The organism is Pseudarthrobacter sp. LMD1-1-1.1, from assembly GCF_040676255.1.
Taxonomy (GTDB): Bacteria; Actinomycetota; Actinomycetes; order Actinomycetales; family Micrococcaceae; genus Arthrobacter.
Map to the genome: position 1 here is coordinate 1 of NZ_JBEGHP010000024.1, position 55,125 is coordinate 55,125.

Annotated in this window: 54 protein-coding genes; 25 read left to right on the plus strand and 29 right to left on the minus strand. The window is 66.8% G+C overall.

Features of this window, described 5'->3' with window-relative positions:
- Nucleotides 1-1,643, plus strand: a 1,643-nt coding sequence (locus MRBLMD1_RS16360) for a transketolase-like TK C-terminal-containing protein (protein ID WP_414703705.1), incomplete at its 5' end; no start/stop codon positions are given.
- Nucleotides 1,644-1,667: 24 nt separating this feature from the next.
- Nucleotides 1,668-2,309 carry a nicotine blue oxidoreductase gene (nboR, locus tag MRBLMD1_RS16365; RefSeq protein ID WP_364401501.1) on the plus strand — a complete coding sequence of 214 codons (642 nt, stop codon included), beginning with the start codon at nt 1,668-1,670 and terminating at the stop codon, nt 2,307-2,309.
- Between the two features lie 19 nt (nt 2,310-2,328).
- On the opposite strand, the gene MRBLMD1_RS16370 is transcribed toward nboR, so the two are convergent.
- From MRBLMD1_RS16370 to MRBLMD1_RS16405, 8 genes are all read right to left on the minus strand, one after another.
- Nucleotides 2,329-3,840 carry an HNH endonuclease signature motif containing protein gene (locus MRBLMD1_RS16370; RefSeq protein WP_364401504.1) on the minus strand — a complete coding sequence of 504 codons (1,512 nt, stop codon included), beginning with the start codon at nt 3,838-3,840 and terminating at the stop codon, nt 2,329-2,331.
- Nucleotides 3,841-3,894: 54 nt separating this feature from the next.
- On the minus strand, nt 3,895-4,548 hold the full coding sequence (locus MRBLMD1_RS16375; RefSeq protein WP_364401507.1) for a uracil-DNA glycosylase: 654 nt from the start codon (nt 4,546-4,548) through the stop codon (nt 3,895-3,897).
- A gap of 23 nt (nt 4,549-4,571) precedes the next feature.
- On the minus strand, nt 4,572-5,552 hold the full coding sequence (locus MRBLMD1_RS16380; RefSeq protein WP_364401510.1) for an aldo/keto reductase: 981 nt from the start codon (nt 5,550-5,552) through the stop codon (nt 4,572-4,574).
- Between the two features lie 90 nt (nt 5,553-5,642).
- Nucleotides 5,643-8,474 carry a molybdopterin-dependent oxidoreductase gene (locus MRBLMD1_RS16385; RefSeq protein WP_364401513.1) on the minus strand — a complete coding sequence of 944 codons (2,832 nt, stop codon included), beginning with the start codon at nt 8,472-8,474 and terminating at the stop codon, nt 5,643-5,645.
- Nucleotides 8,475-8,476: 2 nt separating this feature from the next.
- On the minus strand, nt 8,477-9,412 hold the full coding sequence (locus MRBLMD1_RS16390; protein ID WP_364401515.1) for an FAD binding domain-containing protein: 936 nt from the start codon (nt 9,410-9,412) through the stop codon (nt 8,477-8,479).
- On the minus strand, nt 9,403-10,626 hold the full coding sequence (locus MRBLMD1_RS16395; RefSeq protein WP_364401518.1) for an XdhC family protein: 1,224 nt from the start codon (nt 10,624-10,626) through the stop codon (nt 9,403-9,405). The genes MRBLMD1_RS16390 and MRBLMD1_RS16395 overlap by 10 nt, the downstream gene beginning before the upstream one ends.
- Nucleotides 10,627-10,723: 97 nt before the next feature.
- Nucleotides 10,724-12,298, minus strand: coding sequence for an NCS2 family permease (locus tag MRBLMD1_RS16400; RefSeq protein ID WP_414703706.1), 1,575 nt, complete (start codon nt 12,296-12,298; stop codon nt 10,724-10,726).
- A 6-nt stretch (nt 12,299-12,304) separates the two neighbouring features.
- Nucleotides 12,305-12,799: a nucleoside deaminase gene (locus MRBLMD1_RS16405; protein ID WP_159630648.1), complete on the minus strand. Its 495-nt coding sequence runs from the start codon at nt 12,797-12,799 to the stop codon at nt 12,305-12,307.
- 405 nt (nt 12,800-13,204) lie between these two features.
- Between MRBLMD1_RS16405 and MRBLMD1_RS16410 the strand changes: the two genes are divergently transcribed.
- Together MRBLMD1_RS16410 and ligD are read left to right on the plus strand one after the other, a co-directional pair.
- A complete protein-coding gene (locus tag MRBLMD1_RS16410; RefSeq protein ID WP_364401522.1) occupies nt 13,205-14,581 on the plus strand; it encodes an 8-oxoguanine deaminase in 1,377 nt (458 codons plus the stop codon).
- 39 nt (nt 14,582-14,620) lie between these two features.
- Complete coding sequence (gene ligD, locus MRBLMD1_RS16415; protein ID WP_364401525.1) at nt 14,621-15,865, plus strand: non-homologous end-joining DNA ligase; 1,245 nt, start codon at nt 14,621-14,623, stop codon at nt 15,863-15,865.
- A gap of 60 nt (nt 15,866-15,925) precedes the next feature.
- Here ligD and MRBLMD1_RS16420 read toward each other — a convergent pair whose 3' ends face one another.
- Nucleotides 15,926-16,933, minus strand: a complete 1,008-nt coding sequence (locus tag MRBLMD1_RS16420) for a glycoside hydrolase family 16 protein (RefSeq protein ID WP_364401528.1) — start codon at nt 16,931-16,933, stop codon at nt 15,926-15,928.
- 130 nt (nt 16,934-17,063) lie between these two features.
- On the minus strand, nt 17,064-17,264 hold the full coding sequence (locus tag MRBLMD1_RS16425; protein WP_159630642.1) for a hypothetical protein: 201 nt from the start codon (nt 17,262-17,264) through the stop codon (nt 17,064-17,066).
- Between the two features lie 347 nt (nt 17,265-17,611).
- Here MRBLMD1_RS16425 and pucL point away from each other — a divergent pair, with 347 nt between their 5' ends.
- Complete coding sequence (gene pucL / locus MRBLMD1_RS16430; RefSeq protein ID WP_364401531.1) at nt 17,612-18,520, plus strand: factor-independent urate hydroxylase; 909 nt, start codon at nt 17,612-17,614, stop codon at nt 18,518-18,520.
- Between the two features lie 148 nt (nt 18,521-18,668).
- On the plus strand, nt 18,669-20,174 hold the full coding sequence (locus tag MRBLMD1_RS16435; protein WP_364401533.1) for a nucleobase:cation symporter-2 family protein: 1,506 nt from the start codon (nt 18,669-18,671) through the stop codon (nt 20,172-20,174).
- 76 nt (nt 20,175-20,250) lie between these two features.
- Here the strand turns inward: MRBLMD1_RS16435 and MRBLMD1_RS16440 are convergent, their stop codons facing one another.
- Nucleotides 20,251-21,006, minus strand: coding sequence for an IclR family transcriptional regulator (locus MRBLMD1_RS16440; protein WP_159630636.1), 756 nt, complete (start codon nt 21,004-21,006; stop codon nt 20,251-20,253).
- A 221-nt stretch (nt 21,007-21,227) separates the two neighbouring features.
- On the opposite strand from MRBLMD1_RS16440, the gene MRBLMD1_RS16445 reads away from it, so the two are divergent.
- Genes MRBLMD1_RS16445 through MRBLMD1_RS16460 form a run of 4 tightly spaced genes read left to right on the plus strand, consistent with a single transcriptional unit; the run spans nt 21,228 to nt 26,411 of the window.
- Nucleotides 21,228-22,673 (plus strand): NAD-dependent malic enzyme, encoded by a 1,446-nt coding sequence (locus MRBLMD1_RS16445; protein WP_275182240.1) that lies wholly within the window; start codon nt 21,228-21,230, stop codon nt 22,671-22,673.
- A 34-nt stretch (nt 22,674-22,707) separates the two neighbouring features.
- Complete coding sequence (aceB, locus tag MRBLMD1_RS16450) at nt 22,708-24,306, plus strand: malate synthase A (protein ID WP_224027061.1); 1,599 nt, start codon at nt 22,708-22,710, stop codon at nt 24,304-24,306.
- A gap of 1 nt (nt 24,307) precedes the next feature.
- The gene (locus MRBLMD1_RS16455; protein WP_275182238.1) at nt 24,308-25,582 is read left to right on the plus strand and encodes a DUF6986 family protein; all 1,275 of its coding nucleotides are present in this window, start codon (nt 24,308-24,310) and stop codon (nt 25,580-25,582) included.
- A 16-nt stretch (nt 25,583-25,598) separates the two neighbouring features.
- Nucleotides 25,599-26,411, plus strand: coding sequence for a bifunctional allantoicase/(S)-ureidoglycine aminohydrolase (locus MRBLMD1_RS16460; RefSeq protein ID WP_159630628.1), 813 nt, complete (start codon nt 25,599-25,601; stop codon nt 26,409-26,411).
- 80 nt (nt 26,412-26,491) lie between these two features.
- On the opposite strand, the gene MRBLMD1_RS16465 is transcribed toward MRBLMD1_RS16460, so the two are convergent.
- Nucleotides 26,492-27,673 (minus strand): zinc-dependent alcohol dehydrogenase, encoded by a 1,182-nt coding sequence (locus MRBLMD1_RS16465; RefSeq protein WP_364401539.1) that lies wholly within the window; start codon nt 27,671-27,673, stop codon nt 26,492-26,494.
- 190 nt (nt 27,674-27,863) lie between these two features.
- Between MRBLMD1_RS16465 and MRBLMD1_RS16470 the strand changes: the two genes are divergently transcribed.
- Nucleotides 27,864-28,112: a hypothetical protein gene (locus tag MRBLMD1_RS16470; protein ID WP_224027065.1), complete on the plus strand. Its 249-nt coding sequence runs from the start codon at nt 27,864-27,866 to the stop codon at nt 28,110-28,112.
- 14 nt (nt 28,113-28,126) lie between these two features.
- Here the strand turns inward: MRBLMD1_RS16470 and MRBLMD1_RS16475 are convergent, their stop codons facing one another.
- The 3 genes from MRBLMD1_RS16475 to MRBLMD1_RS16485 all read right to left on the minus strand — a co-directional run bounded on the left by MRBLMD1_RS16475 (nt 28,127) and on the right by MRBLMD1_RS16485 (nt 31,052).
- Nucleotides 28,127-28,840, minus strand: coding sequence for an HAD family hydrolase (locus tag MRBLMD1_RS16475; RefSeq protein ID WP_364401542.1), 714 nt, complete (start codon nt 28,838-28,840; stop codon nt 28,127-28,129).
- Nucleotides 28,840-29,130 carry a hypothetical protein gene (locus MRBLMD1_RS16480; RefSeq protein ID WP_364401545.1) on the minus strand — a complete coding sequence of 97 codons (291 nt, stop codon included), beginning with the start codon at nt 29,128-29,130 and terminating at the stop codon, nt 28,840-28,842. Before MRBLMD1_RS16480 ends, MRBLMD1_RS16475 begins: the two co-directional genes overlap by 1 nt.
- A 113-nt stretch (nt 29,131-29,243) precedes the next feature.
- A complete protein-coding gene (locus MRBLMD1_RS16485) occupies nt 29,244-31,052 on the minus strand; it encodes a glycoside hydrolase family 15 protein (protein ID WP_159630621.1) in 1,809 nt (602 codons plus the stop codon).
- 63 nt (nt 31,053-31,115) lie between these two features.
- Here MRBLMD1_RS16485 and MRBLMD1_RS16490 point away from each other — a divergent pair, with 63 nt between their 5' ends.
- Together MRBLMD1_RS16490 and MRBLMD1_RS16495 are read left to right on the plus strand one after the other, a co-directional pair.
- Nucleotides 31,116-31,847: a DUF72 domain-containing protein gene (locus tag MRBLMD1_RS16490; protein ID WP_364401549.1), complete on the plus strand. Its 732-nt coding sequence runs from the start codon at nt 31,116-31,118 to the stop codon at nt 31,845-31,847.
- A gap of 32 nt (nt 31,848-31,879) precedes the next feature.
- Nucleotides 31,880-32,992: an App1 family protein gene (locus MRBLMD1_RS16495; RefSeq protein WP_224027069.1), complete on the plus strand. Its 1,113-nt coding sequence runs from the start codon at nt 31,880-31,882 to the stop codon at nt 32,990-32,992.
- 27 nt (nt 32,993-33,019) lie between these two features.
- Here MRBLMD1_RS16495 and MRBLMD1_RS16500 read toward each other — a convergent pair whose 3' ends face one another.
- The 4 genes from MRBLMD1_RS16500 to MRBLMD1_RS16515 form a co-directional block, all read right to left on the minus strand.
- Nucleotides 33,020-34,654 carry a glycoside hydrolase family 1 protein gene (locus tag MRBLMD1_RS16500; RefSeq protein ID WP_364401552.1) on the minus strand — a complete coding sequence of 545 codons (1,635 nt, stop codon included), beginning with the start codon at nt 34,652-34,654 and terminating at the stop codon, nt 33,020-33,022.
- Nucleotides 34,655-34,752: 98 nt separating this feature from the next.
- Complete coding sequence (locus MRBLMD1_RS16505) at nt 34,753-35,130, minus strand: hypothetical protein (protein ID WP_159630615.1); 378 nt, start codon at nt 35,128-35,130, stop codon at nt 34,753-34,755.
- Nucleotides 35,131-35,238: 108 nt separating this feature from the next.
- The gene (locus tag MRBLMD1_RS16510; RefSeq protein WP_159630613.1) at nt 35,239-35,616 is read right to left on the minus strand and encodes a J domain-containing protein; all 378 of its coding nucleotides are present in this window, start codon (nt 35,614-35,616) and stop codon (nt 35,239-35,241) included.
- Nucleotides 35,617-35,676: 60 nt separating this feature from the next.
- On the minus strand, nt 35,677-36,102 hold the full coding sequence (locus tag MRBLMD1_RS16515; protein WP_159635154.1) for an Hsp20/alpha crystallin family protein: 426 nt from the start codon (nt 36,100-36,102) through the stop codon (nt 35,677-35,679).
- Between the two features lie 142 nt (nt 36,103-36,244).
- Here MRBLMD1_RS16515 and MRBLMD1_RS16520 point away from each other — a divergent pair, with 142 nt between their 5' ends.
- On the plus strand, nt 36,245-36,562 hold the full coding sequence (locus MRBLMD1_RS16520; protein ID WP_159630611.1) for a MerR family transcriptional regulator: 318 nt from the start codon (nt 36,245-36,247) through the stop codon (nt 36,560-36,562).
- A 101-nt stretch (nt 36,563-36,663) separates the two neighbouring features.
- Here MRBLMD1_RS16520 and MRBLMD1_RS16525 read toward each other — a convergent pair whose 3' ends face one another.
- The 4 genes from MRBLMD1_RS16525 to MRBLMD1_RS16540 all read right to left on the minus strand — a co-directional run bounded on the left by MRBLMD1_RS16525 (nt 36,664) and on the right by MRBLMD1_RS16540 (nt 41,135).
- Nucleotides 36,664-37,461 (minus strand): phosphatase PAP2 family protein, encoded by a 798-nt coding sequence (locus MRBLMD1_RS16525; protein ID WP_159630609.1) that lies wholly within the window; start codon nt 37,459-37,461, stop codon nt 36,664-36,666.
- Between the two features lie 187 nt (nt 37,462-37,648).
- Nucleotides 37,649-39,487 (minus strand): S8 family serine peptidase, encoded by a 1,839-nt coding sequence (locus MRBLMD1_RS16530; RefSeq protein ID WP_364401557.1) that lies wholly within the window; start codon nt 39,485-39,487, stop codon nt 37,649-37,651.
- A gap of 130 nt (nt 39,488-39,617) precedes the next feature.
- Nucleotides 39,618-40,496, minus strand: a complete 879-nt coding sequence (locus MRBLMD1_RS16535; protein WP_224027075.1) for an NAD-dependent epimerase/dehydratase family protein — start codon at nt 40,494-40,496, stop codon at nt 39,618-39,620.
- Between the two features lie 45 nt (nt 40,497-40,541).
- Nucleotides 40,542-41,135 (minus strand): adenylate kinase, encoded by a 594-nt coding sequence (locus MRBLMD1_RS16540; protein WP_364401560.1) that lies wholly within the window; start codon nt 41,133-41,135, stop codon nt 40,542-40,544.
- A 288-nt stretch (nt 41,136-41,423) separates the two neighbouring features.
- Here MRBLMD1_RS16540 and MRBLMD1_RS16545 point away from each other — a divergent pair, with 288 nt between their 5' ends.
- Together MRBLMD1_RS16545 and MRBLMD1_RS16550 are read left to right on the plus strand one after the other, a co-directional pair.
- Nucleotides 41,424-42,167, plus strand: a complete 744-nt coding sequence (locus tag MRBLMD1_RS16545) for a GAF and ANTAR domain-containing protein (protein WP_364402331.1) — start codon at nt 41,424-41,426, stop codon at nt 42,165-42,167.
- Nucleotides 42,168-42,235: 68 nt separating this feature from the next.
- Nucleotides 42,236-42,646 (plus strand): response regulator transcription factor, encoded by a 411-nt coding sequence (locus MRBLMD1_RS16550; protein WP_159630601.1) that lies wholly within the window; start codon nt 42,236-42,238, stop codon nt 42,644-42,646.
- 96 nt (nt 42,647-42,742) lie between these two features.
- Here the strand turns inward: MRBLMD1_RS16550 and MRBLMD1_RS16555 are convergent, their stop codons facing one another.
- A complete protein-coding gene (locus MRBLMD1_RS16555) occupies nt 42,743-43,579 on the minus strand; it encodes an alpha/beta fold hydrolase (RefSeq protein ID WP_364401564.1) in 837 nt (278 codons plus the stop codon).
- 158 nt (nt 43,580-43,737) lie between these two features.
- On the opposite strand from MRBLMD1_RS16555, the gene MRBLMD1_RS16560 reads away from it, so the two are divergent.
- Both MRBLMD1_RS16560 and MRBLMD1_RS16565 read left to right on the plus strand, forming a co-directional pair.
- Nucleotides 43,738-44,115: an ArsR/SmtB family transcription factor gene (locus MRBLMD1_RS16560; protein WP_224027077.1), complete on the plus strand. Its 378-nt coding sequence runs from the start codon at nt 43,738-43,740 to the stop codon at nt 44,113-44,115.
- Nucleotides 44,116-44,363: 248 nt separating this feature from the next.
- Complete coding sequence (locus tag MRBLMD1_RS16565) at nt 44,364-45,221, plus strand: cation diffusion facilitator family transporter (protein ID WP_414703715.1); 858 nt, start codon at nt 44,364-44,366, stop codon at nt 45,219-45,221.
- A 65-nt stretch (nt 45,222-45,286) separates the two neighbouring features.
- Here MRBLMD1_RS16565 and MRBLMD1_RS16570 read toward each other — a convergent pair whose 3' ends face one another.
- From MRBLMD1_RS16570 to MRBLMD1_RS16580, 3 genes are all read right to left on the minus strand, one after another.
- Nucleotides 45,287-46,456, minus strand: coding sequence for a fatty acid desaturase family protein (locus MRBLMD1_RS16570; protein ID WP_224027079.1), 1,170 nt, complete (start codon nt 46,454-46,456; stop codon nt 45,287-45,289).
- Between the two features lie 13 nt (nt 46,457-46,469).
- A complete protein-coding gene (locus MRBLMD1_RS16575; RefSeq protein ID WP_224027080.1) occupies nt 46,470-47,564 on the minus strand; it encodes a ferredoxin reductase in 1,095 nt (364 codons plus the stop codon).
- Nucleotides 47,565-47,689: 125 nt separating this feature from the next.
- Nucleotides 47,690-48,736 carry an LLM class flavin-dependent oxidoreductase gene (locus MRBLMD1_RS16580; protein WP_364401573.1) on the minus strand — a complete coding sequence of 349 codons (1,047 nt, stop codon included), beginning with the start codon at nt 48,734-48,736 and terminating at the stop codon, nt 47,690-47,692.
- Nucleotides 48,737-48,790: 54 nt separating this feature from the next.
- Between MRBLMD1_RS16580 and MRBLMD1_RS16585 the strand changes: the two genes are divergently transcribed.
- From MRBLMD1_RS16585 to MRBLMD1_RS16600, 4 genes are all read left to right on the plus strand, one after another.
- Nucleotides 48,791-49,150: a YnfA family protein gene (locus tag MRBLMD1_RS16585; protein WP_224027082.1), complete on the plus strand. Its 360-nt coding sequence runs from the start codon at nt 48,791-48,793 to the stop codon at nt 49,148-49,150.
- Between the two features lie 48 nt (nt 49,151-49,198).
- The gene (lhgO, locus tag MRBLMD1_RS16590; RefSeq protein WP_364401576.1) at nt 49,199-50,401 is read left to right on the plus strand and encodes an L-2-hydroxyglutarate oxidase; all 1,203 of its coding nucleotides are present in this window, start codon (nt 49,199-49,201) and stop codon (nt 50,399-50,401) included.
- A gap of 91 nt (nt 50,402-50,492) precedes the next feature.
- Nucleotides 50,493-50,843 carry a YidH family protein gene (locus tag MRBLMD1_RS16595; RefSeq protein WP_159635145.1) on the plus strand — a complete coding sequence of 117 codons (351 nt, stop codon included), beginning with the start codon at nt 50,493-50,495 and terminating at the stop codon, nt 50,841-50,843.
- A gap of 4 nt (nt 50,844-50,847) precedes the next feature.
- On the plus strand, nt 50,848-51,180 hold the full coding sequence (locus MRBLMD1_RS16600) for a DUF202 domain-containing protein (protein ID WP_159630585.1): 333 nt from the start codon (nt 50,848-50,850) through the stop codon (nt 51,178-51,180).
- Nucleotides 51,181-51,214: 34 nt separating this feature from the next.
- Here MRBLMD1_RS16600 and MRBLMD1_RS16605 read toward each other — a convergent pair whose 3' ends face one another.
- Nucleotides 51,215-51,613, minus strand: a complete 399-nt coding sequence (locus MRBLMD1_RS16605) for a hypothetical protein (protein ID WP_364401580.1) — start codon at nt 51,611-51,613, stop codon at nt 51,215-51,217.
- A gap of 85 nt (nt 51,614-51,698) precedes the next feature.
- Here MRBLMD1_RS16605 and MRBLMD1_RS16610 point away from each other — a divergent pair, with 85 nt between their 5' ends.
- The 3 genes from MRBLMD1_RS16610 to MRBLMD1_RS16620 all read left to right on the plus strand — a co-directional run bounded on the left by MRBLMD1_RS16610 (nt 51,699) and on the right by MRBLMD1_RS16620 (nt 54,455).
- Entirely contained in the window at nt 51,699-51,935 is a 237-nt protein-coding gene (locus tag MRBLMD1_RS16610; protein ID WP_159630581.1) for a DUF2630 family protein, read from the plus strand.
- 80 nt (nt 51,936-52,015) lie between these two features.
- Entirely contained in the window at nt 52,016-52,810 is a 795-nt protein-coding gene (locus tag MRBLMD1_RS16615) for a carbon-nitrogen hydrolase family protein (RefSeq protein ID WP_364401583.1), read from the plus strand.
- A gap of 325 nt (nt 52,811-53,135) precedes the next feature.
- Nucleotides 53,136-54,455, plus strand: coding sequence for an ammonium transporter (locus MRBLMD1_RS16620; RefSeq protein WP_364401586.1), 1,320 nt, complete (start codon nt 53,136-53,138; stop codon nt 54,453-54,455).
- Nucleotides 54,456-54,464: 9 nt separating this feature from the next.
- Here the strand turns inward: MRBLMD1_RS16620 and MRBLMD1_RS16625 are convergent, their stop codons facing one another.
- Nucleotides 54,465-55,043, minus strand: a complete 579-nt coding sequence (locus MRBLMD1_RS16625) for a PadR family transcriptional regulator (RefSeq protein ID WP_364401589.1) — start codon at nt 55,041-55,043, stop codon at nt 54,465-54,467.
- Between the last annotated feature and the right edge of the window lie 82 nt (nt 55,044-55,125).

A 55,125-nucleotide genomic window follows, 5' to 3' on the forward strand; every position in this document is an offset into this window, starting at 1 on the left:
ATGACCAGATCTGGAACCTCAAACGCGGCGGCCACGACTACCGCAAGGTCTACGCCGCCTACAAGGCCGCCACCGAATTCAAGGGCAAACCCACCGTCATCCTCGCCCACACCGTCAAGGGCTACGGCCTGGGCCCGCGGTTTGAAGGCAGGAATGCCACACACCAAATGAAGAAACTGACGGTTGAGGATCTTAAGGACTTCAGGGATTACCTGCGCATTCCGATTTCGGATGAACAACTCGACGCCGACCCGTACCGGCCTCCCTACTACCACCCGGGATTCGATGCACCCGAGATTGCCTACCTCCTTGAACGGCGGAGCGCATTGGGCGGCCCGGTTCCCGAACGCCGCGGCGGACACCAGGCGGTTGATCTTCCGGACGCGAAGTCCTATGAGGTGGCAAAGCGCGGTTCAGGCAAGCAGATGGCCGCAACCACCATGTCGTTCGTGCGCCTGCTCAAGGATTTGCTCCGCGACAAGAAGTTCGGGAACCGGATTGTGCCCATCGTGCCGGACGAGTCCCGCACGTTTGGGATGGACGCGTTCTTCCCGACGGCGAAGATCTATAGCCCCGCCGGGCAGAACTACCTGTCGGTGGACCGGGACCTGGTCCTGGCCTACAAGGAATCCCCCGCCGGTCAGCTGATCCACCCCGGCATCAACGAAGCCGGCGCCGTGGCAGCCTTCACCGCCGCCGGAACCTCCTACGCCACCCACGGCGTACCCCTGGTCCCGGTCTACGTGTTCTACTCCATGTTCGGCTTCCAGCGCACCGGCGACGCCTTCTGGGCCGCCGGAGACCAGATGACCCGCGGCTTCATCATCGGCGCCACCGCAGGACGGACCACCCTCACCGGCGAAGGCCTCCAGCACGCCGACGGACACTCCCCCCTGCTGGCCTCCACCAACCCCGCCGTCCTCACCTACGACCCCGCCTACGGCTACGAAATCGGACACATCGTCCGCTCCGGCCTGGAACGGATGTACGGTGCGGATTCGACGGACAAGAACGTCATGTACTACCTCACGGTGTACAACGAACCGATCGTGCAGCCGGCCGAGCCTCAGGACCTCGATGTGCAGGGTGTGCTGGGCGGCATCTACCGGGTGTCGGCGTCGAGTAGTGAAGGACCGAAGGCACAGATCCTTGCCTCCGGCGTCTCCGTGCCCTGGGCCATCGAAGCCCAGCGCGTGCTGGCCGATGACTGGAACGTCTCCGCCGACGTCTGGTCCGTGACCTCCTGGAACGAACTGCGCCGCGACGGCCTCGCCGCCGAAGAGGAAGCCTTCCTCAACCCCGGCCAACCCGCCCGCGTCCCGTTCGTCACCCAGCAACTCGAAGGCGCCACCGGCCCCATCGTCGCCGTCTCCGACTACATGAAAGCCGTCCCGGACCAAATCCGGCAATTCGTCCCCAACGAATACGCCACCCTCGGCGCCGACGGCTTCGGCTTCTCCGACACCCGCGCAGCAGCCCGCCGCTTCTTTAAGAACGACACCCACTCCATCGTGGTGAAAGTCCTGCAGATGCTCGCGGCGAGGGGCGACGTGGAGGAGGGCGCGCCGTCCTACGCCATGGATCGCTACAAACTCCTGGACGTCAACGCCGGCACCACCGGTGGGGCGGGCGGCGACGCCTGAGCGTTGCTCCCGTAGGGTGCAGCTATGGATGACGGAAGCAGGACCGGTTCAGCGGGAATGAGGACCACCGGGGTGGTGCTCGCCGCAGGGGCGGGCACCCGCCTGGGACTGGGCCCGAAGGCCCTGCTTCCGTACCGGGGACGCCCGTTGGTGGAGGCCATCGCCGGAACACTGCTCGACGGTGGCTGCCGGGAGGTGGTGGTGGTCCTCGGTGCAGGTGCGGCCCAGGTTGAGGCTGCCGCCAGGCTGGACGGCTGCCGCGTGCTGACCAACCCGGAATGGGAATCAGGAATGGGCAGTTCCTTCCTACTCGGCAACCAGGCCTCGGACCCGGCAGACCATCTCTTGGTCGCGCTGGTGGACCAGCCGGGCCTGACACTGGAAACGGTGCACCGCCTGTTGTCCTGCCACCGCACTGGGCGGATCACCGCGGCCGCGTACGGCCGTCGTGATTCCAACGACGGCGGTGCGGCGGGGCTCCGCCGCGGGCATCCCCTGGTCATCGACGCCTCCCTGCGCGACGCCGTGTGTGCAACGGTGACGGGTGACGCCGGGGCCCGCGGGTTCCTGCGGAGCCATCCGCATCTTGTGGATGAGGTTGACTGCAGCGATCAGTCCACGGGCGAGGACGTGGATACACCGAACCAACTTGGCCTTCTCCAGTAGCACCAGCACCCGGAGACCGTCAGGCGTGAGCCCGCAGGAACCGCTCAAGGGCATCCTCCCAGGGGGACGCGCCATGGCGAACGAGGTCGGTGCTGCCCGGCCACTTTCGGTCGGGCCACGTTCCGTCCAGCCACTTCCGATCCGGCCAGCGTGGTGGTTCCCAGTCCTGGTGTTCGCTTTGGTAGTGGCGGCCGGTGGGTGAGGTCCAGCCGGGTGGTTCGTTCTTGGTGGCGGGGGTGGGGTTCCAGGCGGTGGTGTGGCGGAGTTTGTGGTGTTTCGGGCAGGGCTGTCCCAGGTTGCTGATTCCGGTGGGGCCGCCGTTGGCCCAGGCGAGGATGTGGTCGGCGTCGTTGTCCAGGGAGTTGTTGCTGCAGCCCGGGAACGGGCACTTGCCGTCCCGCATCCGCAGCCACGCCCGCATCCCGCCGGTGACCCGGTAGCTTGTCCGGCCGATCTCCAACGGAGCCCCGTCCCGAGGATCCACCAACACCCGGTAGAACGACCCCGCCCCGCCAGCGACGAGTGCCCTGGCCATTGACGGCGGGATGGGACCGTACCCGTCCAGCACCGCCGGTTCATCGGTCAGGCCCAGCAGGGAGAACACCGGGACCGTGACCAGCACCTGCGCCCGGATCGGAGATTGCCCACGGTCCCGGACGGCACCCGCGCCCTCGGTGACGCTACTGCTGGAACTGCCGCTGGTGTCGCCGTCGTCCGTGGTGCCGCTGGTGAGGATCGCGTCGGCGAAGGTGTCGGCCCGGAGTTGGGGCATGCTGCGGGGCTCGTCCGGTCCCTGGATGCCCCGGGCGGCGGCGGTGTGCCGGTTCCACCCGGCCAGGGCCTGGTCCGCGGGAAGGTACGCGGAGAGCCAGGCCATCCCGTCCTGGTCCGGGCGGAACTCCACCCGCCGGTCCGCGACCCCTTTGGCGTGGCGTTTTTCGATGGACTCCGCGTGGTGGCGTTCCCGCCAGGTACGGGCCTTGGCCTTGAACCGGTGCGCCGGCAACTGCCCCACCGGGCACCCCCGCGCCGGGTCCGGGGGGTCCGGGTCCAGGAAATGCGCTTCCAACGCCGCAGCCCCGGCAGGATCAAGGCACGCTGTCTCGTCCGCCATCACCACCGCGTGGCTCCAGGAGATCACCCCGGCCTGCAACGCCTCCAACGTTCGCGGCAACGTCGCCGTGACAGCGTAGGAGGTGACCAGGAACGACGACGCTGCCCGCGGCCCCAGGGCCAGCACGCATCCGATCTCCGCCGCGACCGCCATCTCCTGCGCCCGCACCGGAACATCCGGCCCCGCAACGGCCGCGGCGCTCTCCGCATACCCAACGGCAGCCTTGGCCTTCAACCCAGCGATCCCGGCTTCAACCTCCCGGGACCCCGCCAGAATCTCCAGGCAACCATCCGCCAAACCAGCCAAAGGGTCAGCCGCAGAAAAAGGCACCGCACCGGACCCGTCAACCTCAGCACTCAGCACAGCAAGGGCAGCACGGATCTCCCCAAAAGCCCTCACCACCGCCGCCTTCCCCATAAACCCATCATGACAAAGGGGTACGACATTCAAGACCGGCCGCGGAGAATCAGCTCAGGCCGGCATCCCACGCTCCAGCAATTGCTCCAGCCCCTGTTTGAAACCGGACCTGCCCCCGTGGGCGGGATGCCGGATCTTCGGTACGTCCAGGCCGCTGCGTTGCAGGCTGTGCTGGGCCACGTTGCCTACGGCCACGATGGTACTGATGCCGAACAGTTCCGCGAGCTCCTGCCAGAAAGGCGTGCCGAGCTTGGTCTCGGAGGGCCGGGGCGTGCGGTTGGACAAGGGATTTCCCGGTTGGTGCGGGTGCCAGGGAAAGGCACTCCACAGCAGTGGAAGGAACCCCACTTCTTCCAGGACCTGCCAGAGCACGGTGGCGGTGGGCTCCGCGGCAACTCCCGCAGCTTCGGGCGGCAGCACGTAGCCCTTGCCAGGGCCGAAAAGCCCAAAGCTGTTGGCGGCCCCTCCGAGGATGACCCTGTTGGTGAAGGGCACCCCGGTGATCCGCATGCCCCTGAAGCCCGGCGCCTCCCCCACCAGCAGTACCTTGGGCCGGCGTTCCAGCATCTCCTGCAGGTAGAGCTCCAGGTTGTGCCTGCGGAGCGCATTCTCCGGAACTGCCTGGTTGAAGAAATTGTTGGCCGCAGCACCCGTGTCGACCACTGCAAGCTGCTCAACGAATGCCGCGATGCCGGAAGCAGGCTCCACTCCAGCCACCTTGGACGCTGTAGTTACCAGCGCGGGTGGATGGCCTCGCGGAAGTAGTGGTCGTAGATCCAGCGGACGCCGTCGTCGAACTCTTTGCCGATGCTGACGCCAGCCGCGGCCGCGTTGCCGCGGGCCTGTTCCACGTTGCGGGCGCCCGGAATGACGGTGCTGACCCCGTCCTGCGCAGCAATCCAGGCGATGGCAGCCTGGGCGGTGGTGGCGCCCTCCGGCACCAGCTGCTCGAACTCCTTCACAGCTTTCAGGCCCAGCTCGTAGTCCACGCCGGAGAAGGTTTCCCCGACGTCGAAGGCCTCGCCCTTGCGGTTGTAGTTCCGGTGGTCGTTCTCCGCGAACGTGGTGTCCTTGGAGTATTTGCCGGACAGCAGACCCGATGCCAGCGGAACGCGGGCAATGATGCCCACGCCTGAGGCTTTGGCGGCCGGGAGGACGTCGTCCAGGGGCTTGAGCCGGAAGGCGTTCAGGATGATCTGGACGGAAGCGGTTCCCTCGTGGCGGATCGCTTCCAGGGCCTCGTCCGTGCGTTCCACGGAGACACCGTAGTTGCGGATGGCGCCCTCGGACACCAGGGTGTCCAGTGCGTCGTAGACCTCGTTGTTGCTGTAGACGGGAGTGGGCGGGCAGTGCAGCTGGACCAGGTCCAGCGTGTCCGTCCCCAGGTTCTTCCTGGAACGGTCCACCCACTGGCGGAAGTTGGCCAGGGTGTAGTTTTCCGGCTGCTGTTCCATCCGGCGGCCCATCTTGGTGGCCACGGTAATGCCGAGGCCCGGGTTCTCCTTCAGGAACTTCCCGATGGCCTGCTCGCTGCGTCCATCACCGTAGACGTCGGCGGTGTCAAAGAAGGTGACTCCCGCTTCCACGGAAGCCGCGAGGATCGCCTGTGCCTGCGCCGGGTCCACGTTGCCCCAGTCCGCGCCGAGCTGCCAGGTGCCGAGCCCCACAATGGACACATTCCGTCCGGTCTTGCCTAAAATCCGCTGTTCCATCCCCCGACTATATGCAACGATGCAAGCCGGGGTCAGATCCGCCCCGCCCGGGGCCCACCCCGGGAGCCGCATGTGGCCCCCGGCGTGGTCCTATGCAGGAACCTGTTCCAGCCCGGGCACCAGTCCCGCTTCCTTGAGCCCCAGGTAGATCCGGTCACGGGCAATGGGCAGGGACGTAAACCGCACTCCGGTCGCGTTCCGGATGGCGTTGGCAAGCGCCGGAGCCACGGGATTGAAGGGGCTTTCGCTCATGGATTTCGCCCCCAGCGGCCCCATCTTGTCGTTCGTGTCGGCGAAGTACACCTCGCTGCGCGGCACGTCCGCGAACGTAGGGATGTGGTACTGCCGCAGGATGTCCGTGGTGACCTTTCCGGCGTCGTCCACCACCACTTCCTCATACAGCGTGGCACCCAGGGCCTGGGCGATCCCGCCCTCGATCTGTCCACGGCACTGGCGCGGGTTGACCACCACCCCGGCGTCCGCTGCCTGCACGCTTTGCAGGATCTTCAGTTCGCCGGTGCCGCGGTTTACCGCCACCCGGAAGCCGTGCACGTTGAAGGCGACCGACCGCGGTGTACCGCCCCAGCGCCCCTCCGCGGCCAGTTCGACGCCGGCATCCGCGGCGCCCTGCGCCAATTCAGCCAGTGCCACGGGAGTTCCGTCGACCACCACGGCGTCACCGTCGAGGACGCACGCAGACGCCTGGGTCTGCCGGATCCCGGCGGCAAAAGCGCGGATCCGGACAGCCAGCTCTTCCGCGGCTGCCAGGGTCGCCTTGCCGGCCACCACGGTGCCGGCGGAGCCGAACGCACCGGTATCGTGCTCCACCAGGTCGGTGTCGGACTGCCGCACCGCCACCCTGGACGCCTCCGTGGACAGGGCTGTAGCCGCCAGCTGGGCGTGCACGGTGGTGGTGCCGTTGCCGAACTCGGCGGTCCCGACGTCGGCCTGGTACGTCCCGTCCGGCAGCAGCCGGAGCCGGGAATGGGCAAAGTGGCCGCGCGGGGGCACGGTGTCGATCATGGACAGGGCGGCCCCTTCACCCACCATCCAGTCGGGTCCAAGGTCATCCAGGCCTGCGTCCCGGTATCTGGCCTTGCCGCGGTCCAGGGCATCCCGGACGAGGTCCAGGCACTGGTCCAGTCCGTAGCTGCCGTAGTGGACGTCTTCCTCCGGGTCCGGCTGGGTGGACAGCATGTGGTCGCCCTCGCGGACCATGTTGCGCCGGCGGAACTCCAGCGGGTCCATGCCGATACCGGCGGCGAGCTCGTCCATGGCGGACTCGATGGCGAAGATCATCTGGCTCAGCCCGTACCCGCGGAACGCACCGGACGGCACGGTGTTGGTGTACACCGAATGCGCGTCCACTTTCTTGTTGGCACAGTTGTACACGGCCAGCGATTCGCCGCAGCCATGGAACATGACGCCGGGCCCGTGGTTGCCGTAGGCGCCGGTGTTGGTCACCACGTCCAGCTCAAGCGCGGTCACCCGCCCTTCCCTGCTGGCCCCGGCCTTCAGCTTGATGGTGAACGGGTGCCGGGTGGTGGTGGCGGTGAACTGCTCGGTGCGGGTCAGTTCCAGCTGGACCGGCCGTTGCAGCTTCAGGGCCGCGAGCGCCACGAGGTCCTCGGTAAGGACCTCCTGCTTGCCGCCAAATCCACCGCCGACGCGGCCCGCCACCACATGCACTTTGTCTTCCGGCAAACCGAATACCCGGCACAGGGTGCGGCGGACCAGGAACGGGACCTGGCTTGACGTGCGGACCTGGAGCCGCCCTTCGGCGTCCACCGACGCGATGGCAGCGTGGGTTTCCAGTGCCACGTGCTGCACCCGCTGGGTCTGGTAGGTCTGTTCGTGGATAAAATCGGCGGCGGCGAAGCCGTCAGCCACGCTCCCCAACTCCGAGTGCAGTTCCGCCACCACGTTGCCGTCCGGCCGCGAGATGCGGGAGCGGGCGGCATCCTTGTCCCCGTGGACCAACGGCGCGCCGGGACGCAGGGCCTCCTGCGGCGAGAAGACGGCGGGCAGTTCCTGGTATTCCACCTGGAGCGCCCGCACCCCGGCCTCCGCGGCGCCCACCGACTCGGCGACGACGGCGGCCACCCGCTGGCCAATGAAGCGCACCACGTCATCCAACACCCGCGTATCGTCCGGGTCGTCGGTGAAGAGCTCGTGCTGCGCGGTGGAGAACAGCTGCTCCGGCGCATCCTCGTGAGTGAAGACCGCCACCACCCCCGGAATCTTCAGGGCAGCTTCCGTATCGATGGAGACCACCCGGGCGTGTGCGTGCGGCGAGCGCAGGATCTTCAGGTGCAGCAGTGCCCGCTGCTGGTCACCCGGGAGATCCAGGGTGTAACGGGCGGTCCCGGTGACCACCGCCCGGCTGGCAGGCGCGGGAACGTCGTCGCCCAAACGGCCCGGCTCCGGGTCAGGCTGCCCCTCCCCTGCGATCCCGGACCCCGGTCCCTGGGGATCGGGGTGGCCGGCGTTCCCGCAGACCGCGTCGGCGATGGCGCGGTAGCCGGTGCAGCGGCAAAGGTTGCCTTTGAGGTTCCGGGGCAGGTTCTCCTTTTGGTCGTCGTCGAACGTGGCGGCCGTCATCACCATGCCCGCCGTGCAGAAGCCGCATTGGAAGCCTTGGCGTTCCATGAACTGCTGCTGCACCGGGTGCAGCTCCCCCTCGGGACCACCGGCGGCGGCCAGCCCCTCGATCGTGGTGACCGCATGGCCCTCCGCGCGTACTGCCGGGTAGATGCAGCTGTGGACCGGCGTCCCGTCCACGTGCACGGTGCAGGCACCGCAGTCTCCGCCGTCGCACCCCTTCTTCACGCCGGTGTTGCCCTGCTCGCGCAGGAACGTCCGCAGGCATTGCCCCGGGCGCGGGTCCGCGCCCGCGGGGGTTCCGTTAATCTTGATGGCCATGCTCAGGCCCCTTTCGGCAGTGTGGTAGTCCCGGCGGCCGGCCTGTCGCCGGCCCGGGGCGGCCAGAAGTCGCCGGAGACAGGAACATCGTGGGCACCGGCGGGTGCGGCGAGTTCTGCACGGATTTCCTCGGCCAGCCGGGAGGTCATGTCCCGGCGCCATGCAGGCAGGCCGTGGATGTCATCGTGGTAGAGCCCGGCAGGGATGTGGTCATCCAGCGCGGCGGCCAGCCGGCCTGCGTCCGGGAGCGTGTCGAAGCGCAGCTGCACCGGCCGCTTGGTGGCGGCGGTGACCGTCAGGGTTAGGGAGGAGTCGTCGTCGAGCCGTCCGATGAGCAGCGCCCCGGACCGGCCCAAGTTGCTGAGGGACAGGCGCCGGAAGGCCACGCGGGCGGAAAGGGCCGACGCCGGCAGGTGGACGCTGCGAAGCAGCTCGCCGGGTGCCAGGCAGTTTTTCGCATCCCCGGTGACGAACTCCGCCACGGGGACGGTACGGCTGGAACCGCCTGGCGCGAGGACGGTGGCCACGCCATCCAGTCCGGCGCACAGCGAGATGATGGGACCGGCGGGCAGCGAGGTGCAGAGGTTGCCGCCCACGGTGGACATGTTCCACACCTTGAAGGACGCCACGAAGGAATCGCAGCACGCACGGACCAGGTCCAGCCCTGGCCACGTGCGGCCGGTCACCTCCGGGGTACCGGGCAGGGCGTACAGCTGCGCGATGGTGCAGGTGGCTGCCAGCTCAATCCCGTCTTCGTTGACGGTGATGGGCGTCCAGCCGGCGTCGCCGAGGTCCAGCAGCCGCTTGAGCGGCTGCGGGCCAAACGCATAGCTGCCGTAGGAGAAAAGGACCGTGCCGCCGGCAAGCCAGGCGTCGCCGTCGCGCCATTGTGCGGGGTCGGTGGTGCGGACCACCGCCTCGATGGTGTTCATGTCCATGCGATCTCCTGCGTATTAAGGTCTGTGGGCGCCGGGGCAGCCAGGTGGTGATGGATGGTGCCGGAAGTTTCCCGCAGCGGCTGGCAGCTGGCAGCGCGGGTGCGGGCGGCGATCAGTTCCGCGGTGACGGATACCGCCACTTCGGCGGGAGTGACCGCACCGAGGTCAAGGCCGATGGGTGAGTGGAGCTGGGCGATACGCTCCGGCGCGACGCCCGCGTCAAGGAGCTGCTCAACCCGTTGGAGGTGGCTCCGCCGGGACCCCATGGCGCCAACGTAGGCAAGGTCCATGGCCAACGCCGTTTCCAGCAGGGGGAGGTCGAATTTGGGGTCATGGGTGAGGACGGCGGCCACGGTGCGGCTGTCCGTCCGGCCCGCCGCCGCTTCCGCTGCCAGGTAGCGGTGCGGCCAGTCGGTGACCACCTGGTCGGCGGCCGCGAACCGGGGCTGGGACGCGAAGGCTGGCCGGGCATCAACGAGGGTCACGTGGTAGCCCAGCAGCTTGGCTGCAGGGACCAGTGCGGCACCGAAGTCGTTGGCGCCGAATACCAGCATCCGCGGCGGGGCCAGCCTGGACTCCACCAGGATGGCGGGTTCCGCGGCAGGTTGAGCGTCGCCGGACTTGGCGGGGGCGCATTCGCCCGGCTGCAGGAGCCGGACCAGCCCGGCACCGCCGCTGCGCACCAGGGATTCCACCTGCAGGGCCGGTTCCCCGTGCAGCAGCGCTGCCAGCTCCGAAGATGCTGCCAGGCGGAAGGCGCCCGGATCGGAGAGGACGACGGCGGCACCTCCTGGAGTATCGAGCAGCCGTACCAGCGCCACGGCGTGGGCCGGACCCAGGCCGGCGAGCTGCAACAGGACGGCCCGAAGCGGGTGCGGGATTTCGCCAGGCACGGCGGCGGGTACGGGCTGGATCTGGATGCCCAGTTCGCCCCCGCAGGTGAGTCCGGCCGCGAAGGCATCTGCGGAACTGAAGCCAAAGGTCCCGTGGCGCGGGACGGCGTCGTCCATTGCCTCCTGGGCGAGCGCCACCACGGCGCCTTCCACGCAGCCGCCGGACAAGCTGCCCAGCACGTCACCGGAACCGGCGACCAGCATGGACGTTCCCACGGGCCGGGGCACAGACCCGGAGGCCGCCACGATGGTGGCCACGGCGAACTCCCGGGCTGCGAGCCGGGGCACCCAGGGGCCGAGCGAAGGGATCAGGTCAAGCATGGCGTCGCTCCTTCTTCCGCAGCGGTGGTGTCAATTGTCGGTCCTTCCGGGGGCCGGGCCAAGGGCTGGCACGGCCCCCGGAAGGAAAGGGCACTGCTTAGCCGCCCAGCAGGGCGTTGATCGGCCCGCGGGCGAAGTACACCAGGAACCCGGCGCTCACCACCCACATCAGCGGATGGATCTTCTTGGCCTTGCCGGATGCCGCCCCGATCACGGCCCAGCTCACAAAGCCCACGCCGATGCCGTTGGCGATCGAGTAGCTCAGCGGCATGGTCACGATGGTGAGGAAAGCCGGCAGGGCCACGGTGAACTTGGTGAACTTGATCTCCCGGATCTGCGCCATCATCATGGCCCCCACCACCACCAGGGCGGCCGCGGCAACCTCGAGCGGCACCACGCTGGTGAGCGGGGTGAGGAACATCGAGCCGAGGAACAGTACGCCCGTGACCACCGACGCCAGGCCGGTGCGGGCACCTTCGCCGATGCCGGCTGCCGAGTCGATGTAGACGGTATTGGAGGAACCGGAGGTGGCCCCGCCCGCCACGGCGCCGAAGCCTTCCACGATGAAGGCGGACTTCAGCCGCGGGAAAGTGCCGTCCCTGTGGGCGACGCCGGCGCTCTTGGCCAGGCCGGTCATGGTGCCCATGGCGTCGAAGAAGTTGGTGAACACGAGCGTGAACACCAGCATGGTGGCTGCGAGTCCGCCGATCCTGGCGAAGGAGCCGAAGAGGTCGAAGTGGCCTACGAGGCCCAAGTCCGGGGCGGACACCAGCTGGCCGGACAGGACCGGGGTGTTCAGGTGCCAGCCGCCGGGGTTGGTGGCGCTGGCGGGGCCCAGTTTCATGACTGCTTCCACGACGGCGGCCAGCACGGTGGTGCCGACGATCCCGATCAGGAGTCCGCCCTGGACCTTGCGTGCCACGAGGATGCCCATGGCAAGGAGGCCGACGACGAACACCAGCGTGGGCACGGAGGTGATGGAGCCGCCGTCGCCCAGCTGGACGGGCGGCCCGCCCGCGGTGGGCCGGACGAAGCCGGAGTCCACGAAGCCGATGAAGGCGATGAACAGGCCGATGCCGACCGTGATGGCGGCCTTCAGTTCCTTGGGCACGGCCCGGAAAATGGCCGTCCGGGCGCCGGTGACGCCGAACAGGACGATCAGGATGCCGTTGATCACCACCAGGCCCATGGCCTCGGGCCAGGTGACTTCCTGGATCACCGAGACGGCAAGGAAGGAGTTGATGCCCAGTCCGGCGGCGAGCCCGAACGGCAGGTTGGCGATGAGGCCGAAGAGGATGGTCATGACGCCGGCGGTGAGGCCGGTGACGGCGCCCACCTGCGCGGCGGAGAGCCAGCCTCCGGCGACGTCGGTGGGGGCGTTGTCCGCGCTGAACCCGCCCAGGATGAGGGGGTTGAGGATGACGATGTACGCCATGGTGAAGAAGGTGACCAGGCCGCCACGGAATTCGCGGGCAAGGGTTGAGCCGCGCTGCGTGATGTGGAAGAACCGGTCCAGGAGGGAGTCCGCCGCCGGCGGGGTGCTTCCCAGCCGCGTCCGTCCGGTTGCCTTTTGCGTTTCGCGTGCCGCTGCGGGCTCTGCACTGTTGTTCCCGTTGGGGAGCAGCGCAGCCTGCTTTTCAGCGGAATTGTCCAGGATTGTCATGTCAGCCACCGGGCCCTAGTAGTCAATCCTGGTTTCGAGCGTGTTCCAGGTGGTGAACGGTTCCAGCGGGGCCGGGGCCTGGGGATCGCCCAGCTCCAGCTTGGAAACCGGCATCAGGGAATCCCTGTCCTGGTTGTCGAAGTATTCGTAGAACACGGCGTCGTCGAAGCCGACCGAGGCGGCGTCGTGGCGGTCCGCCGCGTAGACAACGCGGCTGACCCGTGCCCAGAGTGCGGAGGCCAGGCACATGGGGCACGGCTCGCAGCTGGTGTAGAGGGTGGCGCCGCTGAGGTCGAAGGTCCCCAGCTCGCGGCAAGCGGTGCGGATGGCGGTGACTTCAGCGTGGGCGGTGGGATCGTTGTCCGCAGTGACGCGGTTGACGCCGTCGAACGTCTTGCCGTCCGCCGTGACGATCATGGCGCCGAACGGGCCTCCGCTGTTGAGGACGTTGGCCGTTGCCAGCCGGATGGAGCGGGCCAAAAACTGTTCGGCCGTGACGGTGGTACTCATGATGCGACTTCCTTTTGCCGGGAAGCCTGTTGCCGCGCAGGACCAGTAGAACCAGGTGCGAACGGTTACCAGGCTTCAGCATGTGCTGTGAAGGTTAAGTTGCGCCTGGTAGATAGCTTCCCGGGTTCGGGCGCCCGCCTTTGGCAGAATCGAGATTAGCACCGCTTTGTGGGCCGCGCCATAGTTTTCTGGAAATTTAATTTCGCGATGTGAAATCTATGTTTCGCGCTCTTCACCGGCCCGTCCGTCTCCGCGGTCACAAACAGAGGCATTGACGCAGGCCAGGCCGTTTCCCTACTCTGGTCGCACCCGCGCCGCCCGACGGCACGGGAACCTGGATCAGCAGACAGGGCCTCACTGAGCTGGATATAACTGCACCGCACTCCGCTCAGACAAGGACAGCCCATGACCATTTCCTCCCCTGCCCCCATCAGCCGGCTCTGGATCAGGAATCCGTTGGCCGCGTTTACCGCCAACTCCCTCGACGCCTCCGGCGGCGTGGTGGTCAGCGGCGGTGTTATCACAGAGGTCCTTGCCGCCGGCCAACAGCCGTCCACGCCCTGCACCGAAACGTTCGACGCCGGCAACCACGTACTGCTGCCCGGCCTGGTCAACACGCACCACCACTTCTACCAGACCCTCACCCGCGCCTGGGGCCCGGTGGCCAACGCCCCACTGTTCCCCTGGCTGCAGAACCTCTATCCAGTGTGGGCGCGGCTCACTCCCAAGGACCTGGAACTGGCCGCAACGGCTGCCCTCGCCGAACTGCTTCTTTCCGGCTGCACCACCGCAGCGGACCACCACTACCTCTTCCCGGCAGGGCTCGAGGATGCCATTGACATCGAGGTGGAAGCAGTGCGCCGGCTGGGCATGCGGGCCACACTGACCCGCGGCTCCATGACCCTTGGAACCGACGACGGCGGCCTGCCGCCACAGTCCACGGTGCAGGATCCGGAGGTGGTGCTGGCGGACAGCGAGCGCCTGGTTTCCACGTACCACGAGCGCGGCGACGACGCCGTGATCCAGGTCGCCCTGGCCCCGTGCTCCCCGTTCTCGGTCACGAAGGACATCATGGCCGAAAGCGCTGCCCTCGCTGAACGGCTGGACGTCCGGCTGCACACGCACCTGGCAGAGACCCTTGACGAGGAGGACTTCTGCCGGGAGATGTTCGGGTTGCGCACGGTGGACTACCTGGACAGCGTGGGCTGGCTGACGGACCGCACCTGGCTGGGCCACGGCATCCACTTCAGCGACGCCGAGATCACCCGCCTCGGTGCGGCGGGGACCGGCGTCGCGCATTGCCCCACCTCCAACATGAGGCTTGCCTCCGGTACAGCCAGGGTCTTGGAACTGGAGGATGCCGGGGTACCGGTGGGGCTCGGCGTGGACGGTTCGGCGTCGAACGATGCCTCCAACATGATCCTGGAAGCACGCCAGGCGCTCTACCTGCAGCGGCTGCGCTACGGGGCCGACGTTCCGGTGGAGCGGGCGCTGGGCTGGGCCACCCGCGGCTCGGCTGCCGTGCTGGGCCGGCGGGGACTGGGTCAGCTGGCACCCGGGATGCAGGCCGACCTGGCGCTGTTCACCCTGGATGAGCTGCGCTTCTCCGGCAGCCACGACCCCGTCGCCGCCCTCCTCCTCTGCGCCGCCGACAGGGCCGACCGGGTGATGGTCGGCGGGAAGTGGCGGGTGGTGGACGGCCAGATCCCGGGGCTGGACATACCGGGGCTTATCGCGGAGCACTCAGCCGCGGCACGGCGCCTGGTCAACGGCGGCCGGTGAACGGCTGACAGCGGTCCGGGCCGCTGCTACCGTGGCGGCATGACCCCGTCAAAGACGCCGCCCGAGGTTCTCGACATCGATGGAATCGAAGTCCGCATCTCCAGCCCGGACAAGGTGGTATTCCCGGAGCCGGGGCTGACCAAGCTCGACCTGGTGCGCTATTACCTTGCAGTGGCGGAGGGCGCACTGCGGGGCGCGGGCGGCCGGCCCATGGTGCTCAAGCGGTTCCCGAAAGGCATTGACGCCGAGCCGTTCTTCCAAAAACGCGTGCCGGAAAACCACCCGCCCTTTGTTGGTACCGCCACACTGCATTACGCGTCCGGGACCTCGGCCGAGGAAGCCGTGATCCGGGATGCCGCCGGCCTGGCCTGGGTCATCAACCTTGGCTGCCTGGACCTGAACCCGCATCCCGTGCGGGCAGAGGACCTGGAACACCCGGACGAACTGCGGGTGGACCTTGACCCCATGCCGGGCGTGGACTGGTCGCAGATCGTGGATACGGCGTACGTGGCCCAGGAGGTGCTCGATGACGTGGGTTTGGTGGGATGGCCCAAGACCAGCGGGTCGCGCGGACTTCACATCCTGGTCCGCATTGCCCCGGAGTGGTCCTACTCCGATGTCCGGCTGGCTGCCGAAACCCTGGCACGGGAAGTGGAAAACCGGGCTCCCGGCCTTGCGACGGCACGGTGGTGGAAGGAGGAGCGCGGCGAGAGCGTCTTCGTGGACTTCAACCAGAATGCCAAGGACCGTACGGTCGCGTCCGCCTACTCAGTCAGGCCACTGCCGGATGCCCGCGTTTCAGCGCCGCTGACGTGGGAGGAGATGCGCACGGCCCGGCCTGGACAGTTCACTGTTCCCACGATGCTGAAGCGGTTTGCAGAAACCGGCGATCCGCACGCAGGCATTGACGGGGCGGCCGGATCGTTGGATGGATTGCTGGCCCTGGCGAAGGAACTGGGTCCGGCGGAGAAGGCTCCGCGCAGCGGCAACGGCTCCGGCCGCCGCCAGTCGCTGATGCCGCTCATCGAAGTGGCCCGGACCAGGACCAAGCCGGAAGCGCTGGCTGCGCTCGACGAATGGAAGTCCCGGCACGCCGCCGTCGTGGATTCCCTGCAGCCTGCCGACATCCTGGTCGACGGGATGCGCGGGTCCAGCTCGCTCTGGTACCGGGTACGGGTCAACCTGCAGCACGTCCCCGACGGCGAGCGGCCGCCGCAGGAGGAGCTCATCGCCGACTACGACCCCTGGGCCGGCAAGCAGTGGCCGGGGCGGCCCGGCCACTGAGGAACGAGCACGCGGGGAACCGGCAACTGGGGTACTGGCAGCCGGAGGGCAGGTTCCGGGCTACTGCCAGGCCCGCACCCAGTCCACCTTGATGGCTCCGGTTTTGCCCAGGACCAGTTTGTCTGGGTTGATGCCGACATTCAGGAGGAGGTAGTGCGGAGCATTGCCGTCGCTGGTGGGGTAGGAAAACTCAAGCTTCCCGTCGAAGTAGACGTCGTTGACGCCGGCCTTCCGGTGCACCCCATAGGTGTGGTAGCCGCCCGCCCAGCATCCAATGAACCATTTTGCGGGATCCCTGTCCGCAGAGTGATAGACCGTGGTCATGGTCCCGGCGAGGGGTTCTGCAATGTCGATCTCGCCGGTTGCGGGGAACTTTTGGCCGGTGGTCCACCAGGCCGGCCAGTTGTAGATACCGCCCGAGCAGGTTCCCGGGAAGTAGATCCGGGCCTCAACGTAGCCGGTGGTGTACTGGAACCCCACATGGCCCGGAACGCCGTCCTTGGGATTGGTGGACAGCAGCGCGCCCGATTCTGCGTCGGACAGCTGCAGGACCGCGTTTCCGTTCTCCACTTTGACATTGCTGGAACAGGTCTTGACCCCGTTCTTTGTCGATCCGGGATGGCAGTCACGGAACCAGTAGGGAGTCCAAAGACTGGTGTTGAGGGTGTCGAATTCCTCATCGAGCACCAGCTTCCACGCTCCCGGAGGGCCGAGCGGACCGCCCTCCTTGCTGGCCACAACGGGGGTGCCCTTGACCAGGGCTTCACTTACCGGGCCATCGGCGGGGGCTTCCTGGGCTTTGGCCGGTTCTTCCGCGCTGGGCTGCTCCGCTGCCGGCGGCTGGGCAGCGGGCGCGTCAGGCCCGCCCGGAGCGGCCGGCTGTTCCGCACCAGTGCCACCGGTGGAATCTGAAAGCGCGGGCCCGGGGTCGGTACCGGCCACCGACGCCTCCTGTCCGGGCGGTGAGGCATCAGGCTGCCCCGCCTGCAGCATGGCACTGCCCGAGAGCCCTGCAACGACCAGCACACAGCACAGGACCTGCAGTAGGCGGGCTGTGGCTTGTGGCATCGCTGTCCTTCCCTCGCACGTAATGGCGATGGCCAGACCAAGGACGAAGCCTCCAAGCCCACGGTCGGCTGTCTATCGTGCAAGGCTAGAAGAATTTCCCACGCCAGTCCCGAGTAGCGGCTACTCAGCTTTAGGGACGGCTTTTACGCGCTTTCACGGCGGGGGTACGCAGCGACTGGATCCACCGGGACAGGCGCCCGGTGGAGTGGAGGCGCTCCTCCGGCACGTACAGATCAGGGTCGACTCCTCCGCCGAGGGGGAGGTAGAACTCCTGCGCACCGGGCCCTGCGGACGGTGCTGCCGGAACAGGATGGTTGTCTTGCTGGTACATCGGAACCTCCTTTTTCATATTATGGAAAGCAATTTCTGCTATGTGAAAAGAATAGGCGGGCACTGGGAGGCGGTCAAGAGGTCAGCCCTACACTCCCGGCGCCCGGACGGTCACAAACGGAATTTTCAGTCTGTGATGTACACCACCGGATTGCAGGGGTACGCTGGTATGCAACTCGTGGCGCAGGTCACGTAACCTGGGAGCAGCAGGCAGGGTCGTAATGAGCTGGCATCAACGGATGCCGGCTCTTTTTTGTTGGGTCGGCTCCATCGGAAACGCGCATGAAACGCGCGCTTAATTTCAGTGATGGAACCTAGGTTCCACTTACCGGAAGTTGGGAAAAGACCATGAGCAGCAAGATCATCCTCGGCGAAAACCAGTACGGCAAGGCAGAAGTGCGGGTCGTCAAGATCACCCGCGACACGAACCGCCACGAGATTGAGGACCTGAATGTCACCTCGCAGCTGCGCGGCGACTTTGCAGCGGCCCACCTGGAGGGCGACAACGCCCACGTGGTGGCCACCGACACCCAGAAGAACACCATCTACGCCTTTGCCCGGGAAGGCATCGGCTCGCCGGAAGAGTTCCTCCTGCGCCTCGGGGAGCACTTCACCTCCAGCTTCGACTGGGTCACCGGCGGACGCTGGGAAGCCGAGTCCTACGCCTGGGACCGGATCCAGGCCCACGGCAGCGAACACGACCACTCGTTCGTCCGCAACGGCCAGGAAGTCCGGACCGCGGTCCTGGTCCGGGACGGCGCCACCAGCCACCTCATCTCCGGACTGAAGGACCTGACCGTCCTCAAGTCCACCCAGTCGGGCTTTGTCGGCTACCCCCAGGACCGCTACACCACCCTGCCCGAGACCACCGACCGCATCCTGGCAACGGACGTTTCAGCCCGCTGGCGCTTCAAGACCGGCACCGATTTCAGCGCGCTGGACTTCAACAAGAGCTACGACGACGTCAAGGGCCTCCTGCTCGAAGGCTTCACGGAGAAGTACTCCCACGCCCTGCAGCAGACATTGTTCGACATGGGGACCAAGGTGCTTGAGGCGCACAGCGAAATCGACGAGATCAAGTTCTCCATGCCCAACAAGCACCACTTCCTGGTTGACCTCTCGCCGTTCGGCCTGGACAACCCCAACGAGGTCTTCTTCGCGGCCGACCGTCCGTACGGCCTGATCGAGGCCACCGTCCAGCGCGACGATGCAGCGGCAGCCCCGGCGGCCTGGTCCGGCATCGCCGGCTTCTGCTAAAGCACTCCACCAGGTGGTTGAGCCTGCCGGGTTTTCGCGACCCGCAGGCTCAACCGCCAAACCCTGAAGCACCTCCCACAGCCTTACCTGTTAGCCAGACACCAGTTAGCCAGACGATGACGTCTGCCATGAACCAAGAAAGTCTGCCATGAACATCAAGAAGAAACTGGCCCCTTCCGCCGCCCAGCGAGGCGCCCGGCCGGCCCGTCCGGAAGACCAGCGGCTCCCGATCGGAAGCATGTTTGCCTACGGCTTCCAGCACGTCCTCACCATGTATGGCGGCATCATCGCCCCGCCCCTGATCATCGGCGCCGCCGCGGGAATGAATTCCCAGGACATCGGCCTGCTCATTGCTGCCTGCCTTTTCGTTGGCGGCCTGGCCACCATCCTGCAGACCGTCGGCGTCCCCTTCTTCGGTTCCCAGCTGCCCCTGGTGCAGGGCGTGTCCTTCGCAGGGGTTTCCACCATGGTGGCCATCGTCCACGGCGGCGGCGGAATCCAGGCTGTCTTCGGCTCTGTCATCGCAGCGTCCCTGATTGGCCTGCTGATCACGCCGCTGTTCTCGAAGATCATCCGGTTCTTCCCACCGGTCGTCACCGGCACAGTGATCACCACCATCGGCCTGACGCTGATGCCGGTCGCAGCCAACTGGGCCATGGGCGGAAACAACAAGGCACCCAACTACGGCAGCGTGGCAAACATCGGCCTGGCCGCAGCCACCATGGGCATCGTCCTGCTCCTGAGCAAGGTGGGCAGCGCCGCCATTTCGCGGTTGTCGATCCTGCTGGCCATGGTGCTTGGCACGCTGATCGCCGTCGTTTTCGGCATGGCCGATTTTTCCAAGGTGGGCCAGGGCGAAATCGTCGCCTTCCCCACCCCCTTCGCCTTCGGCCCGCCCACGTTTGAGATCGCCGCCATCATCTCCATGCTGATCGTCATCCTGGTCACCCTCACGGAGACCTCCGCGGACATCATCGCGGTGGGAGAGATCGTGGGCACCAAGGTGGACTCCAAGCGGATCGGCAACGGCCTGCGCGCGGACATGCTCTCCAGCGCCGTCTCCCCGCTCTTCAACTCCTTCACCCAGAGCGCCTTCGCCCAAAACGTGGGGCTGGTGGCCATCACGGGCGTCAAGAGCCGGTTCGTGGTCAGCGCCGGCGGCGTGATCCTGGTGGTCCTTGGCCTGCTGCCAATCCTGGGCCGTGTGGTCGCAGCGGTGCCCACCCCCGTCCTGGGCGGGGCCGGCGTCGTACTCTTCGGGACGGTCGCGGCGAGCGGCATCCGGACCCTGTCCAAGGTGGACTACAAGAACAACATGAACCTGATCGTGGTGGCGGCCTCCATCGGCTTCGGGATGATCCCCATCGCCGCCCCGACCTTCTACGACCAGTTCCCCACGTGGTTCGGCACCATCTTCCACTCCGGCATCAGCTCCGCCGCCGTGATGGCCATCCTGCTGAACCTGCTGTTCAACCACCTCCGGGCCGGCAATTCGGACAACCAGTCCGTCTTCGTGGCCGGCACCGAACGGCTGGTGCGCGCCGAGGACCTCCACTGCCTGGCAGAAGGTGACCGGTTCGAAAACGGCAAGCTGATCGACTGCGACGGCAAGGAAGTCCCCGTCCAGTCAGCCGAAAAGGCGCCAGAACATTAGCAAGGACAGCGCGAACGACGGCGGCCCGCACCTTCCAGCGAAGGTGCGGGCCGCCGTCGTCCGCTGCTGTGACGTGTCAGGTGCGGTTGAGCTCGCGGGAGATTGCCTCGGCCGCTTCCCGAAGGATCGGCACGGCCTTGTCAGCGAAGTCTTCATCCACCCGGGACACCGGGCCGGAGACCGAGATCGCGGTGGGTGTGGGGGCGTTGGGCACTGCCATGGCGAAGCAGCGGACGCCGAGCTCCTGCTCCTCCTCGTCGATGGAGTAGCCCCGCTCGCGGATGAGCTTGAGGTCGGCCAGGAGTTCCTCCACGTCGCCGATGCTCTTGGGGGTGGGGGTGGGCATTCCGGCGCGGGCAACGATGCCGCGGACGGTGTCGTCGTCGAGCTGGGCCAGGATGGCCTTCCCGACGCCGGTGGCGTGGGTGTGGGCACGCCGGCCCACCTCGGTGAACATGCGCATGGAGTGCAGCGAAGGCACCTGCGCCACGTAGATCACCATGTCGGAATCCAGCACGGCCATATTGGAGGTCTCCCCCAACCGGTCCACCAGGATCTTCAGCTGGGGCTGCGCCAGCGCACCGAGCTGCTTGTTGGCCCCCTCACCCAAGCGGATGAGCCGGGGGCCCAGCGCGTAGCGCCGGTTGGGCAGCTGGCGGATGTAGCCCAGCGACACCAGGGTGCGGAGCAGGCGGTGGATGGTGGGCAGCGGCAGGTCGGTGGAGGACGAGAGCTCGCTGAGGGTGACGTCGCCGCCGGCATCAGTGATGAGCTCCAGCAGTTCGAAGACGCGCTCCACCGACTGCACCCCACCGGACGCTTTTTCTGCCATTCCGTTGTCTCCTGTGGCTCGGAATCCGACAACTCTTATCCGCATCGTGAAAAGAGTTGCTTAGAACACCCAAGATACAGCACGGCCGTCCCCACGGCGATGCGGGCGTACAGTCGCATTGGGAGGGGTTGTGTTTCCATAAAGTAGATAATAATATCCATAATACGAAAACATTCGGATTAGAGCAGAAGCCGGACCCGGCCCAATCAGGAGGACATTCAATGGCGAACCCCAGCCCCGGAAATTCGATCACCCTGCGCGTGGAAGCACCGTCAAGCTTCAGCGCCACCAGCGAGCTCGCCGCAGCCGTGGGAGCTGCCGGCGCCGCGATCACCGCTCTTGACGTCACCGAGTCCCACCACGAGACCCTGGTGGTTGACGTCACCTGCAACACCACCGACGACGCGCACGCCGCCCGCGTCAAGGACGCCCTCAACGCGCTCGACGGCGTCACGGTCCAGCACGTCTCGGACCGCACCTTCCTGATGCACCTGGGCGGCAAGCTCGAGGTGGTCCCCAAGGTCCCCCTGCGCAACCGTGACGACCTCTCCCGGGCCTACACCCCCGGCGTCGCCCGCGTCTGCCTGGCCATCGCCGAGGACCCCGCCGCCGCGCGGAACCTGACCGTCAAGCGCAACACGGTGGCCGTGGTCACCGACGGATCGGCGGTGCTGGGCCTGGGCAACATCGGCCCCGCCGCGGCGCTTCCGGTCATGGAGGGCAAAGCCGCCCTGTTCAAGCAGTTCGCCAACGTCGACGCCTGGCCCGTCTGCCTGGACACCCAGGACACGGAGGAAATCATCCGCACCGTCAAGCTCCTGGCACCGGTCTTCGGCGGCGTAAACCTGGAGGACATCGCCGCGCCCCGCTGCTTCGAGATCGAGGCCCGCCTGCGCGAGGAACTGGACATCCCGGTGTTCCACGACGACCAGCACGGCACGGCAATCGTGACCCTCGCTGCCCTGGTCAACGCCCTGCGCGTGGTGGACAAGAAGATCGCGGACGTCAAGATTGTGGTCTCCGGGGTGGGTGCCGCCGGCTCTGCCATCATCCAGCTGCTGAAGGCCCAGGGTGCCCGGCACATTGTGGCCGCGGGCCGCTCCGGTGCCATCCACAAGGGTGAGGCGTACAACGATCCGCACCGCACCTGGATCGCGGAAAACACCAACCAGGAAGGCTTCTCCGGCAGCCTGCACGAGGCCCTGGTGGGCGCTGATGTCTTCATCGGCGTCTCCGCCCCGAACATCCTGGAGGAGGAGCACATCGCGTCCATGGCGAAAGACGCCATTGTGTTCGCCATGGCCAACCCCACTCCGGAGGTGGATCCGGCCATCGCCTCCCGGCACGCCGCCGTGGTGGCCACGGGCCGGAGCGACTTCCCCAACCAGATCAACAACGTCCTGGCCTTCCCCGGCCTGTTCCGCGGGCTCCTTGACGTGGGGGCGAGCGACATCACCCCGGACATGCTGGTGGCCGCTGCCGAGGCAATCGCCAACCGGGTGAATGATAATGAGCTCAATGCGAGCTACATCATCCCCAGCATCTTCGATCCGCACGTGACCGCCGACGTCGCGGCAGCAGTGGCCGCCGCGGCACACGCCTCAAATGTGGCAACGGCTGCCGAACCGGCCGATTCCGCCGCGGAGCCTGCACTGGCCTCCGCCTGACCGCCCGACTTCCAGCCAAAGGAAAGGACCAGAAATGGCCATCACCGTCACCGATCCCCGTCCGATCAACCGCGCAGAGGAGATCCTCACGCCCAAGGCGCTGGCCTTCGTTGAGGAGCTCCACAACCGGTTCGCCGGCACCCGCAACGAGCTCCTGGCAGCCCGCGCCGTCAAGCGGCAGCGCGTGGCGGAAACGGGCAAGCTGGACTTCCTGCCGGAGACCCAGGACGTGCGCGACGGCGACTGGAAGGTTGCGCCCGCACCGGCAGCTTTGCAGGACCGCCGGGTGGAGATGACCGGACCCGCCTCGCCGGCGAAGATGGCCATCAATGCCCTGAACTCCGGCGCCAAGGTGTGGCTGGCGGACCTCGAGGACGCCAGCACGCCCACCTGGGCCAACGTCATCGACGCCATCCTGAACCTCCGCGACGCCGCCCAGGGCACGCTCAGCTACACCTCGGAGGAAGGCAAGGAATACCGGCTCCGCACCGACGCGCCGCTCGCCGTCGTGGTGGCCCGCCCGCGCGGCTGGCACATGCAGGAGAAGCACCTCCTGGTCAACGGCGAACCCGCCGTGGGCGCATTGGTGGACTTCGGCCTGCACTTCTTCCACATCGCCAAACAACTGGTCCTCAACGGGCAGGGCCCGTACTACTACCTGCCGAAGATGGAAAGCCACCTCGAAGCGCGGCTGTGGAACGACGTGTTCGTTTTCGCCCAGGACTTCCTCGGACTGCACCAGGGCACCATCCGCGCCACGGTGCTGATCGAGACCATCCCGGCGGCGTTCGAGATGGACGAGATCCTCTATGAACTGCGGGACCACGCCTCCGGCCTCAATGCCGGGCGCTGGGACTACCTGTTCAGCATCATCAAGTACTTCCGGGACGCCGGCGAGGAATTCGTCCTGCCGGACCGCGCGTCTGTGGCGATGACCGCCCCGTTCATGCGCGCCTACACCGAACTCCTGGTCAAGACCTGCCACCGGCGCGGCGCCTTCGCCATGGGCGGCATGGCCGCGGTCATCCCCAACCGGCGCCACCCCGAAGTCACCGAGGCCGCCTTCGAGAAGGTCCGCGCGGACAAGACCCGCGAGGCCAACGACGGGTTTGACGGCTCCTGGGTTGCCCACCCGGACCTGGTGCCCACCTGCCGCGAAGTCTTCGACTCCGTGCTCGGCGACAAGCCCAACCAGGTGGACAAGCAGCGGCCCGAGGTGTCGGTCACCGCGGAGCAGCTGCTGGACGTCCAGTCCGCCGGCGGCCAGGTCACCGAGGCCGGCCTGCGCCTGAACCTCTACGTGGCCGTTGCCTACACGGCCGTGTGGCTGTCCGGGAACGGCGCCGTGGCCATCCACAACCTCATGGAGGACGCCGCCACGGCCGAGATTTCCCGCTCGCAGGTGTGGCAGCAAATCCGCAACAAGTCCATCCTCGCGGACACCGGCAACACGGTCACCAGGGAGCTGGTGGAAAAGATCCTGGCGGAGGAAACCGAGCGGCTGCGCACCGAATTCGGGGACGAGGCGTTCCGCCGCTACTACCAGCCGGCCAGCGAACTGATCGCAGACATCTGCCTGTCGGATGATTACACCGACTTCCTCACCACGCCCGCCTACGAGCTGGTGGGCTGAAATGGCAGCACCCAAGTCCTCGCTCTCCGCGGGGGACCTCGCGCACATCGACGGGCAGCTTGCTGCCACGGACCGGCTGCTGGAACAGAACTACCCGGGCGACGACGGCTCCCGCCAGCCCGTGCACACGGTGTACGTCCCCGCGGACCGTTTCACGGCGTCGTTCGCGGCCGACTGGGGCGCCCAGGCAACCGCGACGGCCGAAGCACACGGCGGGTTCGGAAAACTCTGCGAACTGCTGGGCCAGGACGCCGCGCTGGCACAGGCTGTAGCCCCGCGGGTCGAAGCGAAGCTTTCCAGCGAGCCGATCGAAGACCTGCGCCTGGACTTCGAGGACGGGTTCGGGGACCGGGGCGACGACGCCGAGGACGCCGCAGCGGTTGCGGCAGCGTCCGTGGTGGCCCAGGCCGTGGCGGCGGGGTCCGCTCCCCCGTTCATCGGCATCCGCTTCAAGTGCTTTGAGGCTCCCACCCGGGCCCGTGGCCTGCGGACGCTCGACCTGTTCGTGTCCGGCCTGGCCGCAGCCGGCGAACTGCCGGACGGCCTGGTCCTCACCCTGCCCAAGGTCACCACGGTGGCCCAGGTCCAGGCCATGGACTATGCGGTCTCCCGGCTCGAGGAGATCCACGGGCTGGCCGCCGGCCAACTCCGGTTCGAGGTGCAGGTGGAAACGCCGCAGCTGATCCTGGGCCCGGACGGCACGTCACCGGTGGCGCAGCTCCCGCACGCCGTCCCCGGCAGGATCAGCGGCCTGCACTACGGCACCTACGACTACTCGGCGTCGCTGCAGATCTCCGCCGAATACCAGTCCATGGAGCACCCGGTTGCCGACTTCGCCAAGGAAGTCATGCAGCTCGCCGTGGCAGGCACCGGCATCCGGCTCTCCGACGGGTCCACCAACATCATCCCGGTGGGCGACAACGTGGAGAACGCCTGGCAGCTGCACGGGCGCCTGGTCCGAAGGTCGCTGGAACGGGGCTACTACCAGGGCTGGGACCTGCACCCGGCCCAGCTGCCCAGCCGCTTCGCAGCCACCTATGCCTTCTACCGCGAGGGCCTGCCGGCCGCCGCCGCCCGCCTGCGCAACTACGTGGAGCGGACCGAAGGCGGCGTGATGGACGAGCCCGCCACCGCCCGCGCCCTGGCCGCGTTCGTCCTGCGCGGCGTCCAGTGCGGCGCAGTGGGTGCGGAGGAAGTCCAGGCGCTTGCCGGCGTCGGACTTCCGCAGCTCACGGCGCTGGCCCATCCGCGGCTTGCCACTACTTCCAACTCCTAAGCAAAGGATTCCTTTCATGGGCAAGTACTACTCCCCCAGCGGCGGACTCCCGCCGCAGACCCACCTCACCACCGAACGGGCCATCGTCACCGAGGCCTACACGGTGATCCCCAAGGGCGTCATGACGGACATCGTCACGTCCAACCTGCCGGGTTTTTCGAACACCCGGTCGTGGATCATCGCCCGTCCCATCTCGGGTTTCGCCACCACCTTCTCCCAGCTGATCGTCGAGATCGGCCCGGGCGGCGGGGCCCCGAAGGCCGAATTCGAGGCCGGAGTGGAGGGCGTCATTTTCGTGACGCGGGGCAAGGTCAACCTCACCCTGGACGGCGAACTGCACCCGCTGGAGGAGGGCGGCTACGCCTACCTGGCTGCAGGTTCGGAATGGGGCCTGGAAAACGTCTCGGACGAGGTCGTGTCCTTCCACTGGATCCGCAAGGCCTACGAGCGGCTGGAAGGGTACGAGGCCAAGTCCTTCGTCACCAACGAAAAGGACGTGGAGCCCACGTCCATGCCGGACACCAATGACGTCTGGAAGACCACGCGGTTCACGGACTCGAACGACCTCGCCCATGACATGCAGGTGAACATCGTGACGTTCCAGCCAGGCGGGGTCATCCCGTTCCCCGAAACGCATGTGATGGAACACGGCCTGTACGTCCTGGAAGGCAAGGCCATGTACCTGCTGAACAACGACTGGGTGGAGGTGGAGGCGGGCGACTTCATGTGGCTGCGCGCCTTCTGCCCGCAGGCCTGCTATGCAGGTGGCCCCGGTGAATTCCGCTACCTGCTCTACAAGGACATGAACCGCCAGGTGAAGCTCACCTAAGCGCTCCTGACCCATCCGGGCCCAGACAGCAGAGGCCGTTATGGTGTGTCCATAACGGCCTCTGCTGTTGGTGCTGTTGGTCAGGCGCCGGGGTTCAGGACCACCTTGATGCAGCCGTCTTCCTTCTTCTGGAACTTCTCGTACAGGGCAGGCGCCCCGTCCAGGCCCGAACGGTGGGTGACCAGGTCCATGACACCGAGCGGATCGCCGTCGTCCTCCACGAGCGGAAGGATGTCATCGGTCCAGCGACGCACATTGCACTGGCCCATGCGCACCTGGAGCTGCTTGTCGAACATAGTGAGCATCGGCATGGGGCTGGCCTGTCCGCCGTACACGCCGCTCAGGGACAGCGTGCCGCCGCGGCGTACCGCGTCGATGGAGGCGTGCAGGGCCGCGAGTCGGTCCACGCCGCCGGTCTCCATCGCCTTCTGGGCCAGCTTGTCGGGCAGGAGGCCCAGCGCCTGGTGGGCGAATCCTGCCACCGGGGATCCATGGGCTTCCATGCCGACGGCGTCAACCACCGCGTCCGGGCCGCGCCCGGCGGTCATGTCCCGGAGTTCGTCTCCAATGGTCTTGCTGTAATCGAGCGTTTCCACGCCGTGCCGTGCCGCCATTTCCCGCCGTTCAACGACGGGGTCGATGCCAATAACCCGGAAACCGCGGTGCACCCCGATGCGGCTGGCGAACTGGCCAACCGGCCCCAGGCCGAACACTGCGAGCGTGCCGCCCGCCGGGACGTCCGCGTATCCCACGGCCTGCCAGGCGGTGGGGAGGATGTCGGAAAGGAACAGGTAGCGTTCGTCCGGAAGCTCGCTGCCCACCTTCACGGGCCCGTAATCGGCGTGCGGCACGCGCAGGTACTCGGCCTGGCCGCCGGGGACTGACCCGTACAGCTCGGAGTAGCCGAAGAGGGCGGCACCGGATCCCTTTTCCTTGACCTGGGTGGTCTCACACTGGGACTGCAGGCCCTGCTTGCACATGTAGCAGGAGCCGCAGGAAATATTGAACGGAACCACCACGCGGTCACCCTTGCGGAGATTCGAAACGCCACTGCCTACTTCCTCCACGATGCCCATCGGCTCGTGGCCAATGACGTCGCCCTTGTGCATGTAGGGGCCCAGGACCTCGTAGAGGTGCAGGTCGGAGCCGCAGATCGCGGTGGAGGTGATCCGGACGATCGCGTCCGTGGGTTCCTGGATGACGGGATCGGGCACTTCTTCAACGCTTACCGACCGCTTTCCTTGCCACGTCAGTGCTTTCACAGTCTCCCTTTCGTCTGCTGTGCCCCTGGGGTTCTCCCGGGGCGGGGCAGGGCACCCGCGGGCACCCTTTCTTCGACGCTATCTGTTTTGGGCGAAAAAAGTAAGCATGCTGATTAAAAGCTTGTGGCCGCCGTCGGTTGCTCCTAGCGTAGGAAGGGACCAAGGGAAGACCACGCGAAAGAGGAACGCCATGTCGTTGTACCAGCCGGAACCGGTCGAGATCTCCACCCGCATGCGTCCGGGTGAATGGACGGAAGAAAGCCTGGCGGAACTGGTCAGCACCTACCGCACGCGCGTCCGGGAAATGGGGGCGCCGGCCACAGAGGTGGCCACCGACATCGAGCGGAACGACGACGGCTCGGTGAAGGTGGTGGTGTCGTGGACAAAGCCCGCCATCGCCGGCGACGAGGATTCCGTGCCGGGCGGCCAGCCACTGTAGGCCGGTCAGCCTTCCTAGCGGTGCGGCTGCAGCGCAAGCAGCCGGCCGATGGCGCTTGAGCCCAGGTTCTGCAGCAACTGGCGCGGCCCGTCGAAGACCTCAACGGCACCCGCTTCGCGGAGTTGTGCCGCCTGGATTCCACCGCAGGTAAGTCCAATGGCAGGAATGCCCAGCGCGCCCGCCGCCTTCATGTCCCATACAGCGTCGCCCACGTAAACGGCATTGGCAGCCCCGACACCCACGGCCTCCAGGGCGGCTTCCAGGATGTCCGGTGCAGGCTTGCTCTCCTCCGCGTCGTTGGCGCTGGTGGCGGCATCAATGAAGGGGTCGGCGTCCAGCACGGAGCGCATGACCTGCAGGTCCCTTTCCCGCGCCGAGGACGCCAGGGCCACGGCCAGGCCTCCGGCATGGCACTGGCCCAGCAGGTCCTTGGCGCCATCAAGGGTGCGGAGCGAGGGCCAGTGCGAGGCATACAGCGCGCCATGGCTGGCCATGATGTCCTCATCCTCATCCCGGTTCCGGCCATCCGGAAGGAGGGTGTCCACCAGCCGGGCGCCGCCCATGCCCACGAGCTGGTGGATGGCTGCCATGGGGACGTCGTGGCCATACTGGCGGAAGGCATTCCACCAGGCGATGGTGTGGATGTACGACGAGTCGATCAGCGTACCGTCGACGTCAAACAGGACCCCCCGGCGGGGTCCGCCAGGAGGTGTGGTGGATTCGGCCATCAGCCCACCGCTGCCCGTCGGGCGCCGGGGGCCTTTTTCAGCTTGGCCGCTTCCTCCTTGGGAGAACTGACCGGCCGGACGCGTTCCCGGATGACGGATCCGGCGCCGTCCAGGCTCTTGTCCCGGATCAGGCCCGTGCCGGCAATTTCCCGGGCCATCGCAACGCCCGCCACAGCGGCCCGCTTGGTGGGGAAGGTAACCGAGATGGCCATCAGGTTCCCGCTTCCGTCCATCAGCCTGATCCGATAACCGCCGTCAGGGGCATCCACGAGTTCAAAAAATCCGGCCATAACTATCACTCCTCCGTCAATCACGGCACTGTGCTTGGGAGCACTCCATGAGGTGTTAGTAAGTATACTTATCTATCCTGCGAAGGAGAAGTTCCAGCCCCGTCCGCGCCGCCTCAGCGCGTATCCGCCTGTGCAGACGGAAGGGGGGTGTCACTGCGCCGAACCGTATCCTGATGAAGCTCCAGGGCGCTAGTCACAAGGGCGAAGTGGCTGAATGCCTGCGGTGTGTTACCCAGTTGGCGCCCGGCTTTCACCGCCCACTCCTCGCTCAGGAGCCCCACGTCGTTGCGCAGTTCCAGCAGGCGTTCGAAGAGCTCGCGCGATTCCTCGTGGCGCCCCGCCCCCAGGAGCGCCTCCACCATCCAGAATGAGCACGCCAGGAAGACGCCCTCGTCACCCGGCAGGCCGTCGTCGCTCTCTTCCGGCTTGTACCGCAGCACGAAACCGTCCTGGGTCAGCTCCCGCTGAATGGCGTCGATGGTTCCTATGATCTTGGGGTCGTCGTTCGGCAGGAAACCCACCCTGGGAATCAGCAGCAGGCTGGCATCGAGCTCCGGCCGGCCGTAGGACTGCACAAACGTATTGCGCCTGGCATCGAACCCGTTGGCCATGATGTCCCCGCGGATCTGCTCCCGCAGCGCCTCCCAGCGCTCCACCGGGCCCGGCAGCCCGGACTCCCGCACGCCCTTCACCATCCGGTCCGCGGCCACCCACGCCATGACCTTGGAGTGGGTGAAGTGCCGGCGCGGCCCCCGCATCTCCCAGAGCCCGTTGTCCGGCTGGTCCCAGATGGTTTCCAGGTGCTCCATCAGGGCGATCTGCACGTCCCAGGCCTCATCCGTGTGCTTCAGCAGCGAGTTCCGGGTCAGCGCGAGGCAGTCAAGGACCTCGCCCCACACATCCAGCTGGAACTGTTCCGCAGCCGCGTTTCCGATCCGCACAGGTGACGAGTTTTCGTAGCCCTTCAGCCAGGGCAGCTCCATCTCGGGCAGCCGCCGCTCGCCATGGATTCCGTACATGATCTGCAGGTCGGCGGGGTCGCCGGCCACGGCCCGGAGCAGCCAGTCCCGCCAGGCGGCCGCCTCGGCGGTGTATCCGGCGGCCAGCAGGGCCTGCAGGGTCATGGCGGCATCCCGCAGCCAGCAGTAGCGGTAGTCCCAGTTCCGCTGGCCGCCCGGCTGCTCCGGAAGGGATGTGGTGACGGCGGCGACGATGCCCCCGGTGGGGGCATAGGTGAGCGCCTTGAGCGTCACCAGGGATCGGACCACCGCGTCCTGGTATTTTCCCTTGACGGTGCACTGCGAGGACCAGCCCCGCCAGAATGCGTAGGTGCTGTCAAGGACGTCCTCGGCATCAACACTGACCGGCCGGCCCACATGGCTTGGTGCCCAGGTGAGCACGAACGGCACCTTGTCGCCGGCGCTCACGGTGAAGTCGCTGATGGTGTGCATGTTCTCGCCGTGCAGGGGCGCAGGGGTGACCAGGTAGACGGCGTCCGGGCCGGCAATGGCGTGCAGCCCGCGCTTGTCCTTGCGGACCCATGGCACGATGTGGCCGTAGTCGAACCTCAGGACCAGCTCCCCGTGCATCTTGACTGTGCCGCTGATGCCCTCCACGATGCGGACAATGTCAGCAACGGAATCCCTGGGCGGCATGAAGTCCGTGACCCGCACCGTTCCGTCCGGCGTCTCCCACTCCGTATCCAGCACCAGGCTTCCGTCGCGGTAGCTCCGCCGGGTGCACTGTCCGCCGCCCTCCGGCGCCAGCAGCCAGCGCCCCGAGTCAGGGGTGTCCAGCAGCGCGTTGAAGCACGCCGGGGAATCGAACCGCGGGAGGCAGAGCCAGTCAATGGAGCCTTCCTTACTGACCAGCGCCCCTGTTTGAAGGTCGCCAACTACCGCATAGTCTTCGATTCGCGCCATGACATTACCCTGCCACACAGGGCTCCGAAGGGAAGGGGAATGTGCAGGTGTAGCCTGAGGCAAATGGCTATCCGCATCGGCACCTCCGGCTGGAGCTACGACCACTGGGAGAACGTCCTGTACCCGCCCGGGCTGCCCGTCCGGGACAGGCTCCAGTGCTACGTCGCCAGGTTCAGCACGGTTGAACTGAACGCCAGCTTCTACCGGTGGCCCAGGGACACCACCTTCGCAGGCTGGAACAGGCGCCTCCCGCCCGGATTCAGCATGTCCGTCAAGGCACCCCGCGGGCTGACCCACGCACGCAAGCTCTATTCACCGGAGGTGTGGATTGAGCGCATCACCAGGTGCTGGCATGAGCTGGGGGACAAACGGGCCGTGCTCTTGGTCCAGCTGCCGCCGCAGCTGGAGCGCGACGACGCCCGGCTGGATTATTTCCTGGCCGCGCTCCCCTCCTGGATCAGGGTGGCCGTGGAGTTCAGGCACCCCAGCTGGGATTGCCCCGACGTGTTCGCCCTGCTGGAGCGGCACCAGGCGGCCTACTGCATCATGAGCGGCGCCAACCTCCCCTGCATCCTGCGCACCACCGCGCCGTTCGCCTACGTCCGGCTTCACGGGCCGGATCACGAGCACCTGTACGGCGGCTCCTACTCGGACGCCGACATGCACTGGTGGGCAGACCGGATCCGCGAGTGGGACGGCGCGGGCATCGACGTGTACGCCTACTTCAACAACGACGGCGGCGGGAACGCTGTGCGGAACGCCGAGACCCTGCGGGCTTTCCTGGGCGTCAGCTGATGCCTGCTGCCGCCCTGTGGCAGAGTTAGGGCATGGACACGGCTCCGCAGAACCCAGCCCCGGACACGGCACACACACCGCGGCAGAACAAAAAAGGCCAGTACGCACTGTCGGGAAGCCAGTTCTTCCGGCTGGCGCACAGGCTCTCTGATGCGGTCAACGATGTCCGGATCACCCTCGCCAAACGGTGGGACTTCGTGCCCCAAACCATCGCCTACCAGGGCTACGGTTCCACCACCCGGGTACGGGTGCTGGGGCGGGTGCTGCTGACCCAGAAGCCGTTGCCGGGGAGCAAAGCCGAGCACGAAGCGAAAAACGGGAACCAGAACATCCGGGGCTGGCGCGCCTTCACCGGGGTGCCGCTGCAGTTTACCGACGTCGAAATCACCATCGGCGACGTGGTCACCCACGTCACGGCGGACCGGGGCGGACTCATCGACACCGAGGTGGATGTCCAGCTGTCCCCCGGCTGGCATACGGCAGTCCTGCGCGCCGAGGGAACCGAGCCGGCGGAAGCACTGATCCAGGTCATCGCGCCCGGGGTGCAATTCGGCATCGTCTCCGACATTGACGACACCGTCATGGTGACCGCCCTGCCCCGGCCGTTCCTGGCGCTGTGGAACACCTTCGTGCTCAGCGAACGGGCGCGCATGGCCACGCCGGGAATGGCCGTGCTGCTGGACCGGCTGACCATTGAGCACCCCGAGGCTCCGGTCATCTACCTGTCCACCGGCCCCTGGAACGCCGCCCCCACGCTGGGGCGCTTCCTGACCCGCAACATGTACCCCAAGGGCGCGCTGCTGTTGACGGACTGGGGCCTCACCCAGGACCGCTGGTTCCGCAGCGGCCAGGACCACAAGCACCGCAACCTGGAGCGGCTTGCCGAGGAATTCCCGGACATGCGGTGGCTCCTGATCGGCGACAACGGCCAGCATGATGAGGCCATCTACTCCGCCTTCGCCGCCGGGAACCCGGAAAAGGTTGCGGCCATCGCCATCCGGCAGCTGTCCGTCAGCGAATCGGTCTTCGCCGGCGGCCACTCCGAGGACGGCGACCACACCACCTCCCGGGTGCCGTGGATCTACTCCCCGGACGGCGCCGGCATCGCCAAGCAGCTCGCCATGCTGGACCTGCTCCGGGGCTGACCATTCCGGGGCCGGCCCCGTTGCGTCCTACGCCCCGGCACCCAGGGGTGCGCCGTCGTCGGGCGCTTCATTGCCCAACAGCTCCCCGTTGTCGAGCAAATCCCCACTGTCCAGCAAATCCCCGCTGTCCAGTAAATCCTCACGGTCCAGCACATCCCCACTGCCGAGCAGATCCGGAACCACGGCCTGGGCGATGGTGGCGTCAGCAGCGGCAGCCAGGTCACGTTCCTCGATGAGCTCCTGGTACCAGAAGTAGGATGCCTTGGGCGTGCGGTCCAGTGTTTCAAAGTCGACGTGCAGCAGGCCAAAGGGCTGCTTGTAGCCGGCGGACCACTCGAAGTTGTCCAGGAAGGACCACACGTAGTAGCCACGCAGGTCAACGGACTCTGCCACGCCGCCGGGGGCCGTGGCCCGCAGTGCGGTTTCAAGGTGGTCGGAGATGTACTTCAGCCGCCGCTCGTCCGGGATGAACCGGGTGTTGGTGGACTTGTCCCGGACGATGATGTCCTCGAAGCTGGCGCCGCCTTCGGTGATGATCACCGGCGGCAGGTTGGGATACCGATCCGCCATCTCCTTCAGGGCCACGGCCATGTACTCCGGCTTGACCGGCCACCCGTAGGCGGTGATGTCCGCTTCCGGCCAGGCTTCCACGTGGAATGGCGTGGCACCGCTGCCCGTGGCGTTGAGGTCGCTGCCCATAGCTTCCGCCATGCTTGACGGCACTGTACCGCTGCCTGGCCCCGCCGCCACCTTGGTGGGCATGTAGTAGTTGAGCCCGTAGAAGTCCAGGGGCTGGGAAATGATCTCCATGTCCTCGTCGGGGTGTTCAAAGGAGCTGAAGAACTTTGCGGCGCGGATCAGGTCGGGGTATTTGCCCGTCAGGACCGGGTCCGCGTAGAGCCGGTTCTGGCCCAGGTCCATAACCCCGGCGCTGATCTTGTCCAGCGGGTTGATCGAGTTCGGCACCATGGGCGAGTAGACGTTGGTCATCCCGATTTCGCCCGGCACCTTGGCAGCGCGCAGGGCCTGGACGGCGAGCCCGTGGCCCAGCAGCTGGTGGTGGACGGTGGGGAAGGCGCCCAGGGCCAGCTCCTTGCCGGGTGAGTGCAGGCCGAATGCATAGCCATTCGCGCTCACGGTGGCCGGTTCGTTGATGGTGACCCAGCGTGCCACCCGGTCCCCGAACGACTCAGCCACGATCGCGGCGTACTCCCCCAGCCGGTAGGCGGTGTCCCGGTTCATCCAGCCGCCTGCTTCATCCAGTTCCAGGGGCGTGTCCCAGTGGTAGATGGTGGCCATGGGCGAGATGCCGTTGGCCAGGAGCTCGTCCAGGAGCCGGTCATAGAACGCCAGCCCTGCGCGGTTGGCCGGCCCGGTCCCGCCGGGCTGGATGCGCGGCCAGGAGAAGGAGAACCGGTAGGAATCGACGCCCAGCTGCTTCAGGAGGGCCACGTCCTGCGGCATCCGGTGGTAATGGTCCGTGGCCACGACGGGGCTGTGGTCCTCCACGATGGCGCCGGGCCTGGCCGCGAACCTGTCCCACCCCGAGGGCCCGCGGCCATCCTCATCCAGCGCCCCTTCAATCTGGAATGCTGCGGTTGCGACGCCAAGCGTGAACCCCGGGGGGATGAGCGCTGCGAGGTCCTTGGCGGTGATGTGCATTGGGGTCCAGCCTTTTGGTCACGGTGGTTTGGGTACGTCCCAGAATGTCACAGCGCAGGACGGCTGACGAGCAGCAACTCCGCGGCGGGCACCGGCGGCTACTGTGAACCGAAAAGGAACTCCTTGGCGTGCGCCACTGCCTTGCGGAAGGCGTCGTTGCGCAGGGTCACCAGGTGCTCGGAATCGCCGTCGGACGGTTCCAGGTAGCCGGTGTACCCGGGCCGCAGGACCCAGATGTCCCCCGCCGGGGGCAGGTAGAACACGCCGAAGGAACGCTGCTGCCTCTCTTCGGCCGTCCAGACCGGGACCACCGCCAAGGCCGCACCGGTGGCAGGGTTGATCCACTGCGCGCGCGGCAGCGGCTGTTCGTGCGCCTCGGGGTCCAGGAAGGGCGCGGTTCCCGGACCCCAGCGCTGCTCAAAGCGCTCATGGAATGCGGGAATGAGGTGTGAATCGTAGCGCCGCCAGTCGCTCATGCAGCTTTCCGCCTCCTTGGATGAATGGCACTGCGTTGGTTGGTTTTCCGGGGTTCAGGGCCCGCTTCAGGGCCGGATTCAGGACCAGCTTTAGGGCCGGGGCCGTTTTCAGGCCCAGGGCCCGCTCTCCCACCGCACGGGGGTGACACGGATGGGAGGCCCGGACGGGCCGCCGGTGCTGCGGACTTTGCGGACCGGAACGATGGTGGGCACCGCCGCCGTCAGCCTCCGGTCGTACTCGGCCCGGCGCCCGGGGTCACGCAGCACGTTGAACGCCTGCATGATCCTCAGGAGTTCGTCACGCTGCCCGGGGTTGCGCGCCACCGCCGGCTGGCTCCCCCCTGGCTGATTGTTCCCGTCCGCCTGCGCGCCGTCCATGTCCGGATGGTGGCTGCGCATGAGGGCCCGGTACGCATGGGATATTTCCTGCCGGGTGGCATCCCGGCCCACGCCGAGGATGGTGTAGTAATCGGGGACGTCATTCATGCCAGCCTCCTGCTCCGCCGGTGCCCCTGCCGGGCCGGCAGGGGCACGCGAAGGAAAGCCCTACGTGTTGATCTGCTGCATCCCGCCCTGCTGGGTCTGGATTTCGATCCTGCGCGGCTTGGCCTGTTCTGCAACCGGTATCCGCAGGGTCAGGACGCCCTGGTCGTAGCTGGCCTTGATCTTGTCGGTGTCCAGGGTGTCACCCAGGATCAGCTGGCGGCTGAACACGCCGCGGGGACGCTCAGAGGCCACCAGTTCCACATTGGGCTGCGTGGGGTCCTGGCGCTCGGCCCGCACAGTCAGGACGTTTCGCTCGACGTTCAGGTCCAGCGAATCCACCTTCACTCCGGGAAGGTCGAACGCCACCACGAACTCGCCGTCCTCCTGCCAGGCGTCCATGGGCATGGCGGCCGGACGGGCGGCAGTCCCAAAGACCTGCTGCGTGAGCCGGTCCAGCTCACGGAACGGGTCCGTACGCATCAACATCATTTCCCACTCCTTCAGCTTCCAAGTGTTGATCTGCGTCTGCTCCACCATCACCTAATCTATGGTGGTGGATATAGATTTTTTATAGCACTCGTGGGAAACTGAAGCAAGACACGGGCCGCAGCGATTTTTGGGAGTACACATGGCAGAACCTGATGCGGGACGGCCTGCGCGCTCCGCCGGCTCACGGGCCCTGTACGCCATCTCGGTGGCCGCGGAGCTCACGGGAACCGGGCAGCAGAACATCAGGCTGTACGAAACCAAGGGGCTGCTGACGCCATCGAGGACGGCAGGCGGCACCCGCCAATACAGCGATGACGACATTGCCGTACTGCAGCGGATCGGCGAGCTCCTCGAGGAGGGGCTGAACCTGGCAGGCGTTGCCAAGGTCCTGGAGCTGGAGGCGGCGAATGTGAAATTGCACAGGGCCCTGAAGCGCGCCAGGTCCCGGCCGCAGTGATGCAGCCGGGACCTGGCTGCAGCGAATCAGCCGAGCGACGCAACCGGAATCAAGCAGCCGCGGTGACGCAACTGCAGTGAATTAGCCTGCCGGGGAGGGCGTTACTCCCGGGCGGATTCTTCCTTCGACAGCTCTCCCGTGACCGGCTCCCCGGGGATTCGCGCTGTCCGCCAGGTGTCCAGCGCGATGACTCCGCCCAGGATGAGCAGCGAGAGGGAAAACGATGCAAGGGTGTCGGTGGGCCAGTGGTAGCCCAGGTAGAGCCGGCTGGCGATGGCGAGGATGATTCCGATTCCGGCCCCGATGAAACCGAACACCGCTGAGCGCGGGTTCCGGCGCCGGGAGAAGATCAGGTAGGCGCCCACCAGCAGGAAGTCGCAGGCTCCCAGGACGTGCCCGGACGGGTACGAGAAGGTCTGGTCCGCACCGAACAGCATCTGGTCAACGGGAGGCCGCGAGCGCTGGACGATGTGCAGGATGATCTGGGAGATGATCACCCCGGTCAGCATCGCGGACGCCAGCAGGATGGGGCGCCAGGCGTGTTTGGCCGCGAAGCCCCAGACGAGGATCACCACCAGCACGATGATGGGCAGGGCGATGGGGCCGAAGAACACGGCCAGGAAGATCATGAACGCGGTAAGTGCCCCTGAACGGGTTGTCAGCAGCCAGTCGTGCACCGGCTGGTCTGCAACGGTAAGGCCGACGCCCTGCACCACGCTGATCAGCGTGGCGATAAAGAGTGCCAGCCCCACCACCGCCAGGATGACCGATGCACGGTAAAGGCGGCGCCGGTCGGCAGGATCGATGTAGCGCTCCTCCACCACGAACTTCTCATGGAAGGTGTGCCACCTGCCCGAGTTTCTCTGCGTGACTGCGGAACCTGCTGATTTTTGTGCCAATGTGCTGCCCGTCCCTGCGCCCTGTTGAATGCACGCCATGTATACGTGTTGTTGAATGCCTAGGCTGAAGATTATCCCCATGATTGGCCATTCACTCCATCACCGGGTCACCGGCCATGGCGCCGGCCCCGGCCAGGTAAGGCGCCAGGGCAGTCGCCATGGCCGGCGGCAGGGCCGGTCCGGGCGACTAGTACGACCCGGTGGTGAACTGCCAGCTCCGGCCGGCCAGCGGATTGCCGGCGAGATCGCGGATCCCGGCGGCCCCTCCAATCAGGGTCACCGTATACCGGGCCTTGGCGGCCAGGGGTTCCTGGGGATCGAGGATCCACTGGTTGGTGGTGCCGTTCCGGTAGACGGCGGCTGCCACCAAGGCACCGGTGGAAGCGTTCTTCAAAGTGAAGGTGGTGGTGCCAGCGCCCTGGACGGCTTCGCTGAAGGTGGCGCTGACGTTGCTGTTCCTGCGGACCAGGAGCGCGTTGCTGCCCGGGGTGTAGCTGGTGAGGGTGGGCGCGGGGCCGGTGGTGAAACTCCAGCTGGTGGTGGCCAGTGGCGTGCCTGCCGTGTCGCGGATGGCAGAGGTTCCGCCGGCCAGGGTGGCCGTGTAGGTGGTGTCCGCGGCGAGGCTTGCGGCCGGGTCAAGGGTGGCGGTCCTGGTGGTGGCGTTGTACGTGACGGTGGCAGCAATGCTGGCCCCTGCGGCGTTTTTGAGCACGAAGGTCGTAGCGGACACGCCCTGGACGGCGGCGCTGAAGGTGGCCGCCACGTTCGTGCCCGCGGCCACGGCGGTGGCCTTGGCGGCCGGCGAAACCGAGGTGACGGTCGGGGCAGGAGCAGGGGCAGGAGCCGTGGCGTCCGCACCGGTAAACAGCAGGCGGTTCGGGGTACCCGCGGTGGCGCCGGTGACCATCCCGGAGGTGGCATTGGCTGCCAGTGCCGCGGCCACGTCCGCCGGTGCCAGGGCGGGGTTCTGCGAGAGCAGCAGGGCTGCGGCGCCGGCGGTGTGCGGAGCCGCCATGGACGTTCCGGACATGGACGCCGTGGCCGTGGTGGAGGTGTAGTAGTCGGAGGTGATGCCGACGCCGGGAGCATACAGGTCAACGCAGGACCCAAAGTTGGAGAACGATGCCTGCTTGTCGGTTGCATCGCTGGCCGCCACGGTGACGGCGCCGGGCACGCGGGCAGGTGAGCCCGTGCAGGCGTCCACAGCGGAGTTGCCCGCGGCCACCACGGTGGTGACGCCGTCAGCCAGGACGGCCTGGACGGCGCTGTCCACCGTGCTGCTGGCCGCTCCACCCAGGCTGAGGTTGGCCACGGCCGGTGTTCCGGCTGCATGGTTTGCGGTGATCCAGTCCAGGCCGGCCACCACGTCCGAGTTGTAGCCCGACCCGCTGCAGTCCAGCACCCTGACCGGCACCAGGGTGGCGCTCTTGGCGACGCCGTACGTGGACCCTGCCACCGTTCCGGCTACGTGGGTGCCGTGGCCGTTGCAGTCAGTGGTGCCGTTGCCATCCGCCACGGCGGTCCAGCCCGCCGCCACCCGGCCGCCAAAGTCGCTGTGCGAGGCCAGGATGCCGGTGTCCACCACGTAGGCCGTCACACCGGCGCCGGACCCGGTCCACGAGTAGCTGCCGGAGAGCGGCAACGCCCGTTGGTCGGCACGGTCCAGGCCCCAGGGGGCCGGCTGCTCGTTCCCGGAAACCGTGAGGGGGGCGTCCGGTTCCACCGACAGCACCTTCCCCGACCTGGCAAGGGCTGCCGCCTGGGCGGGGGTTGCGGTGACAACGGCGCCATGGATTGCATGCTCAAACGTGCGGCCGACGGCGTGGCCCTGGCCGCGCAGTCCGGCCGTCTCGGAGGCGACGTCCGCAGTGGGGGCGTACTGGACGATGTAGCGTCCGGCTGCGGGGGGTTGGACAGTGACAGCAGCCGCGGCAGGAACGGCGGCGGCGGGCAGGGCTGCCGTGGAAAGGACGACGGCGGAGAGCATCGCCGTGAGCGCAGGCAGCACGAAGAAACGGGTACGCATGTGGGGTCCTTGCGGTGGCGGTTGGCGGTACCAAAAGGATAGGAGCCGGAAGCGCACGGCTTCCGGCTCCTTGGATGATCCTGTGCCAACCTTTGGCGTTTCCTGCGGCCCGGTTACTGCGGGCCCGGTTTTAGCCCTGGCCTCCTCCAGAGCCGGAGCCGGCTGCAGCATGGTTCCGCCAGCTGTGCTCGGGCTCGAAGCCCAGCAGCCGCCGTGCCTTGTCGATGGAAAGCATCGTTTCGTGCTCGCCCAGTTCCTTGGTGACCTTGACGCCGGGGAACACCTCAGCTGCGAGGCCGGCACTTGACCGGCTCATGACGGTATCGGCATTGGCAATGATGAAGGCCTCGAATCCTGGCTTGGCGTTCTCCAGCGCCCGCGCCACGGCCTGCGCGCCGTCCCTGCCGTCGATGTAGCCCCACAGGTTCCACTTCCGCAGCATCGCGTCCCCATCAAAGGAGGGGAACTTTTCGTAGTCGGCCTCGTCCATCACGTTGGAGAACCGCAGCCCCGTAATGCTCAGCTCCGGGTCCCACCGCGTCATCTCCACGGCCATCTGCTCCTCCAGCGTCTTCACCAGGGAGTAGGTGCTTTCCGGCCGCGGCGGGTATTCCTCGTCCACCGGGATGTAGGGCGGGTCGATGTCGAACGGCAGCCCCAGCACGGTCTCGCTGGACGCGTACACCACCTTTTTGATGCCGGCGCGCCGCGCGGCCTGGAAGACGTTGTAGGTGGACAGCATGTTGTTCTCGAACGTGGCGGCGTCCGGAAGGATGCCCGGGGCGGGAATGGCTCCCAGGTGCACCACGGCGTCGAACCCGTCATGCCGGTCATCAACCCCCAGCAGCGCGTCCACCACCTGCCCGTAGTTGCGCAGATCCACTACCAGGAGCCCCGGGCTGCGCTCGCCGGCGCGGTCCAGGGTGAGGACCTGGTGGCCATCGTCGGTGAGCCGGCGCACCACGTGCCGCCCCAGTTTTCCGTTTCCGCCTGTAACGGCAATTCTCATCAGTGTTTCCTTCTGTTGGAGTGCGTTCACCGTGCGGTGTTTCGGTCAGGACGGGGGCCGCGGGGCTGCGAGGAACTGTTCGACGGCGGCGATTGCCACTGCGGTGATCCCGCCTTGATCGCCGCTGCCGTTGACGGACACCAGGATGCCCCGGCCCGCGTACACCGAGACTACTTCATGGGTCTGGCGGTGGTAGAGGTCCAGGCGGCGCCGGAAGACATCGAGGGTGTCGTCCGTGCGGCCCTGTTCCGCAGCGCGGCGCTGCATCCGCTCCTCCAGTTCGGCGTCCGGCGCCTGCAGTTCGATGACGGCGTCCAGCGCATGGCCCTGGGCGGCGAGCATGGCATCCAGTTCGGCGGCCTGCGGCGCCGTGCGGGGGTAGCCGTCCAGCAGGAACCCTTGCCTCGCGTCGCCTTCAAGGAGCCGGTCCTTGACCAGTGCGTTGGTTAGGTGGTCAGGTACGAAGTGGCCGCCGTCCAAATACTGCGCAGCCTGGTTCCCCAGGTCTGTCTTCCGGCTTACGTTGCTCCGGAAGATGTCGCCGGTGGACACGGCAGGGACCTGGAAGTGGCGCGCCAGGTGTTCGGCCTGGGTTCCCTTGCCGGAGCCCGGTGGGCCGATGATGAGAAGCCTGGTCATGTTCCTGTCCTTCCGCGGCGGGACCACAGTCAACGGGCCGGCAGAGGCAGCACCGGCTCCCGCTTCATTGTGCCGGTTGGTCCTTGCCGGGCGCCAGCAAGCGCTGTCGCGGCCCGGAAGCACATGGGCTTCGCCCCGGCCGGGGATGTATATACTCTGGTTATCGGTTTAGCAGCAGGCCGTTGGAAAGTTCGTCGATCCAGCGACCATCACCGGTTCCCCGCCCTGTTGCGGGGTGCTTGTGTGTTGCAGGCTCGTTTTGACCTGAACGAATGGCACCAGAAAACCGTGGCCAGCGAGTCAACAGCAAAAACCGATACATCCATCACAGAGCACCTGCATGAACTGGTCCTCAACAGCTCCGATGTTGAGGACTTCCTCAATGAACTGGCACAGGTGTCCGCGCGTAACCTCTCGGAGCCAGGCGATGAGATGCTATGCGCCATCACCCTGCTCCGGCAGCGGAAAACCGCCACCGTAGCCAGCAGCAGCCGGGAAGCAAAGTCCATCGGACGCCTTGAGCACAGCTTCGCCGAGACCCCCAGCCTGACGGCATTCACCGTCCAGGAGACAGTCCACGCTCCGGACCTCGAAGGGGACGGCCGCTGGCCGGAATACTCCACGGCTGTTGTGGCACAGGGAGTCAGGTCGGTCGCGGCTCTTCCCTTCCGGCTTGAAGGCGAAACCAAGGCAGCGCTGCTGCTGTACTCCGGCCGCGCCCACCGCTTTGAAGGCCGTGTGCTCAAGTTCGCCGAAGATTTCGTCAGCCAGACCTCGCTGGCACTCCGCCTTGCAGTGCGCTTTGCGCATTACAGCGAGACGGCGGCGAACCTCCGTGCCACGCTGGAGTCCCGCACGGTCATCGATATGGCGGTGGGCATCATCATGGCCCAGAACCGATGCAGCCAGCAGGACGCTTTTGCCATCCTGAAGACCGCGTCGAGCACCCGCAACACCAAGCTGCACGATGTTGCTGCTGCCGTGGTGAATGCCCTGGGCCAGGGCCCGGCGCGCACCCATTACGACGGCTAGGGCGGCGGTCTGCGCCAACGTGTCCTGCCACCAGTAGACTGGTGCCAACTTTTCGCCGGGGGGCTCAAATGGAACAGCAGCGTGTTTGCCTTGTCGTGGAGGATGACGACGACATCCGGGGCCTGATCTCGGTGGTCCTGTCCCGCGCGGGGTTCAAGGTCACCGCGGTGGGAACAGGGGCGGAGGGCATCGCCGCGGCGTCTGATCCCGCCATCGCCCTGGTCACCCTGGACCTTGGGCTTCCCGACATGGACGGGCACGTGGTGGCCCGCGCCATCCGCGTCCTCACCACCGCACCCTTGCTCTTCCTGACGGCCCGCTCCGAGGAAGACGACGTGCTGGCCGGCATGGCGTCAGGGGCTGCCGGCTACCTCACCAAACCTTTCCATCCGAAGGAACTGAAGGCCCTTGCCGGGCAGCTGTGCCCGGCGGCGGCTGTTTCACAGGAGCCCCAGATACCGGGCAAATCCCACTGCTGAGCCGGCCGCCGGGAATCGAGCCGTAACTCCCGGCAGCCCCCGGCAGCGGTGACGCGTCCGGCGGCGGCCCGTGCCGCCGTCGGACGCGCACTGGCGCTACTTCGACAGGAAGTCCAGCAGGGCCTCGTTGACCTCCGCGGCGTGCGTCCACAGCAGGCCGTGCGGGGCACCCTCGATCTCCACGTACTCAGCGCTGGGCAGCGCCTTGGCGAACAGGCGGCCGGTGGAGTCAATGGGCAGGATGTTGTCCGCGGTGCCGTGCACGATCAGGGCCGGGACATCGATCTTGGGGATGTCCTGGCGGAAGTCCGTGAGCCACGTGGGCTGGGCGGCAACGGAAGCCGTTGCACCCGAGCCGGCGGCAAGGTTCCAGCCCGCATTCATGACTTCCTGGCTCAGGCGGGGCGTGCCCAGGAAGGTGTCGGAGTTGTAGAAATTCTTGAAGAATTCGGTGAAGAAGGCGTAGCGGTCGGCCGTGACTGCTTCCAGAAGGCCGTCGAACACCTCCTGGGGGACGCCGTCGGGATTGTCGTCGGCCTTGAGCAGGTAGGGCTCCAGGGATCCGAGGAACGCTGCCCGGGCCACGCGTGCGGAGCCGTAGGTGCCCAGGTAGCGGCCGACTTCGCCGGTGCCCATGGAGAAGCCCACCAGCACCACGTCGTTCAGGTCCAGGGTAGTCAGCAGGGTGTTGAGGTCCGCCGCGAAGGTGTCGTAGTCGTAGCCCCCGGCGGGCTTGCTGGATTTGCCGAAACCGCGGCGGTCATAGGTGATGACCCGGTAGCCGGCACCCAGCAGGGCAGCGGTCTGCTTTTCCCAGGATGACCCGTCCAGGGGGTAGCCATGGATCAGCACCACGGGCTGTCCCGAGCCGTGGTCCTCGTAGTAGATCTCGATATCAGTGCTGTTCTCAGTGCCAACGGTGATTAAAGCCATCGGGGATGAATTCCTTTCGAGACTGGCCAGGCGGCAGGCAGAACGCCGTGCCACGCATCTCCTACTCTAGGGCGGCCGGCTCCGGGCGGGGAGCGTTTTGCGGCGACGGTGGACGTCGCCAAAGTGCGTTGCGGCGGCAGCTGTGACAATATATGCGCATGAATGCAGATAAGAATGCTTGCTCGCTGGGCGCGGACAGCCAATACGTGGAGTTGGCGGTGGAGGTCTTCGCCATGCTGGCCGACGCTACCAGGGTGCGGATTATTTTGGCGCTCCGGGACGGCGAGATGGCGGTGGGCGCCCTGGCGGACGTCGTGGGCAAGTCCCCTGCCGCCGTGTCCCAGCACCTGGCGAAAATGCGCCTGGCCCGGATGGTGTCCACGCGGCAGGACGGGACGCGTGTGCTCTACCGGCTGGAAAACGAGCATGCACGGCAACTGGTGGCGGATGCGATCTTCCAGGCCGAACACGCCCTTGGCGGAGAGCCGGCACACCACCGCATCACCAACCATTCTGCACAAAGGAGTGCCTCATGAGCGGGCCGCACCAGGAGTCGACACACACGCACAGCCACCCCCATGAGGAGGGGCACGGCGGACACGACCACGGTCATGACCACCCGCACGACCACGGTCATGAGCACCACCACGACCACGGTCATGACCACCCGCACGATCATGACCACGACGGGCACGGCCACCACCACCACTCCGGCTTCAAGGGCTGGCTGTTCGAACTGTTCGTTCCGCACACGCACGATGCCGCCGATTCCATTGACGACGCCATGGAGGCCAGCAGCGAGGGCATCCGGGCGCTGAAGATCAGCATGTTCGTCCTGCTGGCCACGACCGTGCTGCAATTCCTGGTGGTCCTGTTCAGCAGCTCGGTGGCCCTGCTGGCGGACACCATCCACAACTTTTCCGACGCCCTGACCGCGGTACCCCTGTGGGTTGCCTTCATCCTGGGGCGCAGGGCCGCCAACCGCCGGTACACGTACGGCTACGGAAGGGCGGAGGACCTGGCAGGCCTGTTCATCGTGGCCGTGGTGGCCCTTTCCGCCGTCGTTGCCGGCTGGCAGTCAGTGGACCGGCTGATCCATCCCCAGCCGCTGCAGAACCTGGGCTGGGTCATGGCCGCGGGCCTGATCGGCTTTGCAGGAAACGAAGCCGTGGCCATCTACCGCATCCGGGTGGGCCGCAGGATCGGTTCCGCCGCGCTGGTCGCAGACGGTGTGCACGCCCGGACGGACGGCTTCACCTCGCTGGCCGTGGTGATCGGCGCCGTCGGCGTCATGCTCGGTTTTCCGCTGGCGGACCCGATCGTTGGGCTGATCATCTCCGCAGCCATCATGGTGCTGCTGTGGGGCACCATTCGGAGTATCGGACGGCGGCTTATGGATGGCATCGAACCGGAGCTGGTGTCGCGTGCCCAGTCCGCGCTGGAGGGGACGACGGGCGTCCTCGGCGTCCAGCACCTGCAGCTGCGGTGGTCGGGCCACCGGCTGCAGGGCTCGGCACGCATCGAACTGGCAGACACGGAGCTGTCGCACGCCGAGGAGGTCCTTGACCGCGCCGACCACCGGCTTCGGCAGGCACTGCCCAAGCTGGACCACATGCTCCTGGCTCCCGGCACCCGGCGGTAGCGGGCGCTTAACGCAGAAGTGACCCGGCCTGGCCGGGTCACTTCTGCGTTGCGGGGATTCCGGACCTAGGCGCGGGCAGCCTTTCCAGGCAGCGCGAGCTTGAAGACCTTTGCCCAGGAGGAGCCGACCTGCTTCAGCAGCGGCCCGGTGGTGTACTTCAGGCCGTACCGCTGGCAGATCTCGCGGACCCTGGGCGCCACCTCGGCGTACCGGTTCGAGGGCAGGTCCGGGAAGAGGTGGTGCTCGATCTGGTGTGAGAGGTTGCCCGTCATGAGGTGCATGAACTTCGAGCCCGAAATGTTGGCTGAGCCGATCATCTGGCGGACATACCAGTCACCGCGGGTTTCGCCGTCCACCATCTCTTCCGTGAAGGTGTCGGTTCCCTCCGGGAAGTGGCCGCAGAAGATCACCGCGTGGGCCCAGACGTTGCGGATGGCGTTGGCTGCGATCGTGCCGAAGAGAGCCTGCTTCGCGGACCCGGTGAGCATGGCGACCGCCGGGGTTGCTGCATAGTCCTTGGTGAACTGGGTGACAACCTTCTTGCCGAGCGCCTTGAGGTCCTTGTGCAGGGCCTCCTTGGACTTGGTGCCTTCCTTATACTCGGTCAGCTCAAGGTCGTAGATGGCAATGCCCCACTCGAAGACCGGGGCCAGGATGGCGTTGAACAGCGGGTTGGCCAGGTTGATGGGCTTCCACGGCTGCTGCTCATCCATGCGCAGGAGGTTGTATCCGACGTCGTTGTCCTTGCCCACCACGTTGGTCCAGCGGTGGTGCAGGTCGTTGTGGGTGTGCTGCCAGGACCGCGACGGCGTGACGAAGTCCCATTCCCAGGTGGTGGAGTGGATGTCCGGGTCCCGCATCCAGTCCCACTGGCCGTGCAGGATGTTGTGGCCCAGTTCCATGTTTTCCAGGATCTTGGCCAGGCTCAGCAAGGTGGTACCGGTGACCCAGGCAGCCTTGTTCTTACTGACCAGGAGGGCGGCCCGGCCGGAGATCTCGAGCCCGCGCTGGATCTTGATCATCCGGCGGATGTAGGCAGCATCCTCGGCGCCCCGCTTGGCCAGGACTTCATCCCGGATGGCGTCGAGCTCGCGGCCCAGCTCCGCTACCTGCTCGTCGCTGAGGTGCGCGGCCGCCGGCGGCCGGACGGTGGGGCTGCCCGATTCGGCGAGCTTCCCGGGGCGCGTTCTCGAGCTTCCCGCGGGGGTGACCTTGGTAGGTGTGATTACAGACATTCCGTGGTGCTCCTCAGATTTCGAGGTTTACGGGTCCGGCGGCTGCCGAGACACACGTTTGGATCAGTTGGCCGGGTTCGCCATGGATTTCCCCGGTACGCAGGTCCCGGACCTGCCCGGCAAGCAGCGGTGTGAGGCAGCTGTGGCAGATGCCCATCCGGCAGCCGCTGGGCATCAGCACCCCGGCGTCCTCGCCGACGTCCAGGATGGGGGTGTCGCCGTCGGCCTGCACCTCGCGGTCGGAGGCTTCGAAGGTGACCAGGCCGCCGTCGTGCCCTACGCCCGCGTTGAACGTGGTGTTGAAGCGCTCGATCATCAGGTTGCCGGGGTCGCCCGCCACGGCGACGTCGGAGCCGGGAGCCTTGGCGGTCAGTGCCCGCTTCCAGAGCGCCTCTGCGTCGTCCAGGAAACTGTCCGGACCGCAGGCGTAGGCTGCCCGTTCCTTCCAGTCGGGGCAGATCGCGTCCAGCTCCTTGGTGCTGGAAAAGTCCATGCGGCCCTGCTCGCCGGTGTACCAGTGCGCCAGCCGGAAGTTGGGGAACTGGTCCGCGAGCTCGGCCAGCTCCTCGCGGAACAGGCTGTCATCCGGCGTGCGGGCCGAGTGGACCAGGACGACGTCGGCATCCGGGCGGCGGGGAACGAGGGTACGGATCATGGACATCACCGGGGTGATGCCGCTGCCCGCTGTGACCATGAGCAGGGGGCGCGGGTGCTCAGGGAGCACGAAGTCGCCCTGAGGCGGGGCCAGGAACAGCACGTCCCCGGGCTTCGTGGTGCGCACCAGGGTGCCGGACACGGCACCGACATCGGTGACGGTGATGGCCGGGTCCTTGCCGGCGGGAGCGCTGAGGGAGTATGAGCGCCAGTGGCGAACGCCGTCGAGTTCGACGCCGATGCGGGCCCACTGGCCTGCCAGGTGCGCCTTCCAGCCACGGCCCGGGCGGAAGAAGATCGTGGCCGACTGGGCGGTCTCCTGGACCACCCGGGTGACCACGCCGCGCAATTGCCGGGCGGAGTAGACAGGGTTGAACAGCGCCAGGATATCTTCGGGCGCCAAAGGGGTAGTGAGCACTGAGGCCGCCTGGGCCAGCTGTCGTAGCCGGATCATACGGGTAAGCCTAGAGCGGTGCGAGCCATATTTCTCTCTCTCCGTCATATGACCGTTCCGCAGTCACACGCTAGTTGGTGGGCGCGAAGCCCCCACGCCGCACTCTTAAGAGTAACGGTTCGGTCTCACAAAAGGTTCCCGGCGTCCTTTCGGCTCCATCCCAGGGCAGGGGCCACGTATTTTGCGATGTTGCCCAAAAGCTTGGCGTTGAACTCCACGCCCAGCTGGTTGGGAACGGTCAGGAGGAGCGTGTCCGCAGCCTGCACCGCGGTATCGGCGGCGAGCTGCTCCGCCAGGAGGTCCGGCGGCCCCACGTAGCTCTTGCCGAACCTGGCCGTCAACCCGTCAATGACACCCACCTGGTCACGGCCATCGCGGAGCGCACTTCCGGCAAAGAAGTACTTGTCCTCATCATCCACGATGGGCAGGACACTGCGGCTCACCGAAACCCGCGGCGCATGGGCATGGCCCGCCGCGGCCCACGCCTCCCGGAACAGCTGGATCTGCTCGGCCTGGAGTTCATGGAACGGGACCCCGGTGTCCTCCGTGAGCAGGGTGGAGCTCATCAGGTTCATCCCGAGTTCCGCGGCCCATACGGCGGTCTTCCGGCTGCCGGCACCCCACCAGATCCGTTCCGCCAGCCCCGGGGACTGGGGCTGGACCGGGAGTAGGCCGGTGGCCCCGCCCGCGTAGCGGGGATCGGCCTGGGCCACCCCGGCGCCGGTAATGGCTTTGCGGAAGGTGTCGGTGTGGCGGCGGGCCATGTCCGCATCGGTCTCCCCCGGCTGCGGCCGGTAGCCGAACGCGGACGCGCCCTGCAGGGCGGGCTCGGGTGAACCACGGCTGATGCCAAGCTGCAGCCTGCCGCCGCTGATCAGGTCTGCCGCGGCCGCTTCCTCTGCCATGTACAGCGGGTTTTCGTAGCGCATGTCGATCACACCCGCGCCAATTTCGATGCGGCTGGTGCGGGCCGCGATGGCTGACAGGAGGGGGAAGGGCGATGCCTGCTGCCGGGCGAAGTGGTGGACACGGAAGAACGCCCCGTCCACTCCGAGTTCTTCGGCGGCGACCGCAAGTTCGATGCCCTGGAGAAGGGCATCCGCCGCCGTCCTGGTTTGGGAACCCTGGCCGGGGCCCCAGTGGCCGAATGAAAGGAATCCGATGCGCTCCATACCTCCCCCAACGGTGCTGCCGGCAGCTGCATTCCCGGCTGGGATGATGGCTGGGTGGGTACTCCGGGTGAAACTGTCGCTGTCTTCAAGACCATCGTGCTGTTCGTGCTGGCCGCTGCCGCTGAGATCGGGGGCGCCTGGCTGGTGTGGCAGGCCGTGCGCGAGGGCAGGGACTGGTGGTGGGCGGGGCTCGGCGTGATCGCGCTGGGCGTCTATGGCTTCGTGGCCACACTCCAGCCGGACGCCCATTTTGGGCGGATCCTGGCGGCCTACGGCGGAGTGTTCGTTGCCGGCTCCCTGGTGTGGGGCATGGCATTTGACGGCTTCCGCCCGGACCGGTGGGACGTCGCCGGATCCCTGGTCTGCCTGCTGGGCGTCGCCGTGATCATGTTTGCACCCCGCAGCGGCGGTTAAAGCAGCGGGAGCGTGGCTAAAATCTAGCCACGACGAAAGGCGGGTCCTGTGGAGCGGGTGGACTACTGCGTTATTGGTGGCGGCATCGTAGGCCTTGCAACTGCCTACCAGTTGCTGCAGAGGCAACCGGGAGCCTCCCTGGTCCTGCTCGAGGCCGCGGGTTCCCTGGCTTCGCACCAGACGGGGCACAACAGCGGCGTCATCCATTCCGGGATCTACTACGCCCCGGACAGCCTCAAGGCCCGGTTCAGCAAGGCCGGAGCGCAACAAACCAAGGAGTTCTGCCGGGAGCACGGGATCAGGTTCGCCGAGCCGGGCAAGCTGCTGGTGGCCACCTCGGCCGTGGAGCTGGACCGGCTAAACCGGCTGGAGGAACGCGCTGCGGTCCATGGGCTGGACTGCGAGCGCCTCGACCAGGCGGAACTCAATAGGCGCGAGCCCAACGTTTCGGGACTGGGCGCGCTGTTCATTCCGAGCACCGGCATCGTGGACTACGGGGAAGTGGCGCGGAAGCTGGCCGACCTCATCTCCGCTGCCGGCGGGCGGGTCATTACCGGAGCCGCCGTGGGCTCGATCGTGGAGCATTCGGACCGCGTGGAGGTTGCCACGGGCCAGGCCGCCTACTCGTGCCGCCGCCTGGTGGCGTGTGCGGGCCTGCAGTCGGACCGCGTGGCGGAAATGGCCGGCATGAAGATTGATGTCCAGATCATTCCTTTCCGCGGGGAGTACTTCGAGCTCCCGGAATCCAAGTGGGACTATGTGACCCACCTGATCTACCCCGTACCGGATCCGGACCTGCCCTTCTTGGGGGTGCACCTCACTCCCACCATCAACGGCAGCATCACTGTGGGACCCAACGCGGTCCTGGGCCTGGCCCGGGAGGGCTACCCCAAATTCTCCGTGGACCTCAAGGACGTGGGCCGCTATCTGCGCTTTCCCGGGCTGTGGCACGTGGCAAGGTCCAACGCCGCCACCGCAGTGCGCGAAGTCCGGAACTCGCTGTTCAAGGGCAGCTACCTCCAGGAATGCCGCAAATACGCCCCCGGCCTGTCCAAGTCGGACCTGCTGCCGTACGAGGCAGGCATCCGGGCACAGGCGGTGCGCCGGGACGGAACGCTCCTGCACGATTTCCTGCTGGCGGAGACGGACAGGATGATCCACGTCCTGAACGCCCCCTCCCCGGCCGCAACCGCCGCCCTGCCCATCGGGGAACACCTGGCCGGCAAAGCCGTGCTGCACCCCGCGTCCTGACCGGCAGGGCGGCACCGGCCACGGCTAAACTGGCCCGGTGATCAACAGTGAGCAGCCGCCCCGGCCAACGGTCCCGCCGTCGCGCGGGAGGATGGCGGAACGGCTGCTGCCCGGCGGCGAGGAACCGGACCCGCGCTTCACGCTTGCGAACGAACGCACCTTCCTGGCCTGGATCCGGACGTCGCTTGCGCTGCTGGCGGGTGGCATTGCCATCGAGGCGTTCACTTCGGGCCTTTTCATTGAGCCTGTCCGGAAAGGCCTGGCCGTCCTGCTGCTTCTGCTGGGCATGATGCTCAGTGGCGGCGCCGCCATGCGGTGGCTCCGGGTGGAGCGCAGCATGCGGAACAAGGCGCCGTTGCCGCTGCCGCTCTTTGTGCCCCTGCTGGCCGGGGCAGGCGCGCTGGCTGCCGCCGTCGTACTGGTCTTCATTCTCTGGCGCTGATTCCGTGGCATCCAGCGGCCCCAGCCCCCACGGCGATCCCGGCCTCCAGCCGGAGCGGACGGCCCTCGCCTGGGGCCGGACCATGCTGGCGCTGGTGACGGCCAGCGCCTTCTTCCTGCGCTGGCTTCCCACCTATGGGCCGCCCATCCTGATGCTGCCGGTGATTTCCGGCGGCGCCGCCCTGGCCATTTACCTCACGCAGCGCCGCCGCTACCAGGCGAGGTCGCACGGGCTGGCCGGCGAAAGCATCGAGGCCGACCTGCCCGCTGTGCTCTGGACCGCCTTCGCCGGGCTCGCCCTGGGGTGCCTGGGCATTGTGGTGGTGCTGGTCAGCTAGAACGGTCCCGGCCAGCTGGACCCGTACCGGCCAGCTAGAACATGGGCAGGACGAAGCCGGCCAGCAGGGCCACGGCGCCGATCGCCGTCAGGCACCGGCCCAGGACCGAGGCCGTCCTCCCGGCTTCCTCCGGCCTGGAGGTCTGCCACTGCGTTGGACGCTTGGGGTGGTAATAGATGGGCAGGGTGTCTCCCGCGGCCATGTCCTTGATGTCGTACGGGGACATCGGGGCGTTGTGCACCTGGTGCTTCCGGTCAAACCAGCGGAAGCCAACACCGGTGGAATCGGAGTACACCACGGCCTCGGCCATGTCCCACGGGTGCACGAAGCGGCGGAGGAATCCGGTGTAGAAGAGCAGTCCCAGCCCGGCGGGCAGGCACAACCAGGTGAGCACTTCCAGGATGGGACCTGCCATATCGAGCGCAGTGGGCATGAAGTTGATGGTACAGCTCAGGGGCTGGCTCCTTCAGCACCTGATACGTACGCTGAAGGAGACCGGACCGGAGTAAGGGGAAGCCATGAATGATCAGGACATTTTGACGCACATCCAGGCCCTCGTGGAGGAGGAGCACTCACTGCGTGAGGGCTCGGGGGGCGGGCAGGCCCCGGACCAGGCACGGCTCAAGTATGTGGAAGAAAGCCTGGACCAGTGCTGGGACCTGCTGCGCCAACGTCGGGCCAAGAAGGATTCGGGCGAGAACCCGAACGACGCCGAAGCCCGCCCCATCAGCGAGGTTGAAGGTTACAGGCAGTAGCCGTCGCCGGACCGCCTTGGGTGCCCGGGTCAACCTACCCGGGCACCCCTTTTCCGTTACCCACAGATTGAGTTTCTTCCATGCGTATCGCCGTAGCCCAGATCATCAGCAGTGCCGACACAGCAGCCAACCTTGAGCTGGTGTGGGAGTACGCTGCCCAGGCCAGCAACGCCGGCGCCCAGCTGGTGGTTTTCCCCGAAGCGACGATGCGCGCCTTCGGCCACTCCCTGAAGGACATTGCCGAGCCCGTTGACGGCCCGTGGGCCAGCGAAGTCCGCAGGATGGCGAAGGAGCTGGACCTCACGATCGTGGCCGGCATGTTCACCCCGGGAAAGGACGGCCGGGTCCGTAACACACTGCTGGTCACCGGGCCCGGGGTGGAGGCGTCCTATGACAAAGTCCACCTCTTTGACGCCTTCGGTTTCGCCGAGTCCCGGACCGTCGAGGCCGGGGAGGCACCGGTAACCTTCGAACTGGACGGTACCGTGTTCGGCCTGGCGACCTGCTACGACGTCCGTTTCCCGGGCCTGTTCACCGCCAACGCCAACGCGGGTGCCCAGGTGAACATCGTGTGCGCCTCCTGGGGTGCCGGTGAGGGCAAGGCGGAGCAGTGGGACCTGCTGGTGCGCGCCCGGGCGCTGGACAGCACCACTTTTGTGGTCGCCTGCGGCCAAGGCGACCCCGAAACAGTGGGCGCCGGCCCGGCGGGCACAGCACCCACCGGCATCGGGCACAGCGCCGTGATCACCCCCCTGGGCAAGGCGGTGGTGGCGCTGGGCGGCAAGCCGGAACTCGCCGTCATCGACATTGATCCCTCAACGGTGGACGACGTCCGCACGAAGCTGCCCGTCCTGGCCAACGCCCGCACGTTCTGATCGCGTGAGGCGCCGTTCATAGCTTCGAAACAGACGGCGAAAGAGCGGACGACGCCGGGTCTCACCTGGGGCGGGCGGCCTGCGCCCGTAATGGCAGGCATCGGGCGGGGCCCGGGCGTCCGGAGGCCGACGGCGGAAGAGGCGCCGTTTACATGCCCGAAACATAGCCGATACGTGAACTTCACGCACGGGCGATTTGTGTAACGTGGCCGCAACTTTAAGCGGCATTGGCTGAAACACACACCGCCAAAAATGGAACCCGGGGGAAATGCCATGGGGCCAATCGGGCCCCTGCACCACGTTCACGTTGCGAAGGGACCCACCGGTGGAAATCACTGCCCAACACGTCTGGCTGATGATCTCGGCAGCCATGGTCCTGCTGATGACCCCGGGCCTTGGCCTCTTCTACGGCGGCATGACCCGCGCCAAGGCCGCCCTCAACATGATCATGATGAGCTTCATCTCGGCAGGGATTGTTGGCGTTGTCTGGGTTCTGTGGGGCTACTCGATGACCACCGGCGACGGCGTGCTGGGCCTCTTCGGCAATCCCTTCACCAGCTTTGGCCTGCAGAACCTCATGGGTTCACCGGACCTCCTCAAGGCCGGGTACAGCGCAACATTCGCCATCATCACCGTTGCCCTGATCAGCGGCGCCATCGCCGACCGCGCCAAGTTCGGGGCCTGGGCCCTGTTCGTGCCGGTGTGGATCACGGTGATCTACTGCCCGCTCGCGTACATGATCTGGGGCGGCGGGCTGATGAGCGCAGGGGGTGCCGTCACGGAAATCTTCGGCCAGGTCATCGATTTCGCCGGCGGTGCCGTGGTGGAAATCAGTTCGGGAACGGCTGCCCTGGTGCTGGCCGTGATCGTTGGCCAGCGCCACGGGTTCGCGAAGGACCCCAACCACCGCCCCCACAACCTGCCTTTCATCATGCTCGGCGCCGCGATCCTGTGGTTCGGCTGGTTTGGCTTCAATGGGGGGGCCGCCACCAGCGTCGAACAGGCCGGCCTCATTTGGATCAACACCCTGGTGGCACCCGCAGCCGCCATGCTCAGCTGGCTGGTCACGGAGAAGGTCCGCCACGGACACCCCACATCCCTGGGCGCCGCCTCCGGCGTGGTTGCCGGCTTGGTGGCCATCACCCCTTCCTGCGCCAACATCAGCCCCGTGGCCGCTATCGGCCTGGGCCTGGTGGCCGGCGCGGCCTGCTGCGTATTCGTGGACCTCAAATACCGCTTTGGCCTCGACGACTCCCTGGACGTGGTGGGTGTCCACCTGGGCGCCGGCCTCATCGGCACCCTGTCCCTGGGCTTCATCGCCCTTCCCGTGAACGGCCAGGGCAGCGGCCTCTTCTACGGCGGCGGAGTCCAGCAGCTCATTGCCCAGACAGCCGCCGTCATCATCACCCTCCTGTTGTCCGGTGTTGGAACCGCGGTCATTGCCCGGATCATCAACAAGACGGTGGGCTTCCGGGTCAGCCACGAGGCCGAGACCGCCGGCGTGGACCTGTCCGAGCACGCAGAGACTGCCTACGCATTCGGTGAGATCGGAGCAGGATTCAATCCCCTGCGCCACGCCGCGGCCCACATCCCGACCGCAGCTGCCCCGGCTGAACGGCACGCCAAGGAAGACTCCTTCGCGTAGGTCTGCGTTCTAGTCCGCAAGGATCTTGTAGAGCGCGCGGCGCAATTCGTCCATCTTTTCGACGGCGGCAGCCCGCTGTTCCCCGGTCACTCCGGCGCGGAACTGGTGGATGGCACCCATGAGCTTGGCGATGCTCTGATGGAAGTCCCGGTCCGCGCTGTCCGGTTCAGCGTTCCACGCGTTCTCCATTTCCTCCGCGTGTTCCGCCACGTAGGCGCGGCCTGCATCGGTAAGGGCAAACTCAGTCCCGCGGCCTTCGCTGAGCGCCTCAATCAGGCCCTCGTCCACCAGCTGCTGGAGCGTGGGATAGATGGATCCCGGGCTGGGCCGCCACACGCCACCGGTCTTGGCGGCAATGGTCTTGATCAGTCCGTAACCATTGGACGGCGCCTCCGCCAGGAGTGACAGGATGGCCGCGCGCACATCACCGCGGCTGGCCCGCCGTCCGCCGCGTCCAAAGCCGGGGCCGAACCCCGGACCAAAGCCTGGACCGCGGTGCCCATGGGGGCCGCGGTGGCCCCTCCCCCGCTCGAAGCGGCCCCTGCCGAACTCAGGGCCCGGTTGTTTGTCGTCGAATATGCCTTTCATGGTGGCATCGTCCTTTCATACTGTCGTGTTCGCTGTGGATTCAGCGATAGTTAACGATATGTCGGTAACTATCGCTGGTCAA

Excerpts from the sequence above, each read along its gene's own strand:
- nboR (WP_364401501.1), top strand. The coding sequence starts at position 1,668 with ATGGATGACGGAAGCAGGACCGGTTCAGCGGGAATGAGGACCACCGGG.
- MRBLMD1_RS16370 (WP_364401504.1), bottom strand. The coding sequence starts at position 3,840 with ATGGGGAAGGCGGCGGTGGTGAGGGCTTTTGGGGAGATCCGTGCTGCC.
- MRBLMD1_RS16380 (WP_364401510.1), bottom strand. The coding sequence starts at position 5,552 with ATGGAACAGCGGATTTTAGGCAAGACCGGACGGAATGTGTCCATTGTG.
- MRBLMD1_RS16385 (WP_364401513.1), bottom strand. The coding sequence starts at position 8,474 with ATGGCCATCAAGATTAACGGAACCCCCGCGGGCGCGGACCCGCGCCCG.
- MRBLMD1_RS16390 (WP_364401515.1), bottom strand. The coding sequence starts at position 9,412 with ATGGACATGAACACCATCGAGGCGGTGGTCCGCACCACCGACCCCGCA.
- MRBLMD1_RS16395 (WP_364401518.1), bottom strand. The coding sequence starts at position 10,626 with ATGCTTGACCTGATCCCTTCGCTCGGCCCCTGGGTGCCCCGGCTCGCA.
- MRBLMD1_RS16405 (WP_159630648.1), bottom strand. The coding sequence starts at position 12,799 with ATGAGTACCACCGTCACGGCCGAACAGTTTTTGGCCCGCTCCATCCGG.
- MRBLMD1_RS16410 (WP_364401522.1), top strand. The coding sequence starts at position 13,205 with ATGACCATTTCCTCCCCTGCCCCCATCAGCCGGCTCTGGATCAGGAAT.
- ligD (WP_364401525.1), top strand. The coding sequence starts at position 14,621 with ATGACCCCGTCAAAGACGCCGCCCGAGGTTCTCGACATCGATGGAATC.
- MRBLMD1_RS16420 (WP_364401528.1), bottom strand. The coding sequence starts at position 16,933 with ATGCCACAAGCCACAGCCCGCCTACTGCAGGTCCTGTGCTGTGTGCTG.
- MRBLMD1_RS16425 (WP_159630642.1), bottom strand. The coding sequence starts at position 17,264 with ATGTACCAGCAAGACAACCATCCTGTTCCGGCAGCACCGTCCGCAGGG.
- pucL (WP_364401531.1), top strand. The coding sequence starts at position 17,612 with ATGAGCAGCAAGATCATCCTCGGCGAAAACCAGTACGGCAAGGCAGAA.
- MRBLMD1_RS16435 (WP_364401533.1), top strand. The coding sequence starts at position 18,669 with ATGAACATCAAGAAGAAACTGGCCCCTTCCGCCGCCCAGCGAGGCGCC.
- MRBLMD1_RS16440 (WP_159630636.1), bottom strand. The coding sequence starts at position 21,006 with ATGGCAGAAAAAGCGTCCGGTGGGGTGCAGTCGGTGGAGCGCGTCTTC.
- MRBLMD1_RS16445 (WP_275182240.1), top strand. The coding sequence starts at position 21,228 with ATGGCGAACCCCAGCCCCGGAAATTCGATCACCCTGCGCGTGGAAGCA.
- aceB (WP_224027061.1), top strand. The coding sequence starts at position 22,708 with ATGGCCATCACCGTCACCGATCCCCGTCCGATCAACCGCGCAGAGGAG.
- MRBLMD1_RS16455 (WP_275182238.1), top strand. The coding sequence starts at position 24,308 with ATGGCAGCACCCAAGTCCTCGCTCTCCGCGGGGGACCTCGCGCACATC.
- MRBLMD1_RS16460 (WP_159630628.1), top strand. The coding sequence starts at position 25,599 with ATGGGCAAGTACTACTCCCCCAGCGGCGGACTCCCGCCGCAGACCCAC.
- MRBLMD1_RS16470 (WP_224027065.1), top strand. The coding sequence starts at position 27,864 with ATGTCGTTGTACCAGCCGGAACCGGTCGAGATCTCCACCCGCATGCGT.
- MRBLMD1_RS16475 (WP_364401542.1), bottom strand. The coding sequence starts at position 28,840 with ATGGCCGAATCCACCACACCTCCTGGCGGACCCCGCCGGGGGGTCCTG.
- MRBLMD1_RS16480 (WP_364401545.1), bottom strand. The coding sequence starts at position 29,130 with ATGGCCGGATTTTTTGAACTCGTGGATGCCCCTGACGGCGGTTATCGG.
- MRBLMD1_RS16485 (WP_159630621.1), bottom strand. The coding sequence starts at position 31,052 with ATGGCGCGAATCGAAGACTATGCGGTAGTTGGCGACCTTCAAACAGGG.
- MRBLMD1_RS16490 (WP_364401549.1), top strand. The coding sequence starts at position 31,116 with ATGGCTATCCGCATCGGCACCTCCGGCTGGAGCTACGACCACTGGGAG.
- MRBLMD1_RS16495 (WP_224027069.1), top strand. The coding sequence starts at position 31,880 with ATGGACACGGCTCCGCAGAACCCAGCCCCGGACACGGCACACACACCG.
- MRBLMD1_RS16500 (WP_364401552.1), bottom strand. The coding sequence starts at position 34,654 with ATGCACATCACCGCCAAGGACCTCGCAGCGCTCATCCCCCCGGGGTTC.
- MRBLMD1_RS16505 (WP_159630615.1), bottom strand. The coding sequence starts at position 35,130 with ATGAGCGACTGGCGGCGCTACGATTCACACCTCATTCCCGCATTCCAT.
- MRBLMD1_RS16510 (WP_159630613.1), bottom strand. The coding sequence starts at position 35,616 with ATGAATGACGTCCCCGATTACTACACCATCCTCGGCGTGGGCCGGGAT.
- MRBLMD1_RS16515 (WP_159635154.1), bottom strand. The coding sequence starts at position 36,102 with ATGTTGATGCGTACGGACCCGTTCCGTGAGCTGGACCGGCTCACGCAG.
- MRBLMD1_RS16520 (WP_159630611.1), top strand. The coding sequence starts at position 36,245 with ATGGCAGAACCTGATGCGGGACGGCCTGCGCGCTCCGCCGGCTCACGG.
- MRBLMD1_RS16530 (WP_364401557.1), bottom strand. The coding sequence starts at position 39,487 with ATGCGTACCCGTTTCTTCGTGCTGCCTGCGCTCACGGCGATGCTCTCC.
- MRBLMD1_RS16535 (WP_224027075.1), bottom strand. The coding sequence starts at position 40,496 with ATGAGAATTGCCGTTACAGGCGGAAACGGAAAACTGGGGCGGCACGTG.
- MRBLMD1_RS16540 (WP_364401560.1), bottom strand. The coding sequence starts at position 41,135 with ATGACCAGGCTTCTCATCATCGGCCCACCGGGCTCCGGCAAGGGAACC.
- MRBLMD1_RS16550 (WP_159630601.1), top strand. The coding sequence starts at position 42,236 with ATGGAACAGCAGCGTGTTTGCCTTGTCGTGGAGGATGACGACGACATC.
- MRBLMD1_RS16555 (WP_364401564.1), bottom strand. The coding sequence starts at position 43,579 with ATGGCTTTAATCACCGTTGGCACTGAGAACAGCACTGATATCGAGATC.
- MRBLMD1_RS16560 (WP_224027077.1), top strand. The coding sequence starts at position 43,738 with ATGAATGCAGATAAGAATGCTTGCTCGCTGGGCGCGGACAGCCAATAC.
- MRBLMD1_RS16565 (WP_414703715.1), top strand. The coding sequence starts at position 44,364 with ATGGAGGCCAGCAGCGAGGGCATCCGGGCGCTGAAGATCAGCATGTTC.
- MRBLMD1_RS16570 (WP_224027079.1), bottom strand. The coding sequence starts at position 46,456 with ATGTCTGTAATCACACCTACCAAGGTCACCCCCGCGGGAAGCTCGAGA.
- MRBLMD1_RS16575 (WP_224027080.1), bottom strand. The coding sequence starts at position 47,564 with ATGATCCGGCTACGACAGCTGGCCCAGGCGGCCTCAGTGCTCACTACC.
- MRBLMD1_RS16580 (WP_364401573.1), bottom strand. The coding sequence starts at position 48,736 with ATGGAGCGCATCGGATTCCTTTCATTCGGCCACTGGGGCCCCGGCCAG.
- MRBLMD1_RS16595 (WP_159635145.1), top strand. The coding sequence starts at position 50,493 with ATGGCGGAACGGCTGCTGCCCGGCGGCGAGGAACCGGACCCGCGCTTC.
- MRBLMD1_RS16605 (WP_364401580.1), bottom strand. The coding sequence starts at position 51,613 with ATGCCCACTGCGCTCGATATGGCAGGTCCCATCCTGGAAGTGCTCACC.
- MRBLMD1_RS16610 (WP_159630581.1), top strand. The coding sequence starts at position 51,699 with ATGAATGATCAGGACATTTTGACGCACATCCAGGCCCTCGTGGAGGAG.
- MRBLMD1_RS16615 (WP_364401583.1), top strand. The coding sequence starts at position 52,016 with ATGCGTATCGCCGTAGCCCAGATCATCAGCAGTGCCGACACAGCAGCC.
- MRBLMD1_RS16625 (WP_364401589.1), bottom strand. The coding sequence starts at position 55,043 with ATGAAAGGCATATTCGACGACAAACAACCGGGCCCTGAGTTCGGCAGG.